This window comes from Mucilaginibacter sp., from assembly GCF_041088075.1.
GTDB lineage: Bacteria > Bacteroidota > Bacteroidia > Sphingobacteriales > Sphingobacteriaceae > Mucilaginibacter_A.
This window is the reverse complement of sequence record NZ_JBGCVY010000027.1, coordinates 57,672-109,833: the sequence shown is the minus strand read 5'-3', so window position 1 is coordinate 109,833 and position 52,162 is coordinate 57,672. Positions and strand designations below refer to the sequence as shown.

General features: G+C 42.9%; 46 protein-coding genes and 1 riboswitch. Of the genes, 19 read left to right on the top strand and 27 right to left on the bottom strand.

Annotated features, from left to right (window positions below):
* Nucleotides 1–446: 446 nt before the first annotated feature.
* The 7 genes from V5804_RS06405 to V5804_RS06375 all read right to left on the bottom strand — a co-directional run bounded on the left by V5804_RS06405 (nt 447) and on the right by V5804_RS06375 (nt 9,676).
* Nucleotides 447–1,835 (bottom strand): DUF5458 family protein, encoded by a 1,389-nt coding sequence (locus V5804_RS06405; protein WP_369590549.1) that lies wholly within the window; start codon nt 1,833–1,835, stop codon nt 447–449.
* A gap of 38 nt (nt 1,836–1,873) precedes the next feature.
* Nucleotides 1,874–2,314, bottom strand: a complete 441-nt coding sequence (locus tag V5804_RS06400; protein ID WP_369590548.1) for a type VI secretion system contractile sheath small subunit — start codon at nt 2,312–2,314, stop codon at nt 1,874–1,876.
* Nucleotides 2,315–2,569: 255 nt separating this feature from the next.
* Nucleotides 2,570–5,044 (bottom strand): ATP-dependent Clp protease ATP-binding subunit, encoded by a 2,475-nt coding sequence (locus tag V5804_RS06395; RefSeq protein WP_369590547.1) that lies wholly within the window; start codon nt 5,042–5,044, stop codon nt 2,570–2,572.
* 17 nt (nt 5,045–5,061) lie between these two features.
* Nucleotides 5,062–7,440: a type VI secretion system protein TssR domain-containing protein gene (tssR, locus tag V5804_RS06390; protein WP_369590546.1), complete on the bottom strand. Its 2,379-nt coding sequence runs from the start codon at nt 7,438–7,440 to the stop codon at nt 5,062–5,064.
* Between the two features lie 173 nt (nt 7,441–7,613).
* Nucleotides 7,614–8,573: a PKD domain-containing protein gene (locus V5804_RS06385; RefSeq protein WP_369590545.1), complete on the bottom strand. Its 960-nt coding sequence runs from the start codon at nt 8,571–8,573 to the stop codon at nt 7,614–7,616.
* Between the two features lie 84 nt (nt 8,574–8,657).
* Entirely contained in the window at nt 8,658–9,146 is a 489-nt protein-coding gene (tssO, locus tag V5804_RS06380) for a type VI secretion system TssO (RefSeq protein ID WP_369590544.1), read from the bottom strand.
* Between the two features lie 11 nt (nt 9,147–9,157).
* A complete protein-coding gene (locus V5804_RS06375) occupies nt 9,158–9,676 on the bottom strand; it encodes a hypothetical protein (protein WP_369590543.1) in 519 nt (172 codons plus the stop codon).
* A gap of 298 nt (nt 9,677–9,974) precedes the next feature.
* Here V5804_RS06375 and V5804_RS06370 point away from each other — a divergent pair, with 298 nt between their 5' ends.
* Together V5804_RS06370 and V5804_RS06365 are read left to right on the top strand one after the other, a co-directional pair.
* Complete coding sequence (locus V5804_RS06370; protein ID WP_369590542.1) at nt 9,975–10,409, top strand: GPW/gp25 family protein; 435 nt, start codon at nt 9,975–9,977, stop codon at nt 10,407–10,409.
* Nucleotides 10,410–10,413: 4 nt separating this feature from the next.
* Entirely contained in the window at nt 10,414–12,267 is a 1,854-nt protein-coding gene (locus V5804_RS06365; protein ID WP_369590541.1) for a hypothetical protein, read from the top strand.
* A gap of 201 nt (nt 12,268–12,468) precedes the next feature.
* On the opposite strand, the gene V5804_RS06360 is transcribed toward V5804_RS06365, so the two are convergent.
* Nucleotides 12,469–13,407, bottom strand: a complete 939-nt coding sequence (locus tag V5804_RS06360) for a type VI secretion system baseplate subunit TssG (protein ID WP_369590540.1) — start codon at nt 13,405–13,407, stop codon at nt 12,469–12,471.
* A 113-nt stretch (nt 13,408–13,520) separates the two neighbouring features.
* On the opposite strand from V5804_RS06360, the gene V5804_RS06355 reads away from it, so the two are divergent.
* The 6 genes from V5804_RS06355 (at nt 13,521) to V5804_RS06330 (ending at nt 21,933) form a co-directional block, all read left to right on the top strand.
* On the top strand, nt 13,521–14,414 hold the full coding sequence (locus tag V5804_RS06355; protein ID WP_369590539.1) for a TssN family type VI secretion system protein: 894 nt from the start codon (nt 13,521–13,523) through the stop codon (nt 14,412–14,414).
* 153 nt (nt 14,415–14,567) lie between these two features.
* Nucleotides 14,568–15,713 (top strand): hypothetical protein, encoded by a 1,146-nt coding sequence (locus V5804_RS06350; protein WP_369590538.1) that lies wholly within the window; start codon nt 14,568–14,570, stop codon nt 15,711–15,713.
* 385 nt (nt 15,714–16,098) lie between these two features.
* The gene (locus V5804_RS06345) at nt 16,099–18,303 is read left to right on the top strand and encodes a sodium-translocating pyrophosphatase (protein ID WP_369590537.1); all 2,205 of its coding nucleotides are present in this window, start codon (nt 16,099–16,101) and stop codon (nt 18,301–18,303) included.
* A 281-nt stretch (nt 18,304–18,584) separates the two neighbouring features.
* Entirely contained in the window at nt 18,585–20,102 is a 1,518-nt protein-coding gene (locus V5804_RS06340) for an amino acid permease (RefSeq protein ID WP_369590536.1), read from the top strand.
* An 87-nt stretch (nt 20,103–20,189) separates the two neighbouring features.
* A complete protein-coding gene (locus tag V5804_RS06335) occupies nt 20,190–21,374 on the top strand; it encodes an MFS transporter (protein WP_369590535.1) in 1,185 nt (394 codons plus the stop codon).
* Nucleotides 21,361–21,933, top strand: a complete 573-nt coding sequence (locus tag V5804_RS06330) for a MarC family protein (protein WP_369590534.1) — start codon at nt 21,361–21,363, stop codon at nt 21,931–21,933. Before V5804_RS06335 ends, V5804_RS06330 begins: the two co-directional genes overlap by 14 nt.
* Nucleotides 21,934–22,135: 202 nt before the next feature.
* Here the strand turns inward: V5804_RS06330 and V5804_RS06325 are convergent, their stop codons facing one another.
* The 5 genes from V5804_RS06325 to V5804_RS06305 all read right to left on the bottom strand — a co-directional run bounded on the left by V5804_RS06325 (nt 22,136) and on the right by V5804_RS06305 (nt 29,246).
* Entirely contained in the window at nt 22,136–23,299 is a 1,164-nt protein-coding gene (locus tag V5804_RS06325) for an RsmB/NOP family class I SAM-dependent RNA methyltransferase (RefSeq protein ID WP_369590533.1), read from the bottom strand.
* Entirely contained in the window at nt 23,296–24,510 is a 1,215-nt protein-coding gene (locus tag V5804_RS06320; protein WP_369590532.1) for an ABC transporter substrate-binding protein, read from the bottom strand. The genes V5804_RS06325 and V5804_RS06320 overlap by 4 nt, the downstream gene beginning before the upstream one ends.
* Nucleotides 24,511–24,517: 7 nt before the next feature.
* The gene (gene guaA / locus V5804_RS06315) at nt 24,518–26,047 is read right to left on the bottom strand and encodes a glutamine-hydrolyzing GMP synthase (protein ID WP_369590551.1); all 1,530 of its coding nucleotides are present in this window, start codon (nt 26,045–26,047) and stop codon (nt 24,518–24,520) included.
* Between the two features lie 238 nt (nt 26,048–26,285).
* Entirely contained in the window at nt 26,286–27,425 is a 1,140-nt protein-coding gene (locus tag V5804_RS06310) for an AI-2E family transporter (protein WP_369590531.1), read from the bottom strand.
* Nucleotides 27,426–27,785: 360 nt separating this feature from the next.
* Entirely contained in the window at nt 27,786–29,246 is a 1,461-nt protein-coding gene (locus V5804_RS06305) for an isocitrate/isopropylmalate family dehydrogenase (RefSeq protein WP_369590530.1), read from the bottom strand.
* 114 nt (nt 29,247–29,360) lie between these two features.
* On the opposite strand from V5804_RS06305, the gene V5804_RS06300 reads away from it, so the two are divergent.
* Nucleotides 29,361–30,500, top strand: coding sequence for a 5-(carboxyamino)imidazole ribonucleotide synthase (locus tag V5804_RS06300; protein ID WP_369590529.1), 1,140 nt, complete (start codon nt 29,361–29,363; stop codon nt 30,498–30,500).
* Nucleotides 30,501–30,643: 143 nt separating this feature from the next.
* The gene (gene purE, locus V5804_RS06295; protein ID WP_369590528.1) at nt 30,644–31,159 is read left to right on the top strand and encodes a 5-(carboxyamino)imidazole ribonucleotide mutase; all 516 of its coding nucleotides are present in this window, start codon (nt 30,644–30,646) and stop codon (nt 31,157–31,159) included.
* Nucleotides 31,160–31,333: 174 nt separating this feature from the next.
* On the opposite strand, the gene V5804_RS06290 is transcribed toward purE, so the two are convergent.
* Nucleotides 31,334–31,897, bottom strand: coding sequence for a YqgE/AlgH family protein (locus V5804_RS06290; RefSeq protein ID WP_369590527.1), 564 nt, complete (start codon nt 31,895–31,897; stop codon nt 31,334–31,336).
* 192 nt (nt 31,898–32,089) lie between these two features.
* Nucleotides 32,090–32,285, top strand: a riboswitch (cobalamin riboswitch).
* A 113-nt stretch (nt 32,286–32,398) separates the two neighbouring features.
* Between V5804_RS06290 and V5804_RS06285 the strand changes: the two genes are divergently transcribed.
* The 3 genes from V5804_RS06285 to V5804_RS06275 all read left to right on the top strand — a co-directional run bounded on the left by V5804_RS06285 (nt 32,399) and on the right by V5804_RS06275 (nt 35,950).
* Nucleotides 32,399–34,264, top strand: a complete 1,866-nt coding sequence (locus V5804_RS06285) for a TonB-dependent receptor plug domain-containing protein (RefSeq protein WP_369590526.1) — start codon at nt 32,399–32,401, stop codon at nt 34,262–34,264.
* A 37-nt stretch (nt 34,265–34,301) separates the two neighbouring features.
* Nucleotides 34,302–34,907, top strand: a complete 606-nt coding sequence (locus V5804_RS06280; protein WP_369590525.1) for a DUF6580 family putative transport protein — start codon at nt 34,302–34,304, stop codon at nt 34,905–34,907.
* A gap of 347 nt (nt 34,908–35,254) precedes the next feature.
* Nucleotides 35,255–35,950 carry an NAD-dependent deacetylase gene (locus V5804_RS06275; RefSeq protein WP_369590524.1) on the top strand — a complete coding sequence of 232 codons (696 nt, stop codon included), beginning with the start codon at nt 35,255–35,257 and terminating at the stop codon, nt 35,948–35,950.
* A gap of 259 nt (nt 35,951–36,209) precedes the next feature.
* On the opposite strand, the gene V5804_RS06270 is transcribed toward V5804_RS06275, so the two are convergent.
* Nucleotides 36,210–37,094, bottom strand: coding sequence for a DMT family transporter (locus V5804_RS06270; protein WP_369590523.1), 885 nt, complete (start codon nt 37,092–37,094; stop codon nt 36,210–36,212).
* A 174-nt stretch (nt 37,095–37,268) separates the two neighbouring features.
* Between V5804_RS06270 and V5804_RS06265 the strand changes: the two genes are divergently transcribed.
* The 3 genes from V5804_RS06265 (at nt 37,269) to V5804_RS06255 (ending at nt 40,076) form a co-directional block, all read left to right on the top strand.
* Nucleotides 37,269–37,706: an antitoxin Xre-like helix-turn-helix domain-containing protein gene (locus V5804_RS06265; protein ID WP_369590522.1), complete on the top strand. Its 438-nt coding sequence runs from the start codon at nt 37,269–37,271 to the stop codon at nt 37,704–37,706.
* A 21-nt stretch (nt 37,707–37,727) separates the two neighbouring features.
* Entirely contained in the window at nt 37,728–38,183 is a 456-nt protein-coding gene (locus V5804_RS06260; protein ID WP_369590521.1) for an RES family NAD+ phosphorylase, read from the top strand.
* 264 nt (nt 38,184–38,447) lie between these two features.
* On the top strand, nt 38,448–40,076 hold the full coding sequence (locus tag V5804_RS06255; protein WP_369590520.1) for an ABC-F family ATP-binding cassette domain-containing protein: 1,629 nt from the start codon (nt 38,448–38,450) through the stop codon (nt 40,074–40,076).
* Between the two features lie 119 nt (nt 40,077–40,195).
* On the opposite strand, the gene V5804_RS06250 is transcribed toward V5804_RS06255, so the two are convergent.
* The 3 genes from V5804_RS06250 to glmM form a co-directional block, all read right to left on the bottom strand.
* The gene (locus tag V5804_RS06250) at nt 40,196–40,594 is read right to left on the bottom strand and encodes a hypothetical protein (protein WP_369590519.1); all 399 of its coding nucleotides are present in this window, start codon (nt 40,592–40,594) and stop codon (nt 40,196–40,198) included.
* A 128-nt stretch (nt 40,595–40,722) separates the two neighbouring features.
* Nucleotides 40,723–41,865 carry a cysteine desulfurase family protein gene (locus V5804_RS06245; protein ID WP_369590518.1) on the bottom strand — a complete coding sequence of 381 codons (1,143 nt, stop codon included), beginning with the start codon at nt 41,863–41,865 and terminating at the stop codon, nt 40,723–40,725.
* A 33-nt stretch (nt 41,866–41,898) separates the two neighbouring features.
* Complete coding sequence (glmM, locus tag V5804_RS06240; protein WP_369590517.1) at nt 41,899–43,290, bottom strand: phosphoglucosamine mutase; 1,392 nt, start codon at nt 43,288–43,290, stop codon at nt 41,899–41,901.
* A 122-nt stretch (nt 43,291–43,412) separates the two neighbouring features.
* Between glmM and V5804_RS06235 the strand changes: the two genes are divergently transcribed.
* Entirely contained in the window at nt 43,413–44,012 is a 600-nt protein-coding gene (locus V5804_RS06235; protein ID WP_369590516.1) for a phosphatase PAP2 family protein, read from the top strand.
* Nucleotides 44,009–44,740, top strand: a complete 732-nt coding sequence (locus tag V5804_RS06230; protein ID WP_369590515.1) for a ZIP family metal transporter — start codon at nt 44,009–44,011, stop codon at nt 44,738–44,740. The genes V5804_RS06235 and V5804_RS06230 overlap by 4 nt, the downstream gene beginning before the upstream one ends.
* Before the next feature lie 6 nt (nt 44,741–44,746).
* On the opposite strand, the gene V5804_RS06225 is transcribed toward V5804_RS06230, so the two are convergent.
* The 9 genes from V5804_RS06225 to V5804_RS06185 all read right to left on the bottom strand — a co-directional run bounded on the left by V5804_RS06225 (nt 44,747) and on the right by V5804_RS06185 (nt 50,205).
* Nucleotides 44,747–45,196, bottom strand: a complete 450-nt coding sequence (locus tag V5804_RS06225; RefSeq protein WP_369590514.1) for a MarR family winged helix-turn-helix transcriptional regulator — start codon at nt 45,194–45,196, stop codon at nt 44,747–44,749.
* Between the two features lie 24 nt (nt 45,197–45,220).
* Nucleotides 45,221–45,388 carry a DUF5522 domain-containing protein gene (locus tag V5804_RS06220; RefSeq protein ID WP_369590513.1) on the bottom strand — a complete coding sequence of 56 codons (168 nt, stop codon included), beginning with the start codon at nt 45,386–45,388 and terminating at the stop codon, nt 45,221–45,223.
* Nucleotides 45,388–46,326, bottom strand: a complete 939-nt coding sequence (locus V5804_RS06215; protein ID WP_369590512.1) for an exonuclease — start codon at nt 46,324–46,326, stop codon at nt 45,388–45,390. Before V5804_RS06215 ends, V5804_RS06220 begins: the two co-directional genes overlap by 1 nt.
* Nucleotides 46,326–46,922 carry a dephospho-CoA kinase gene (gene coaE, locus V5804_RS06210; RefSeq protein ID WP_369590511.1) on the bottom strand — a complete coding sequence of 199 codons (597 nt, stop codon included), beginning with the start codon at nt 46,920–46,922 and terminating at the stop codon, nt 46,326–46,328. The genes V5804_RS06215 and coaE overlap by 1 nt, the downstream gene beginning before the upstream one ends.
* Nucleotides 46,922–47,869 (bottom strand): YbbR-like domain-containing protein, encoded by a 948-nt coding sequence (locus V5804_RS06205; protein WP_369590510.1) that lies wholly within the window; start codon nt 47,867–47,869, stop codon nt 46,922–46,924. The genes coaE and V5804_RS06205 overlap by 1 nt, the downstream gene beginning before the upstream one ends.
* A gap of 200 nt (nt 47,870–48,069) precedes the next feature.
* Nucleotides 48,070–48,396, bottom strand: coding sequence for a preprotein translocase subunit YajC (gene yajC, locus V5804_RS06200; RefSeq protein ID WP_369590509.1), 327 nt, complete (start codon nt 48,394–48,396; stop codon nt 48,070–48,072).
* 24 nt (nt 48,397–48,420) lie between these two features.
* Nucleotides 48,421–48,852 carry a DUF1573 domain-containing protein gene (locus V5804_RS06195; protein WP_369590550.1) on the bottom strand — a complete coding sequence of 144 codons (432 nt, stop codon included), beginning with the start codon at nt 48,850–48,852 and terminating at the stop codon, nt 48,421–48,423.
* 6 nt (nt 48,853–48,858) lie between these two features.
* Nucleotides 48,859–49,806: a transcription antitermination factor NusB gene (nusB, locus tag V5804_RS06190; RefSeq protein WP_369590508.1), complete on the bottom strand. Its 948-nt coding sequence runs from the start codon at nt 49,804–49,806 to the stop codon at nt 48,859–48,861.
* A 213-nt stretch (nt 49,807–50,019) separates the two neighbouring features.
* Complete coding sequence (locus tag V5804_RS06185; protein WP_369590507.1) at nt 50,020–50,205, bottom strand: hypothetical protein; 186 nt, start codon at nt 50,203–50,205, stop codon at nt 50,020–50,022.
* 131 nt (nt 50,206–50,336) lie between these two features.
* Here V5804_RS06185 and V5804_RS06180 point away from each other — a divergent pair, with 131 nt between their 5' ends.
* Nucleotides 50,337–52,127 carry an ABC transporter ATP-binding protein gene (locus V5804_RS06180; protein ID WP_369590506.1) on the top strand — a complete coding sequence of 597 codons (1,791 nt, stop codon included), beginning with the start codon at nt 50,337–50,339 and terminating at the stop codon, nt 52,125–52,127.
* Nucleotides 52,128–52,162: the final 35 nt, after the last annotated feature.

Here is a 52,162-nt window from a genome sequence, read left to right as displayed (position 1 = left end):
AATTCCCCTCTTTCTACTTCGCCGATAACCTGTATTTTAAAGGCCATGCTGTAATCCCGTTGTGTGCGCTTAGTGGCTGGTTTTTCCTGCTTTTTCATCTTTAAGTTGATTTAGGGTCAACTTATTTCAGGACGGGACAAGGAGAAACAAAAAAGCTGCAATAACAAGGCTGTCAAATTGCCACGACCTTTAGGACGTTGGAATATGAGAAACGCAAGTTAGCTTTAGCCAAAACACCGCTGCACAAATTTAAAAAGGCCTTTAAGTTTGCTATGCTTCTTTTATCACCAAAAAATTCGTGTGTGCAAAATTTTTATTTTTTAGGTTGATGCTAACACCAATTTTTATAGGGTAAAAGAAGCATCAACATTTTTTGTCAGGAATTTACGGGAATATAAATTTAGTTTTCCTGCCCAAAAAAGCAAGGGCAGGATAACTAAACAAGCTTATTGTTGCTTGTATTCGGTATTCCAGGTAGCGCTTGCATCTTCGCCTTTATGCCCGTCCAGTTTTACTACAAAGCTTTTTGCAGGAAAATAAGGTGTTATGTTTATGTCTAGATGGATCCTGTCTTTTTGCACTTCATCTCGTTCAAAACGGATAATTTTAAACCGCTCGATTAAACGGTCAGGCCCCTGGATGTTATCCAAAAACTTCACGATTTGCGAACGCAGGTCCTGTTCTGTCTTGGAATTCCAATTTTCAAAGGCACGCCTGTTTAAAAAATCGAACAATACTTTTGTTATATAATCAAATACCCGTACTACAGAGTAGGTTTGCAAGCCAATGTTATCACCATTGAACAAAGTTTTGGCAGAAAAAGCCATCACCTTACCATATTCATTCACCATTGGCACTAAACCGATTTTTTCCAGATGGGATATTTCACTCTTTTTAAGGTCAAACCTTACGCCGTCAACTTCATTTACCGCGCCATGTTTTTTACCTGCCGTAACTTGCGACATCAAAGTATAATACATTTTACCTGCCAAAGCAGCCGAACCAGGTACATAAAGGTCGTCTTCTTCGCCAACTTCTGCTACTTTGCCGCGGCCTACCATCCAGTTGCAAGTCATGATGGTGTTTGATTTGAACGCATCGCCACCGGTCAAATTGGCCGAAGTAAACAAATCAATTACATCATCCGGCTGGTCAAGGTCTGCAAAATCTGTTACCAGCATCACTTTGTTGTCAAAAGCTATTTTCGACCATCTTTCCACCACTTTATTTGAACCTAAATAACCGGGAATCACCAGGATAGAATAATTTTGGCGCATATCCAGGCGGTCGTAATTTTGCTTCAGCTCATCACTTACATATTCTATAAAACGCGGGTTGTCCAATTCTTTTAACTGATCCAAACCTGCATTCATCACCACCACATTTTTAAGCTTATCGGCTTCCGTATTTTTATAAAATAAATGTAACGAACGATAAGCCTGTTCTAACTCGCGGGAGCTTTGCAGTACATTGTGGATGTTCTTGTTTAGATTTTCTTCGGCAAGCTCCAGGTTTTCTACACTTTTTTCAACTATTTCGCTTACAGAGCCACCTTTTTCAAGTGATTGTATCCACAAGTTAAGTTTCTGCTTTAGCTCTTCACGCTCGAATTTTTTTTCGTCGTCTGTTAAAAAGATTTGTTTACGCGCTTTACGTTCGGGGTTCAGGTTTTGTAAACCATCAATTGTGGTTTCCAGTAGATCAAACCCGCCAACCCTTGATAGCTTATCCAGGCTTTGGCTTAAATTAAGTTGCTGCCCTGCGGCCTTCTCTGCCGGTTTAAATTCCTGGGCTGTAGAAGTATCATTAAGGGCTTGCTCGTTCGGTGTTGCCATAATTTTATGCTTAACTGTTTAGGTTGGTATCGTAAATTTTATTGCTCCAATTCTTTAACAAAGTTTTTTAACGCACTTACAAAAGCAGCGCGTGTTTCTTCATTGTCCAATGTTGTTTTCAATGTTTTGTTTGTTTTAAGCTGCTTAATGATATTCAAATACATTTCGCGCTCTGTGTTTAGCTTGCGCAGGTAGTTGCTTTGCTGTACCAACTTTTTAACACCGAAATCGCCGAGGTTATGGAACTTTAAATTTTCGGTAACCACAGAACCGTCTTGTTTGTCCAAAGCTACATTAACGTTGGGTTTATAATGTTCAAAAACATCCTCAACTGTTTTAAGGCCTTCTACTTTTTCCGGACGAAACGGTTCATTATCAGTTAACTTTTGGATGAACAATGTTTTATTAGGGGCTATTTCACCAAATGCTTCTGAGGTATCGACTTTCTTTTCGTTCCCTCCAATTTCATAGTTAAACATGGTATTGGGATAAATGGTTAAGGTTAAATTTTTACTATAACTGCTATTGCTTAAAATTTGTTTTACCGCACGGCTTCAATTAAAACTTTAAAAATTTAAGCCCTGTTTAAGTTTTGTTCGATTTTTTTCCATGCTTCTTTTACCCTATAAAAATTAGTGAACATTTAATTTGGGGTTTATAAAAATTGATACCGGGCACCAAATTTTATAGGGTAAAAGAAGCATCGGTATTTTATATATAAATTTAAACAGGCCTTAATTAATTGCCCAGCTAAGTTCCTCATTTTCTTTGAGTTTTGAAATGGCAATCGTGTGGCCTTTTTTTAATTCACCAGAAATGATATAATGCGAAATCGGGCGCCTTAACTGGTTGCGTATCACACCGGACAATTGCCTTGCCCCATATTTTGGCGTGAAGCCACCTAAAGCCAGCATACTTTTAGCTTCTTCGCTGATGGAAAAACCAATTCCCATTTTGTCTAAAGAGTCTGTCAGGCTTTTTAACTGGATTTCAAAAATCCGGACAACGTTCTCTTCTGAAATTGGCTTGAATGGTACGATCTCCGACAAGCGGGCTAAAAACTCGGGCCTGAAATGCTTGGCCATTACCTCCATCAGTTTGTTTGAAGTAGGCAGGCTGCCTTTATTTAACTGTTCAGCTATCCATTCGCTGCCGATGTTGGAGGTAAAGAGCACAAGCGAATTGGAAAAATCCCCTTCTTTGCCCAGCCTGTCGTGCAAATGCCCTTCGTCCATAATCTGTAAAAAAATATCAAAAACGGATGGGTGTGCTTTTTCTATTTCATCGAACAATAAAACGGCATAAGGCTGCTGCCTGATTTTGTTGACCAGCAAACCGCCTTCTTCGTAGCCCACATAACCTGGAGGCGCGCCGTAAAGCAAGGCGGCAGAATGCTCTTCTTTAAACTCCGACATATCAAACCGGATCATGGCCTTTTCGTCGTTAAACAAAAAATCGGCGATGGATTTTGCCAGTTCTGTTTTTCCGGTGCCGGTTGGCCCGAGCAGAAAGAATGACCCGATGGGCTGCCCTTTTTTGTTTAACCCGCTGCGCGATTCCAAAATCGCATCTGATACTGCTTTTAATGCCTGATCCTGTCCAACTACCCTTTTTTTCAAAAAGCTTTCCATGTTTAAAAGCCTTTCTTTTTCCTGGGCCTGTATTTTGCCTAAAGGTATCCCGGTTTTATACGATATGATTGCTGCGATGTCATGTTTATCCACCACACTGGCCTTGTCTTTTGCAAGCGTTTCTAAAAGCGGCAGGTTGCGGTTAAAATATTCTATAAACTCATCCGGGTTTTCAAAACCGCTTACCTGGGTTTCGTCTTCCAGCTTACCCAATAACACGGCGCTGGTTTTATTTTGCATCAAGTTATACAACCATTTGTAATCGCTTATATTAACCGTATCGGGCGATGCTTCTTTTAGGGCAGTAAAATTGTTGTTCAGTTCCGTCAACGTCATATCAGAAGTATCGTTCATCAGCCTGATTGCAGCCATGGTACGGTCCATCAAATCAAAAGCCGAATCGGGCAGCCTGCGGTCTTTCATGTAGCGCTTGGCCAGCTTTACACAATCCTGCACGGCATCTTTGTCTATTTTCAGCCCGTGGTGTTCTTCATAATACGGCACTAACTTTTCCAACATTTTAATGGCCGTTTCGATATCCGGCTCGTTTACCTGCAACACTTCAAACCTTCGACTAAATGCCTGCTCCGGCTCTATGATTTTTCGGTATTCGTCAATCGTTGTTGCGCCGATCACCGTAATTTCCCCGCGGGCCAATTCGGGTTTTAACAAATTGCCCACGCCGCCGCCGATAGGTCCTTTGTTATCGAGCAGCGTATGGATCTCATCAATAAACAAAATGGCTTTATCAAACTGTTTAATTTCGCGCAGGATGTTTTTAAGCCTGTCCTCAATTTCACCTTTGTAAGATGCGCCTGCTATCAGCGAACCTAAATCCAGTTCAAACAAACTAACGTTCAATAACGATTGCGGCACTTGTTGGTTAACGATATCCAATGCAAATCCATCAACTAAAGCTGTTTTGCCTACCCCAGCATCGCCGGTGATGATGACGTTTGGCTTGGTTCGGCGGCTAAGTATTTCCATAATCATGCGCGTTTCTTTGTCGCGTCCGATGATTGGGTCTATTTTGCCCTGCCGTGCCAGGTCTGTGCGGTCAATACAATATTTTAGCAACGCTGTGGTTGATTTTGGCCCGCTGTTGCCTTCATCAGTTTGCGGAGTTGCAACCGCATTTTGTACGTTTTCATCCTGCAGGTAAACATCCAATAGTTCTTTTTCTTTTAGCGGGAATGATTTTAACTGGCCGGGATCAAAACCAACGTTGGGCTTGGTTAAAGCAATCAATACACAAACCGGCGTAATGGTATCGAGGCCAAGTTTTACCCTGATGTTGTCTGCTTCTTCAAACACCAGCTTAACGGCATCGTTGCCCAGCATTTCATCCGGTACGGTGAGGGATTGCGGATAATCTTCTATTCGCACATCGGCCCAATCACTGATGTAGGCGGCATCTTTGCCAATAGCCGTTAAAAAGTTTTTTAAACCCACTTCCCGGTGCATCAGTCCTTTTAATATATGCGCCGGGCCAAACGCTTTATGATGGTATTCTTTCGCTAAAGACTGGGCTACTTTTACAGCCGTTTTTGACGATTCGCTTAAACTTATTACGCTCATTGTTGATGGTTTGATGCTTAGTTATTCCAGTTGGCCTGCGTTACGTAATAATATACTTTTCCGTTGGATGTAAAATGCTGTTGGATTAATACCTGCTGCTTTATGGTGTTACGGCTTTTAACAAGATAATTAACATAAGTTTCAAATTGCTGCTGAGGCATCCGGCTGCTATGCTTTAAATCAACCACCTTGTATTTAAACAGGTCTTTCCGGCTTGCAGGAACAACAATGCCCGTAGTTTTGCTAATATAGTCGCTCAGCAGCATTTGCTTAATGGCAGACTTTGTTATGTCCTTTTTTTCGAGATATTTATGGATCACCGTTACATAATTTTTAAAAAGCTGGCTGCGGTAATTGCCGGCATCCTGTTGTAGGTTCTCACCGATCATCATGGATAAAATATCAAATAGCTGCTTGTATTCAGCTTCGTTTAGGATCACTAAATATTGCAACTGGTTTGGATGCTCAGCTACTAAATTGGCCGGGGCCTGGGCACTAAAATAATATTTAAAAGCATTATGCGGCAAGTTATCGCCCAGGCTATCCGAAGCATTACTTGTAAATTCCGACATCACAACGGGTGCCACAAAGCGATGTTCGCGCCCGGTTAGCCTGAAAGCACTATCTAAGGAGTGGATTTGTGTATGTATATCATTTTGGGTTTCGGTCATGAAGCGTTTAAGTGCCGCATTCATCGCCTGGTTGGTTTTTACAACACCTTTAGGCGGAAAAACGACGGCGCCCTGGATCAGGCTGTTTTTAGGATAATCTAAATAAAAAGATACAGAGTCGGAAACTGAAACGTTAAATTGCTGGTTATTGCTTAAACCTTCGCCTACCACCATACGGTTCTTTTTACGGTCGGCAAGCAGTGCAGCCGATCGGGATACCAGCTTGCGGGATTGTATCACAAAGTCGTTGTAGATGGGGTTGTAATCGCTGTAAACTTGTATGGCCAATAATCGGGCATCGGCATTGGCCGTTTCGGTAGCTAAATCATTGAGCCTGGCATTTTCCGAGCTGTTGCCGGTACTGCCAATCAGCACAACCAGGTTAGTTTCGTTTTTATGGTTTTTAAAAAGGTTTAAAGAAGTATGCAAACCTTCAAAAACCGGCTGGCTGTTTGGTGCAGATTCGCAAGTGGCTACGGTTACACCGGCTTGTTTATCCAAAAAGCTAATCACTTTCCTGTAATCTGCATTTAATGTTTGTTGTTCGATACCGCCTGCCGAACAGTTTTTAGCGCCACGATAAACCACCGCTCCGTAACTGATTTGGTTACGCTTATCGTAACTGTTAAAAATATTTTCGAAAGACTGGATGGTATTGGTTAGGCCGGAAAAATAATTGCGCATCGAACTTCCCCCGTCAACTACAAATATTACGTTGATTTTGTGGATATTTTTGCGGATGTCTAAATAGTTCTGATAGTTTAGATGCCCGCCTTTGATGTTGATGATGCTGTTTTGCGATTTATTATAAACATCTGTGGCGATACCAAGTTCGATGTTTCCTGCTGCATTATCCTTAGTTAAGTAAGTTACAGGCATACTGCGTAACAGGGGTTGATCCTGATCAATTAGCGGGTCAAACACAAATGCAATTCCAGGTTTGTCGGCTTTTAACGATTGGTTAATCACCGTTGCTACAGAATCGTCTGCATCGTAATTCCAGTTTTTTGCCGAACCGATGTAAAGCCTGTCGCCCCAACTATGTACTGCATCTGCCGGCACCCAGCCGTAAACACTACTTGCAGCACTATCGGTGGTCAATTGCGGGTCTGATCCTACCAGCAATGTTTTACCGTCAGACGATTTTTTGAATACGTACAATAACTGGTGCAAGGCTACCTTGGTTTTTTTATGCTCCAGCTCCGGCGATGTATATACATACAATGAATCTGTACGGTCATAATAAACGCCCGGTATGGTTAAAGGGCCCTTTCCCGACATGATCGCAATTGCTTTTTCCGGGTAGCCGCTTTGAGAGTTTAAATAGGCTGATTGCCATAAAAGTACTTTATCTTTACTAATCCAGCCATAACTTTGTGCCGCTTTTTTACTATTCAGTTTACGGCCTTGTACCATGCCCGGTTGGTATTTAATCAGTTTGATATAACCATCACGCGCTTCGCTTACGTAAAATGGCTCCATAAACTTTATCTTTTTCATCACCAGTGATCCGCCCTGCGAAGTATAAGTATAGTTTTCGTTCCGGTCAGAAAATACGATCCACGGTAAGGCTGTTGTTTTGCCATTATCATAAACATTGGTTTTGCTGTTCGGCTTTTCAAAAGCAACGGGCAAAGTGGCTACTTTTTTGCTGATGGATACCGGTGATTGGGCATTTGCTGCCAGCGAAAAACAAATTGTTAAAAAGGATAAAAATTTTTTCATAACGGATAGGGTAGGCCTGGTCTAATGTAGGTCAAAAAAATGGCAGTACTTCTTTTAGCACCATAATTTTTGTTTGTTGTGCCATCAATACAAAAGCATCAGTGTTTTATTGTTTTTTTATGGGATAAAAGAAGCATGAAAATTAAATCGAGCTAAATTAAAACTGGCCTTGGTTATTTTATTTCTTTATTAGGGTTTAATTGCGAAAGGTGTTGCTTTACGGTAAGCAGGTTTGAACAGGTTGATTTTGCTTTAAGCGCAGTTTGTGCTTCGTCAACATTAACGCCTCCGCCAAATGTCAGCCGCATGCAATACGAGTAAAAATCGGTTTGCTTTCTGTCGCCGTTGGCCTCAACATTAACACTTACCTTTTCATCCCCGCAAAAATATTTATTAACGAGGTAGTAGTAGTTTGAATTAAAATCAGCACCGTTGGCAATGGCCTGAAGGTGTGCCCGGATGTCATCCACCACTTTCCGTTCCCCTTCTCCCGGCATTATCATCGCATTAACCGTTGAGTCAGGGTTGGTAATCAATATTTTATGATAAACCGGCCGGGTAACATTATCGGCACGCAGCCGCACAAAATAAGTTCCGGCGTTATGATACGTGTACAGCGCGGTCGGGCCTTTGATATCTACCCTGCCGGTCTCGCCGAAAGACCATTCGTATATTCGGGCATTTCCCTGCGCTTCTAACCTTACTTCTTCGTTAACAATTCCACGTGTTGGGCCGTTAACAGTAAGCAGCGTATCTTTACCCAAAGCCACGGCGGTATCTTTAACATTGATCGGAAATTGTTGCTGCAGGTTGCCATCTACCGTTACCCGGATGATATAAGCACCGGATTTTTTAAAGCGGTAACTGCCGTTTTGCCGGTTCGAGCGATCGCCGTTTCCAAACTCCCATAACCACTTTTTGGCTTCGGGCGTATTGTCCGAGTAAACCAAGTCTTCATTCAAAAAAATCTCGTCCTTTAAAATTCGGGCGTTGGTGGTCCTTTTATCAAACAAAGAACTTTTAAATAAAAAAATAAGACCTGCTAAAAGAAGTATGGTGGCTACAATGTACAGGAAAACATAATTTTGCCTGTTGGTATTGATCGCTCTTCCGCTGTTGTAATCGTCTGGCATCGGTTGCTTTTTGTTTTTTTACAAGAAGTGGTTAGTTAATGGCTGATGGTTGATAGTTAATGGCTGATAGCTAACGGCTGAAAGCTAATGGTTGGCAGAATTAAGGCTTTGCTGCAACTGCCGGGTTGATAGCTTACAATCATTTAAAAGTTTGTTTAGGCGGCCAATATCGTTGTAATTTCCTTTAAGTTCACGTTTATCGTAAAAAAGGTTTTCTTGGATTTTGGAAGCGAAAATAAAACACTTGTAACGGCTGTCGTAAGGGCGGCTGTTGTAGTACGAGCGTATGGCCGTGATCGAATTTTTTATATCGTTTTCTAAAAAAAGTGCCTGCACATTGGGGTTAAACTTTACAATATGGGCATAAGTGGTATCAATGGCAGGGCTGGCCTCGGCTACCGTGGCCTCAAAACGTTCTTCCTCTTGTAACCGCTTTGCAAATTCGCTTTTTGATACATCGCTGCCATTGCCATAATTATAAAAAATAGCCGTACACAACACAGAAGCGGTAAATAAAAACAGGCCTAAAAAGAACAAAAATTTTTCGCGCCTTTCTTTTAAACTAAATTTCATAATAAGTGATATTATCTTCCAAACCGTCCTTTAATTTTATTGACCGCAGTGTTGTTTGTTCTGTTGCACGATTCTAATTGCGACCGCGAACTTTCAATTTGAAACCGGGTGGTAAATAAAGAATCTTTAATCGTTGCTGCTACCGATACGTTGTCGCTCAGCTTTTTGTACAGGTCAAAACTTTTTAGCGGAATACTGTTTTGCTGCAGTTTAACCTGTATTTTCTGGTTGCTTTCCTGTATGTCGTTGAGCAATATATTTTGGTTGTTCAGCTCTTCGGCGTTCATTTTGGTGTATTGCGACAATTGTTCCAGACGTTGCAAAATAATATCAAAGTTGTTGTTGATATCGCTCCTGATGGCAATTAAACGGTCTGATTCTTTTACCTTTTCGTTCAGCAGCGTTACTTCGCGGTTTGTTGTGATAAAGAAAAAGTACACCCCCATTATGCTGAACACCATCAGGGCAACAAAGTAAAAGACGAATTTGACGTAAGCGTTTCGAAGGTCGTTGTTGTTTACAGGCTTCATTAATATTGGTTCATAAACGGTTTCATAATGGTTAAACCCTGTGCTTTATTCAAATATTTTACATGCTTCTTTTATCGCCTAAAAATCAGTAACCGATAGTGCTTTTTGTACCGATTGGATAGCTAAACACCAATTTTATAGGCATAAAAGAAGCATTATATATTTATTATAAAATTATAAACAGGCGCAATGTAAAAATAAATAACTTTCAACCCGCAAATTGCACGTACAACTATTTATCAAACGATTTGTTTACCGGTAAATAAAATTAAAGCTTCCATTACAAACCTGCATTAACATGTTGATTCCCAATTACAAAAAACCGCTACGGTTAGGTAAAGTATTTCAAGGACAAGATTTTGATGTTCAGGATGTTGGCGCATCAATTTCGCAATATATCGAATTGATTATTTTTACACGGCATGGCGAGCACCGCTTTCGGCCTGATTTCGGATGCGAGATTTGGGACCTGGATTTTGAACTCATCATCAGTGAAAGTATTTGGGAAGAAAAGCTGAGGCAATCGTTGTTGCGCTCCATCAGCCGGTACGAACAGCGCTTGTACGACATTCAGGTTGATGTACACATTAAAGAAGTAAATAAATTTTATCCGTTAAGAAATGTAAACGAGATCAAGAAAAAAGTGGAAATAACGGTAAGCGGAAAAATGCAGGAAACCGGGGAATATTATAGGTTTGCAACTTCATTATATTTAAGCCCTTTATCAGCCTGACTAAATGAGTACCGTATTTTTTAATTCGAAGGAAGATATCAGAACAAGGATGCTGCGCAATGCCATGGATTATTGGGGCACCACCAACATCAATGATATGGACCCGATGGTAAAGCTGCTGGTTGAAGCATTAAGCGCCGAAATTTTTAACGTATCAAACGATGTTAAAAATTTAGAGAACCGGGTTTTGGGCAAGATATCGCGCATCCTTGCTTCAGATTATCTTACTTCGGCATTGCCGTCACACGCCGTGCTTAAAACGCAGCCTTTAGAAAACAGGGAAGTGGTCAACGCAAATAATCATTTTTTGTACAAAAGGCAGGTAACAAAAGATGCAGGCTCAAAAACGGAAGACATTGATGTATTTTTTTCGCCAGTAGGCGAGCTTGATTTGTACAATTTAACCATTAAATATACTTGCTGCGGCAAAAATTTGTATGAGCATGACGAAGCATCCATGCGTAGAAATACGTTGCTTACTACTGCTTCCAACCTAACCATCGCAGCAAACGAATTATGGATTGGGATTGAATGCGCGCCGGGATTAACCAATCTGCAAAACCTGGCCTTGTTTTTTGAATGGTCGGACTTTTCTGCAAACGATGATTTCTACAAGCTGCTATCCGTAGTTAAATGCAGCCTGGACGAACAGGAACTGCAAACAGAACCGGGCCTGCGCTACAAAGAAGACCAGGAGATTAACAACCGGCCGGTTTTTTACGAACAAAACGTGATCAACCTGATTACGCGGGATATTAAGGAATACTATGCCAACCGGTTTATCACGTTGACAGACGACAAACTAAACGACATCAGCAGTTACCTGCAAACATTTCCTGCTTCTTTTACCGGTATATTTAATGCATCAGACCTTAGCCGGCTTAAACCTTGCGTTTGGATCAGGATCAGTTTTCCGGCGGCTATTTCTGCACCGGTTATTGATGAACTCCAGGTATCTGTAAATTGTATCCCAATAGTAAACAGAAGGCGCCACGAGCAAAAGTACAGGCTGAGGGAAATAAACAATATCATCCCGATCAAAGTTGCTGCTAACGATCATTTTTTGTCGGTCGGCCAGCTTTACGACGATAAGAACGTTCATTACAGTGAAATACCATATACACAAGCCGCACAAAGTTTTGAAGGCAGTTACTCAATCCGAAACGGTGGGGCAGAGCGTTTTGATTCGCGGAACGCACAACAAATCATCGAATATTTATTTGAACTTTTAAGGGATGAAAAAGCCGCATTTTCCAGTTACGGCAATGATTTTTTAAATAATATTTTAAAAGCGCTGGACCAGAACCTGGCTTTGATTGAAAAAAAATCACGCAATAGCGAGGCCGGCCGCGAGATGTTTAACTATTTGATCATCAAACCGGGCAATAAAGCCACCATGCTTTACCTGCAATATTGGACGACGCTTGCCGGTGCGGCCAATAATATCCGGCGTGGTTCGCGCTTGCAGCAGTTCGAAACTCTTAAAATAAAAGCCGATAGTTTACGCCTGATGACGACTACGGTTGGCGGCAGGGACAGCCTGGGCGCTACCGAACGTGTGCAGGCTTACAAATATGGTTTAACCACCAAAGACCGGATTGTTACCCAGGCCGATTTGATCAGTTTTTGCTTTTACGAACTGGGCAATAAAATTACCGACGTTAAAATAGATAAAGGCGTTGTTGTATCAACCAACCCCAAAGAAGGGTTTAAAAAAACGGTGGACATTTATTTAAAACCTGCCGATGACAGCAAGCTTTTGGCAGATGAATGGGAAACTTTGCTCACCCTGCTGCAATCAAAACTCAGCAGCCGGAGCGTGATTAATTCGGCTTATCGGTTGTTTATCAACCACTAAATCTCTTTAAATTTTATTGAAAAAGGTTTGGCTAAAGGCATGCTTCTTTTATCGGCATAAATTTAGTGGGTTTCAACTTGTTTAAATCTTATCAATTGCCATGGCCTTTAGGCCGGTGGATAAACGGAGCAAAATTGGCTTTAGCCAAAACTACGACACCAAATTTAATGGCATAAAAGAAGCATGTAAAACAGGCGCCAATCAATCGCCCAAATAAGTGGTAAAACCAAGGCAAGCATTTTCCTGCCCAAAACCCAACAGCATTTTTTGGTACTCGGGCTGAGCAACAAATTTAGTGCTGATGGTGGTTTGCAATGGTATAAAGTAAGATAACATAACTTCAAGAGCTTCTGCCGGGCGTGTACCTGGTAAAAACTCCAACATTTGTTTGGCGGTGAGCGGCCCGATGGTTAGCACCAGTTCTTCGTTCATTTCAGGTGCACGGCCGGCAATAAAATTGACCCCTAATACGCCTGTGCCCAGTTTTGTTGCCAGTTGTCCGTCTGCTTTCGCCAAAGATTTTTTTTCTATAAGCTGGTATTTCAGATCAAAATCAACTTGAAACATGATGCTGAGTACGTTGCCGAGAAAAGGCAAATTGTTGCGCTGTTCGTGTATTACCGGCAGCACATGCATCAGGATCACCATTTGTGCATTGGTAAAACATTTGAATTCTTGCCACTCTTTTAAAAAAAAATTAACCAGCTCGTCGTATTCGGTTTTTTTATCCAGCCGGCTTTCGTAAAGTTCAACAATCGTCCGGATGTGGTACAGTTCGGCTTCAAAAGGCGCAAAAAATAACCTGGCCTGCTTTTCTTCTTCGCGGCGCACAGTTATATCCTCCACCATTTCCTCTTCGGTAATCATCACGCTCGAAGTAGGGGGCTGATGGAACAAACCTTCGGGCAGCATATCGTATAACCCTTCGCGGTTAATATGGATGGCAAGCATTTCGCGGTTGCGGTAAGCCGAGCGGTAATCGCTTACTTCGTCAATCTCTTTGGCATAAGCACGTTTTTTTGCGCCCAAAGGCAATATCACAACCTCATCTGCACCAACAGCGCCTTGTTCAATCAGTTCGGCAGCAAAAGTTACCGCTTTAAAATCTGTATCCAGTTGGTTTGGATTTTTAACAATCATTTTTACCTGATTTAAGCAAGATATAAAACAATAAACCCTATTATTGGTACTTGATTAAGTTCAATTTAAACTTAATTTCGTAAGTTTTTTAGCTATACAGACCTGATATCTTTATGGATGTTAAATCCTTTTTTATACGTTACCTGCTCTTTCCGGTAATATTTGTTATTGCAACCGCAATAATGACTATTATCAACAAAAAGAACAAATTACTCAATAACAAAAAACTGATTGTAATTGTACTGCTCACCGGCATTGTGCTTGGGCTGCCCGGTTTAATGGGGTTTTTGGATTTGCAGTTTATGCCCTGGGGATACGTGATTTGCCAATTGTATTACGTTGCCATCGGTATTGTTTTTGTTTGGCTGGCCGGTGTGTATTACGAAAATGAATTGCTGGAGCGCAGGGTTTTCTTTTTTGTATGCAGTTTAATTGCCTGTTTGCTTGGTGCATTCCTTTTTAAGCTTGGGTTTAACTGGTTAAATAATTTGCAGTACGGCGTTTGGGCCGCTACTTCGGTGTTTGTTTTTTTACTGCCGATTGTTTTTTGGTGGACCTACATCGAATTTTTAAACATCCCGCTTGAGATTTACAAAGTGTGGAGTTACCCGAGAACCCCGGCTGACATCAGCATGGAGCATTTGGATTTTAACCGCTTGTTGGTGTTGGAAGTGAACCTCTACAAAAACACAACCGATACTGAGCCGCTCAAGGTAAAAGCCAAAGCGCCGCGCAACATGAACTTTGGCCTGTGGTTCCAAAAATTTATTGATGATTACAACCTTAAATTCCCCGATTCGCCGATCCAGTACCAGCAAAGCGGCCAGGACAATTACAAATGGATTTTTTACATCAAGCAATCGTTTTTTAAACAAAGGCAGTTTATTGATCCGGATTTGGATATTGCACAAAACAATATCACCGAAACCTTTGCCATTTATGCAAAAAGGGTATCCGAAATTGCAAGTGTGGCAGAACGAAGTGGCGACGAAGCCGTTTATTTATAATGATCTTTTTAAATTTAAACCGGCAATGCTTCTTTTATCATACAATTTTTAATTGTTTTTTGATACGTAAATTCTTGATTTTTACCCGATAAAAGAAGCATCACTTGTAGATAGGGCAGAACCGAAAATCCTTAAATTATAACAGCGAACAATATGCACTTACCATTAAAATACAAACCGGTAAACTGGGTTGATGGAATGAAAATTTCCAGTGGCCATTTTGTACAAACCGATAATTTTATCCAGGATATTATCCGCGACAGCAATTCGCTTTTTATCAACAACAATAATTTTGGATTGCTGCCGCCCTTTAACGGCGAAAATTCATCACTGGATATACAAATCACCGAGCGCGCGTCCAACCATATCCAGGTTAAAATAAAACAATGCAATGCGATAACCGCAGAAGGCTACCGTATATTTTTTTCGCCTGATACTTTGGGCGAAGACCTGGTTTTTAACCATTACTTTAGTCAGGATTTACAGACTGACGCCGTTGAAACTTATTTTATCATTTTAACGGCCAACCCCCATCAAAGAGTGCCTGCCGGAAAACCCGACCCGGAAGAAGAACCTTTAAGATACCCTGATGTAACTAATTTTTATGGGATTGCCATACTTCCGGTTTCGCAAATCAGCGCTAAAAATAACCACTACCTCGAAGTAGGCAAGTTTACCAGAAGCAGTGCAGGCATACAGCTTGTTGGCGATTATATCCCGCCATGCAGTGCTATTTTAAGCCATAAAGATTTGACCAGGTATTACGAAATTTTTAGCAACCAGTTAAACGATTTTCAGTTACTGTCTTTTCGCATTATTGATAAGATCACTTCAAAAGATTCGATATCGCCCATCGGGAAAAATGTAAAATTGCTGTGCGATAAAATGCTGGATTACATTGCCCGTATTTATTTTTCTTATCGAAACGTCGCTTTCCAGCAACCGCCATTGGTTTTGGTAGGTTATTTTTCGGAAATGGCACACATTTTTTTTAGCACTGTCAAAAGTATTGCCGGGGCAGAACGGGAAGAACTGTTGAAATATTTTTACGAATGGAAAGACGTTACGCCCGGAAACTTTGAAGAATTGCTTGCCCGCTTAATTGAAGTTGTTTACAACCATCATGACATTCGTTCTTCCATGGTTGTTGTAGATGAGTTTTTAAGGGTAATCATCGCACTGTGGAATAAATTAAGCACATTAGAATACATCGGACAGCGCAAAGAAAACATCGTAGTTGCCGAGCAGCAAATGGTACAAACGGTGCAGGCAAAACGTACCTGGACGTTGTTAGATTGAAACACAAACCGGTTTAAATTTCCTTTCATCATATTTTGGCTAAAGCCAAAGTTGAAATTTATTTATCCCACGGCCTTAAGGCCATGGGAATTGAACCGTTTTGTTTTACAATTTTTTGCCCTGCTGATTACAAAGTCCTTCGCCACTGTTTTTTTATTGCTTATTAATTGCCACGGCCTTCAGGCCGTGGATAATGGCGAAATAAAAATGGCTTTAGCCAAAAAACAATTTACCAATTTTAGTGGCATAAAAGAAGCATCTATTTAAAGCTTTTTTTACCGCTTCAAACCCTTCCCGAAATTATTTTACGCCCGTCTCTTGCCAACCTGTTTTATAATTCTTAGTTTTCGCTACCAATCTTTATAAACCTCTTATTATCTTATTTATGGAATTTTTAAACAAAAATTTAATTTTCCTGATCCCGCTTTTTGGCGTGGTCGGGCTTTTGTTTATGGGCAGAAAATCGGCCTGGGTAAGCAAACAAATCTCGGGCGACGAAAAAATGACCGAGCTGGCCGGTTACATTGCCGATGGCGCGATGGCCTTTTTACGTTCAGAATGGCGCGTACTGGCTTATTTTGTGGCGCTGGCCATGGTTTTATTAGGCTATTCCGGAACAACGGTTGAAACTTCCAGCCCGGTTATTGCCATTTCGTTTTTGCTGGGCGCTTTGTTTTCGGCTTTTGCAGGATATTTGGGGATGCGTATCGCGACAAAAGCAAACGTGCGTACTACTGAAGCTGCCAAAACCAGTTTGGCACAAGCTTTAAAAGTTTCTTTTACCGGCGGAACAGTGATGGGACTGGGCGTTGCCGGACTGGCCATTATCGGTTTGGGTTCGCTGTTTATCGTTTTTTACCAGATTTATGTGGTGAATACCGGCGGCAATGTGAACGGTAAGGACATGCAAAAAGCTTTGGATGTTTTAGCCGGATTTTCGCTTGGGGCAGAATCCATTGCTTTGTTTGCCCGTGTTGGCGGCGGCATTTATACCAAAGCGGCAGATGTAGGCGCGGATTTGGTAGGAAAAGTGGAAGCCGGAATCCCGGAAGATGACGTGCGCAACCCGGCAACCATTGCAGATAATGTGGGCGATAACGTGGGTGATGTGGCCGGAATGGGTGCCGATTTATTTGGTTCTTATGTGGCAACGATGTTGGCAACGATGGTTTTAGGAAGAGAAATTGTTTCCCAGGATAACTTCGGCGGCATTGCACCCATTTTGTTGCCAATGCTGATTGCCGGATTAGGACTGATATTTTCTATCGTCGGTGCTTCTTTTGTCAGGATAAAAAAGGAGACCGACAGCGTGCAAAGCGCCTTGAATTTAGGCAATTGGATGTCTATTATTTTAACGGCAATAGCTACTTTTTTCGCTGTAAAATGGCTGCTGCCTGAAACGATGAGCATCCGTGGGGTAGCTTTTACCAAAACTGATGTGTTTTTATCCATTGCTGTAGGATTGGTTGTCGGAACATTAATGTCCATCATCACAGAATATTATACGGCCATGGGCAAACGCCCGGTAATGAGCATCATCAAACAATCATCCACGGGCCACGCCACCAATATTATTGCCGGTTTGGCCGTTGGGATGGAATCAACTGTTTTGCCAATACTGGTTTTGGCAGCAGGAATTTATGGGTCTTTCCACTTTGCCGGCTTGTATGGCGTTGCCATTGCTGCTGCCGGAATGATGTCAACCACGGCCATGCAATTGGCCATTGATGCTTTTGGGCCGATTGCAGATAACGCCGGTGGAATTGCCGAAATGAGCCAGTTGCCCGAAGAAGTCCGCCACCGCACCGATACATTGGATGCAGTTGGAAACACCACGGCTGCAACCGGAAAAGGTTTTGCCATCGCTTCGGCCGCTTTAACTTCGCTGGCTTTGTTTGCCGCTTTTGTTGGCGTTGCGGGTATTGATCATATTGATATTTACAAAGCAGATGTTTTGGCCGGATTGTTTATCGGCGGCATGATCCCGTTTATTTTTTCGGCTTTGTGTATTTCTGCCGTTGGCCGCGCCGCCATGGCGATGGTGCAGGAAGTGCGCCGCCAGTTCCGCGAAATACCAGGCATTATGGAGTACAAAGCCAAACCGGAATACGAAAAATGTGTGGCTATCTCTACGCAAGCTTCCCTTCGCGAAATGGTGGCACCGGGTCTGATCGCTTTAATCACGCCAATTATTGTTGGTTTTACATTAGGGCCTGAAGTTTTGGGCGGATTGCTGGCAGGCGTAACCGTTTCGGGCGTGTTGATGGGCATCTTTCAATCCAACGCTGGCGGCGCGTGGGACAATGCCAAAAAATCTTTTGAAAAAGGTGTGGAGATCAACGGCGAAATCTATTACAAAAAATCAGAGCCGCATAAAGCTTCTGTTACCGGCGATACCGTTGGCGATCCTTTTAAAGATACTTCCGGCCCTTCGATGAATATTTTAATCAAGCTGATGTCTATTGTTTCTTTGGTGATTGCGCCGCACATCCATGTCGAAAATAATGGCGTTACAAAAATCCTTCCTCAAAACCATAAAGAGGTTAAAATTGAGGCGGTAAAAACAGCATTTACAAAAATAAAGAATTGATCGTTAGCATAAATGTTAGTGGCTGTTTAAAATTTACTTATCGAGATTCCGATGCTTCTTTTATCACCTAAAAATTGGTGAGTGCCTGGTTTTGGTTTGTTTAGGCTGATGCAAACACCAATTTTTATAGGGTAAAAGAAGCATCAACATTTTTTCTTGTATTAATTTAAACAAGCTTTTACCGTAAAGGGGTTTCCGCAAAGAAATCCCTTTCTTTTTATCAGTAAATTTAATTACGTTTGGAATTACAGATAAAATCAACCAAATAATTAAAAAACTACATGAGTCTATTTTTAAAAAAGCCCATCAGTACGTTGATGGCTGAATCAGCAGAGTCTGGAAAAAGCCTAAAACGTACGTTAACAGCGGGTTCTTTGATTGCTTTAGGGATCGGTGCGATCATCGGAGCAGGTTTATTTGTTCAAACCGCCAATGCAGCAGCACATAATGCTGGTCCGTCTGTAACTTATGGTTTTATTATTGCCGCATTTGGCTGTGCATTGGCTGGCCTTTGTTATGCAGAGCTTTCTTCCTCCATACCAATTGCCGGTAGTGCTTATACTTACACTTATGCTACAATGGGTGAACTGATGGCTTGGATTATTGGTTGGGACTTGATCTTGGAATACGCAGTAGGTGCTGCAACGGTTGGTATTGCCTGGAGCGAATACTTTAATAACCTATTAACAAATGTGCTTGGTTTAAAAGCGATACCTTACGAATGGTGTCATTCACCATTTCAACATTCCTTAGATGGAACGGCTCATGGAATTATTAACCTGCCTGCTTTAGCTATTGTAATTATACTAACTATGTTACTTATTCGTGGTACACAAGAATCTGCGATTGTGAATAGTATTATCGTAATTACAAAAGTGGCAATAGTTATATTAATAATTATCCTCGGATGGCAATTTATTAAACCCGAAAATCATACACCTTATATTCCTGCACCTACTACTTATGTTGACCACGAGGGGATTTCTCATCATTTTGGAGGAATTATGGGCATACTTGGTGCAGCTGGTGTCGTATTTTTTGCTTTTATTGGTTTTGATGCAGTAAGTACCACTGCTCAAGAAGCAATAAACCCAAAAAGAGATATGCCGATTGGCATCCTGGGTTCATTAGCAATTTGTACAGTGCTATATATTCTTTTTGCACATGTTTTAACAGGTATGGCTACTACCGAAGATTTCAGGACTTCCGGTAAAGAAGCTTCTGTAGTTTTTGCAATCAACAAATATATGTTGGGTTATGGCTGGTTGGGCAAATTAGTTACCGTTGCAATATTAGCTGGTTTTTCTTCCGTTATTCTGGTAATGCTTTTAGGTCAGTCGCGCGTGTTCTACTCCATGAGCCGCGATGGTTTGCTTCCAAAAGTTTTCAGTGATATTCACCCTAAATATAAAACACCTTATAAAGCAAGCTGGTTTATTTTGGTTCTGGTAGGGTTGTTTGCCGCTTTTGTTCCCGGAGATATTGTTGGCGAAATGACCAGCATCGGAACATTGTTTGCCTTTATCCTGGTTTGTATTGCTGTAATTGTATTGCGGAAAACCGATCCGGGTCTTAAACGAGAATTCAAAACACCATGGGTTCCTTATGTGCCGATTTTAGGGGCCGTAGTTTGCAGTGCCATGATTTATGGTTTAGGCTGGACCAACTGGTTAAGGTTAATTGTTTGGCTGCTGGTTGGCTTTGTAATCTACTTTAGCTACAGTAAAAAGAACTCTGTATTGCAAAATAAAAGCACTTCGATAGATTCGATTGATCCTCCTAAATCCCCTCTTATTTAAATATTGAAAAAATCCATCTAAAAAAGGTTCTGCCACTACAGAACCTTTTTTAGTTTTGACACTTTCTTTATCTGCCAATAAAACCTGATGAAAAAAAATAAAAATTTGTGGACTTTAGTTTTTATCTGTGTCATCAATTCATTGGGTTTTGGCATTATCGTACCGCTGATTTATCCTTATGGCAAGCAATTCGGCATGACCCAACAAATGTTGGGCTTGCTAACCGCTTCTTTTTCTGTTGCCCAGTTTTTTGCCACACCGGTTTTAGGTTCTTTGTCTGATAAATACGGCCGCAAACCGTTGCTCATCATCAGCTTAATCGGCACCTGCATTTCTTTTATATTGTTTGCCCAGGCGCGAAGTTTGGTCATGCTTTTTGCCGCCCGTATTTTGGACGGCATTACCGGCGGCAATATTTCTGTGGCGCAAGCCATGGTTTCGGATACTTCTACCCCCGAAGACCGCGCCAAAAATTTCGGCATCCTCGGTTCGGCCTTTGGTTTTGGCTTTGTCATCGGCCCGGCTATCGGCGGCGTAATGAGCAAGATCAGTTTGCAGGCGCCGTTTTACTTTTCAGCGGGCATTGCGCTGATCGGGGTATTGTGCGCCTACTTCTTTCTAAAAGAAACCAATTCGGGCAAAGAGCGTAAAAACGACAGTAAGTTTGAGTTCAAATCTTTAATCACCATTTTAAAAGCACCGGTTATTGGCAATGCTATTTTTATCGGGTTTTTATTAACCACCGCGCAATTTGCAATGATCATCGGTTTCCAAACCTTTACGGCAGATGTTTTAAAAATCACACCTTTCCAGATCGGTGTCTTTTTTGCCGGTTTCGGTATTTCGGGCATCCTGATGCAACTGGCCGTGCCTTACATCACCAAGCTGTTTTCATCCAAATCATTGATACTTCTTTTATCGCTTGTTTTTTGTTTTGTGGCGATGTTACTGACCGGCTTCACCAACAAACTGTTTGTTTTTACGGCCTTGATGTGCACTTACGGCTTGTTCAACGGCTTACGAAATCCAATGCTCAATGCCATTATTTCTGACCGGGTTAACCAGAACGAGCAGGGCAAAACACTCGGGCTTAACCAATCTTACGCTTCCATCGGGCAAATTTTAGGCCCGGTCAGTGCCGGTTTGATCTCCGGGATTTCCGTGCACTACGTCTTCTTTCTGTCTGCAGCTTATATTTTTATCGGGTTTTTATTTACCTTTATTTTGAGGGCAAAAGAGAAAACAAACACAGAAGGTAATGTTAACATTTAACCCCCGCGAAATCCTTTCGGTAACGATGATCCTTTTTGCCATCATTGATATCATCGGCACCATCCCGATCATCATTGATATGCGGCAAAAAGCCGGACGCATCGAATCCGAAAAAGCATCGGCAACAGTTTTTGTGCTGATGATTATCTTCCTTTTTGTAGGCGATCAATTGTTGTCCATCATTAATATTGATGTGGCTTCTTTTGCCATTGCCGGTTCGCTGGTGATTTTTATCATCGCGATGGAACTGATTTTGGGCGTCCGTTTTTTTAAGGAAGAAGAAATTTCTTCCACCGCGTCCATCGTCCCGCTTGCCTTTCCGCTCATTGCCGGTGCCGGAACGATGACGACTTTGCTTTCCCTCAAATCCGAATATCAAACGCAAAACATCATCATCGGCATCGCCCTAAATACCATTTTTGTTTATTTAGTGCTTAAAAATGTGCAATGGCTGGAACGCCTGTTGGGCAAAACCGGGCTGAATATTTTGCGCAAAGCTTTTGGGATTATCTTGCTGGCCATTTCGATCAAGCTTTTTAGAAGCAATACGCATTTGTAAAGTTTTGCCGCTGTTATTCTGAACCGAAGAGAGGAATCTTCTTCAAATTTAGGGCGATAAAAGAAGCATCGGTTGAAATAAGATCTCTCCCTGCGGCCGAAATAACAAAGCCGCTTTTGTCATCCTGAATTTATTTCAGGATCCCTCGTGAAAAGTAAACAATAGTTATTTCCCGAGAGATGCCGAATAAATTTCGGCATGACTAACCCTTTACCAACCTTGCCACAAACATCGTGTCGGATTTTCGCTCGTAACCCTTCAACAGTTCCGATGATTCCAAAACTAAACCTGCTTCTTTTACTAAGTAATTTACAACCTCTTCATTTTCTTCGCGAAAAGCCGAACAGGTAATATAAACCAACGCTTTGCCAGGTTTTAAATATTTAATCACGTTTAAAGCAATCGTTTTTTGCAGTTGCTGGAAAAAAGAAATCCGCGAAGCATTAAACTGACTGATCATTTCCGGCGTTCGTCCCCAGGTTCCGCTGCCGGTGCAGGGCGCATCCAGAATAATCCCGTCGAAAGCATAATCGTGCAAAACAGAATCTACGTTTTGGGTGAGGTCGAGCAGCTTTTTCTGATACTTTTTGATGCCGGCCTGCTGCAAACGTTCTTCCAAATTATCCAAAATTGATTCGCGAATGTCGGAAACTACCAGTTTTAAATCTGGTTCCAATTCGTGCAGCAATAACGTTTTTCCGCCGGAAGCAGCACAGGCATCCCACCAGTTTTCCCATTTTTTAGGTTGAAAATAGCGCGCGGTTAATTGAGAGGATTCGTCCTGCACTTCAAAATAACGCTGACTTGGAAAAATGGTGTCCAGCTTCGTTCCGTTCGGCAACGCCAAACACTGTTCGCTTTTCTGCCGGAAAACAATTCCTGCATCCGTCAAAGTTTGCTTCACCTGGAATTCGTAACCTTTTTGGATGCGGACAAACAAATCGGGCTGTATAAAAAAGGACGATAAAAACAGTATCGGGTCAATGCCTTGAGAAAGATGATCGGTGAAAGGGAAAACGTCTTTCAACTCAAAACCCGGATATGCTTCTTTTAGCACCATAATTTTGTCCTGAATATTCAAATGGATTTTAGCCGCCAGTTCTGGCTTAAAAAAGCTTAAAAAAGAGTTTTCCTGGTTGTTGCACAAAAACTCGGCGGCAAACAAACGTTCTTCCGGCGCGTGGTTGGCCAACGCTTTTCCCAACCGAAAATAATTGTAAACCAAACGCGAAGCCACACGCCGGTCGGTAGAACCCATTTTTTTGTGCAACCGAAAGTAGCCCGGCAAAAACTTGTACAAAGGCGTTTCGGCCGGATAACTTTCCAGCAAAGCTAAAAATGTACGAAGCTGGTTTTCGGCCCTCATTTCACTGGTTTCAACGAATAATCCTGGTACTGCAACAAATCCACATAACTGTTGATCCAACCGTAGCCTTTTTTCTGCACAAACTCAAAACGGTTGTGCAAAGCATCAAATGGCATATTTCGCAAATGGTTTAAATCAGCAGACGGATCGGCCAGAATTTTTCCGAAATACAAACCCGTATCAAAACCTTTGATCGCATATTCGGTCGGTTCAGTGTGATAAACTTTGCGGAAACTTTTGATAAAAGCAACCATTTCCGGCGATTTATAATTGACCTGATAAGCCGAAGTAATAAAAGTGTGCAATTTTTCCAACGTTTCCGGTTTTAAATAGGTGGCTTTGTTCCAGTTTGGATGGCCAAAAAGCTGGATCGGATAAGTATCAGATAATTTATCCATTGCATCCAACGTAACTTTTAAAAACGAACGCTGCGTGGAAGGAACGACAAAAACATTTTCGAGATTTTTGGAAAGCATGGGCAAAAGTTGGGTAAAATCTCCTTTACTTATCGTTACATCAATAATTTTAATGCGCTTTTTGCTCAAACTGTCCAGCGTTTTTTTAAAAGGCAAAATATATTTGTTCTCTTCGGAAAAGCCGGAACGCAATATGTAAACTGTTTTTGGGCGGATATTTTCCTGGATGTATTGCGCCACCCGCATGGCATGAAACTCCAGCGGCGGCGTTAAAGTGATGAGCGAAGGATTGTTGTAAGTTGCCGGGGAAGCAGCCGAAAGCGGCGAAACCACCGGCTTGTGCAAACTACTGATGTGCGCCGAAAAAGCCTGAACGCCAGCCGGAAAAACCGGGCCAACAATCAAATCGCTTTTACGAACGGCGGGATTTAAAGCCAAGCTTTGCGCCTGCGCTTGTTCATCTTTTGTGTCGAGAACGGTTAGTTTAAAACTTTGTCCGCTGCCAGTCAACGAATCCAATGCCAATTTAAAACCTTCATAAAAATCAACCGCAATATTGGTTTTAATTTGATTTTGGGTGGAAATAACCGAACCAACCGGATCAAGTGAAAACGGCAGCAGCAAAGCGATGGCAGGAATACGTGCTGTTTTTACCGGTGTTTTTTCGGCAACTTTTACCGTATCGGTTTTTTTGACCGCTGGCTTTGGTTCTTCCGTTTTTGCGACCGGCGGCTGTGCAACCGGCCGTACTTTTGGCGAACAGGCAGCCAAAAATATTGCCGGTAAAAGAAGCATCAGCCATTTATTCCCACTCGATGGTGGCCGGTGGTTTCGAGCTAATGTCGTACACAACGCGGTTGATTCCTTTAACATTATTGATGATTTCGTTAGATATTTTTCCAAGCAGGTTGTATGGCAAATGGCACCAGTCGGCCGTCATGCCATCCAAAGATTCCACGGCGCGCAGGCAAATCACGTTTTCGTAAGTACGTTCATCGCCCATCACGCCAACCGATTGCACCGGTAAAAAGATCGCACCTGCCTGCCAAACTTGATCGTAAACACCGGCAGCACGCAAATTGTTGATGTAAATGGCATCGGCTTCCTGCAAAATCGCTACTTTTTCGGGCGTTATTTCACCTAAAATACGGATAGCTAAACCCGGACCGGGAAAAGGATGCCGGCCTAAAATATTCGGATCAATTTCCAGCGCTTTTCCTACTTTGCGCACTTCATCTTTAAACAACGTATTTAAAGGTTCCACTACTTTTAGCTTCATAAAATCGGGCAAGCCGCCAACATTGTGGTGCGATTTGATGGTTGCCGACGGCCCTTTCACCGATACCGATTCAATCACATCCGGGTAAATCGTTCCCTGCCCCAGCCATTTTACGTTTTCGATGCGGTGCGCTTCGTCATCAAAAACCTCGATAAAAACCCGGCCGATTGCTTTTCGTTTTTTCTCCGGGTCGGACAATCCTTGCAACGCGTCGTAAAAACGCTGCTTGGCATCCACGCCTTTTACGTTTAAGCCCATGTGCTGGTACGAATCCAAAACAGATTGAAACTCGTTTTTCCGCAGCAAACCATTGTCCACAAAAATACAATGCAGGTTTTTGCCGATGGCATGGTGCAGCAACACAGCCGCAACCGAAGAATCCACGCCGCCGGATAGCCCAAGAACAACCTGGTCATCGCCTAATTTTTCTTTCAGGGAAGTGATGGTTGTTTCCACAAAAGAATCAGCTGTCCAATCTTGTTTACATCCGCAAATATCAACCAAAAAATTTTGGAGCAATTGCTTACCGTCAATGCTGTGCGTTACTTCGGGATGAAACTGGATGCCGTAAGTTTGCGTTCCTTTGATTTGATAAGCGGCAACTTTAACCGAATCGGTGCTAGCGATAATTTCAAAATCATCGGCAATAGAAGCAATGGTATCGCCGTGCGACATCCAAACTTGGGAGTTGGCGGGGATTTGTTTCAGCAGCGGATTCTCTGTATTGATATATTGCAAATGCGCACGGCCATATTCGCGTGTGCTTGAAGCCAAAACTTCGCCGCCGGAGTGATGCGCCAGAAACTGTGCACCATAACAAACGCCCAAAACAGGCAAATTACCATGAAAAGGAATAAAATCAAAGTGCGGCGCATCGGTCTGGCGCACAGAATACGGGCTTCCGGATAGGATTATTCCTTTTACCGAGGCATCAAATTGGGGCAAATGGTTAAAAGGATGGATTTCGCAGTAAATGCTCAATTCCCTGACACGGCGCGCAATGAGTTGGGTAAACTGCGAACCAAAGTCGAGAATAATAATTTTTTCTTGCATCCGCGAAGATACAGAAGAAGTTGGAAAATTGGGAAGGGAAGAAGTCCGAAAGTCGGGAAGACCGAAAGCATGTGCTTTGTCATTTTGACCCGAAGGGAAAAATCTTATTTCAACCAAAAGAATACCGCTTTGAAGAAGGTCCTTCCCTACGGTTCGGGATGACAGCAAGCGCCGGGACGACAAAACAAGCCACATAAAAAACACCGGTAAAAGAAGCATGCTCCATTTTTACAAAAACTTAGCCGTCCAATGAATCAGTTTCTGCGCTGACCACGATGTCTCCTTCCTCCACAAAAACCCGGGTTTCCACTTTATCTTCCGGCATAATTTCATCGCCCAATAACAGTCCCCAGGGTTGTAAACTATCTACCCGGTCGAAAATAATTTTCAAAACCGCAATCACCGGAATGGATAAAAACATGCCCGGAATTCCCCACAACATTTCGCCTAAAACAACGCCTAAAATGGTGATCAAAGCGTTAATCCGCACTTGCGAACCAACAATCATCGGCAGCAAAATATTGCTGTCAATTAAATGGATCACCACAATGGTTGAGATTACGAGGATAATAGTGGCCGTTGGCGCTGCCGTGCTGATGGTAATGATGGTGCTAAGCAGCAAAGCCGTGGCAATGCCAACGTAAGGAATGATGTTGAAAATCCCGGTTATCAAACCAAGCAGCAGCGCATATTTTACGCCGCCAATCAAAAAAACGGTACAGATTACGGTCGAAACTACCATCATCTCCAGCAATAAACCGGTAATATATTTGGTGATGATATATTTGATGCGTTCTACCACTTCAAAAACAGCAATGGCATTTTCTTTCTTGAAAACATAAATCAGAAACTGGAGCAACAACCGGCGGTAAATCAGCAGGAAAAAAGTATCAATAATGGCAAAAACCCAGAAAAAAACAATGGACGAAGCCGTTAGCACAGTTATCCCGATGGCAGTTGTGGTGCTTCCGCCGGCAGAAATATTGCCCGTTGCGCTGTCCACAATATTCATTTGCCGCTTGGCGGTTACATTGAAATTATCTTTGATCCAATTTAAAAGTTTATAAAACGAACTTGTTAACTGTGCTTTGATCTGTGGCCAATCGTCCAGCAGGTCTGCAATTTGCGAACCCAGCAGGTACATCACCAGGGCAACAACGGTCAGCATTATTAAAATGGCAAGCATAGAGGCCGCGCTTCGGTGCATTTTAAACCTCAGTTCAAAATACTGGCCAACTGGCAGCAGCAGCAGCGAGAAAAGCATCGAAAAAACCAGCGGGCAAAGGATGAGCTTGCCTTCTACAACGATAAAACCCAACGCAATTAAGGTAAGCAAGCTGGAAGCCCAGGTGTTTGAAAGTGGTAAGATTTTCTTCAAGGCGATGCTGTTTTAAATCAAAATCGGGTTGCCGGCCTCCTTAACGTAAATGAAAATTATTTGTTCGGCCCGGTTGGTTTACTGTTGCTAATTTAAAAATATTCGGCAAATTTTAGGGTGATAAAAGAAGCATTCGCTGTTATTTCGACCAAAGGGAGAAATCTTCTTCAAAGCGATGCTTCTTTTATCACTATAAATTTCGCTTCGAGGAAGATCCCTCCTATCGTCGGGATGACACCAAAAAAACACCGATAAAAGAAGCATCGGCCCAGGCAATCCAAAAAACAATTTTAAAACAAAGAAGCATCCGGCCAATTGCAACCGGATGCTTCTTTTACCGCATAAAAATCAGTGTAAAAATTATTGCCCCTGTGCCAGCGAGTAGCCCAGTTTGCCGCCAAACTTTTTCAAAAATTCTATTGAACAAACGTTGATTACTTCGGAAACACGGGAAGCCAGGTCGAAAATATCTTTGGCCGAAAGCTCCTGCCCGTCGTTTTTCTCGCAGCGCAAACGTGATTGGTTGGTCAATTCGGTAAAAACAGAACCGGTTGGCCAGGTTTGCGTACCGCGATTGGAGACCATCACCAATTTAAACTTTTCGTCCAGTTTGCTTTGTGCCAGTTCTGCCAATGCTTTGGGCTGAAGCATCGTTTCCACAAAAATATCTGCACCCATTATTTCTTCGCTGATGCCAGGCTCCGTTTCGCGGATGATGTTTTGCGTTGGCTTTTCCGCAACAAGTGTTGATTTTACAAAATTTGCTTTGGAAGTAGCCACGCCTTTTACCGGCGTTTGGCCGAGGTTGGCAATAATCGCCTCCGCAAACTGTGTGGTGTTGCTGGCCGGGATGGTTTTATCGCCAAAATCGCCGGTGTGCACGCCTTGCTCCAACGTATAAAGCAAAGCGTTTTCTATCGTTGCCGCGTTTTGCGTCAAACCCATAAATCGCAGCATGGCCACGCCCGATAACAACAAAGCCGTTGGGTTGGCAATGTTACGGCCGGCAATATCCGGTGCCGTACCGTGTACGGCTTCAAAAATCGAAATAAAATCGCCGATGTTTGCCGACGGCGCAAAACCCAGGCCGCCAACCAAACCGGCACAAAGGTCGGATACGATATCGCCTTGCAGATTCGGCAAAACCACCACTTCAAAAGTTTCGGGCTTGCTCACTAATTTCATGCACAGATCATCTACAATAATATCGGTTGCATAAATGTGCGGGTAATCTTTCGCGATCTCATAAAAAGTATCTAAAAAAATACCGTCGGTCAGCTTCATAATGTTGGCTTTGTGGCCGCAGGCAATTTTAGTGTTGCCTTTTCTTTTGGCCATTTCAAAAGCATATTTGATCACTTGCGCCGAGCCGGTACGCGAAATCAAACGGCGGCCAACGGCAACATCATTGGTCAGCATGTGTTCGATGCCGCCGTAAGTATCTTCAATATTTTCGCGGACGATGGTTAAATTGATCTGGATGCCCGCCCTGGAAAAAACCGTGTCCACACCGTTTAAAGTCCTGAAATCCCGCTGGTTGGCGTATGTGTTCCAAACTTTACGGGCAGTTACGTTAATGCTTTTTACACCTTTTCCTTTTGGCGTTTCCATCGGGCCTTTAAACAAAATGCCCAGGTTTTCGATGGTTTCTTTTGCCAAAGCCGTCATCCCGGTAGAATGGCCTGCATCAAAATACGATTTGCCCATTTCCACAAATTCGTAATCCAACGGCACATCGTTGGCTTTAAAAATGCCCAAAACGGCATCCATAATCTCCGGGCCAATTCCGTCGCCTTTGGCAACTGCTATTTTTGTTTTCATGACAGCTTACTTTGATAAGGAAGCGAATATACAGTTTCACAACAAAAATGTGCCGATAAAAACAGTATTCGGTTCAAGCAAATTGGTAAGTTTGCGTTAAACTTGTACCCTTACATGAAAGCATTTTACGGAGATTTAAAGCTGGGGATTTTGGGCGGCGGACAGTTAGGCCGCATGTTGATCCAGCAGGCCATCAATTACAATGTAACGGTAAAAGTGCTGGACCCTGACCGGAACGCGCCTTGCAAAAAACTTTGCGACGAGTTTGTGGTGGGTTCTTTAAGCGATTACGATACGGTTTACAACTTTGGCAAAAAAACAGATTTACTGACCATTGAAATTGAAAAAGTAAACGTAGATGCGCTGGCACAGTTGGAAAAAGAAGGCGTGTTGGTTTATCCGCAATCGCGCATTATTCGCCTGATTCAGGACAAAGGTTTGCAAAAACAGTTTTTTAAGGAGAACGAAATCCCGACTGCACATTTCAAAATTATTTCTTCGCCGGAAGAATTTAAAGAAAGCCATTTTCATTTCCCCTACATCCAAAAACTGCGGAAAGATGGTTACGACGGCCGCGGCGTGTACAAGATTTTGGACGAAACGTACCTGGCCAACGCTTTTACAGAACCCAGTTTGATTGAAGAATTGATTGATTTTGAAAAGGAAATCGCGGTGATAGTTGCCCGAAATATTCAGGGCGAGGTAAAAGCTTTTCCGATGGTGGAAATGGAATTTAACCCGGATGCAAATTTGGTCGAATTTCTGATCTCGCCTTCGCTTTTAAGTTTTGAAATCCAGCAAAAGGCACAACAAATTGCCATTGATATTGCCGAAAAACTAAACATCGTTGGTTTGCTGGCGGTGGAAATGTTTTTGGACAAGCACGGCAACATTTTGGTGAACGAACTGGCTCCGCGTCCGCACAACAGCGGACACCAAACGATAGAAGGCAATGTTGTTTCGCAGTTTGAGCAGCATTTGCGTGCTATCTTTGGTTTGCCTTTGGGCGATACTTCCGGTTTGCACCACGCCGTGATGGTCAATATTTTAGGCGAAGCCGGACACGAAGGGCCAGCCGTTTACAAATGCCTGGAAGATGTGGTAAAACTGCACGGCGTGTACGTGCATTTGTACGGCAAAGCGTTAACCAAACCGATGCGCAAAATGGGCCATGTTACCGTTGTAGATGCGGATCGGGAAAAAGCGATTGAAAAAGCAAGGTATGTGCAGAGGACGTTGAAAGTGGTGAGTTGAGGAGGAAGTTTTGTGGTTGATGGTTGATAGTTCATAGGAGCTGCACGAATTTCGCACTGTTTTAAGTTTTTACTAATCCTCTGTTCTATCAAACTTTAGCTATGAGCTATCAACTATGAGCTATTAACTATTATCTATCAACCATGAACCAAAAAACTAAAATCGCCATCATCATGGGCAGCAAATCAGATCTTCCTATTATGCAGGATGCTGCCGATGTTTTAAAAGAATTAGGTGTTGCTTATGAAATTACCGTTGTTTCTGCCCATCGCACGCCTGATCGTTTGTTTGATTATGCCAAAGCTGCTGCCGGGCGTGGTTTAAAAGTGATTATTGCCGGAGCCGGAGGCGCGGCGCATTTGCCTGGTATGGTTGCTTCGTTAACGCATTTGCCGGTGATCGGTGTGCCAATCAAATCCAGTAATTCGATTGATGGCTGGGATTCTGTTTTGTCTATTTTGCAAATGCCGAATGGCATTCCGGTGGCAACGGTTGCTTTAAATGCCGCCAAAAACGCCGGGATTTTGGCCGCACAGATTTTATCGGTTGGTGATGAAACGCTGGTTCAAAACCTCATTCAATACAAAAACAACTTGGCGCAAAAAGTTGAAGAAGCGGCCGCAGAAATGAAGGCAGATGGTTTTCCTTGTGATTTTTAGGTGGTAAAAGAAGCATTGGTGGAAGTCGGGAAAGTCTGAAAGTCAGTAAAGTCCGAAAGCGCGCTGTCATTTCGACCGCAGGAAGAAATCTTCTTCGAACATAACGGATTCGCAGCTATGAAGAAGATTTCTCCCTTCGGGTCGAAATGACAAAGCGATAAAAGAAGCATCCGCCTAATTCAATTGCGGATTGGTCGGGAAATTAACAATGTGCGCATAACGTTCGCCCAAGTTTTTCACGGCTTGTTTCCACAAATTCTCCTCTTCGCCGTTAAAAATCAAATCGTTGTTAAACCTGTCCGACACGATCCAACTATTGCGCTCCAATTCTTCATCAAGCTGGTTTGCTTCCCAACCCGAATAACCCAAGAAAAACTTGATCTCGCTTTTAGAAATCAAATTTAATTGAAACATCGTTTTTACCGCTTCAAAATCCCCGCCCCAATAAATGCCGTTACCAACAGGCAAGCCGTCTGGTATTTTATCCGGGCAACGGTGCAAAAAATGCAACCGTTCGCTGTTGCATGGGCCGCCGCTGAAAAGCTCCGTTTCGGTTTCCGGAAAATCAGTAATCGCATCGTTTATGAACAAGCCCGAAGTATGGTTCAAAACAAAACCGACCACGCCCTGCCCGTTGCATTCGGTCAGCAAAACCACCGACCTTTTAAAGCCCGGGTCCAACATAAAAGGTTCTGCAATAAGCAACCTGCCGGCCGCCGGTTCTAAGTTGTTTAACATAATTTATCCTCGCAGTTTTATACAAAGTTGCTGATTTTTATGAATGCTTCTTTTATCGGCATAAATTTTTTTTGGTTTAGCAGGAAATTTGATAATGCTGCCATGAAAATAGCAGGTATTGGCAGATTTTCCGGATAAATTGAAAATGCAGCTTTTTCAAATTTCCTGTTTCCAAATCCCAAACCAAATCCTACTTTTGCCCCCGCAATTGGTTTCCGGCCTTAACAACCGGGATTAAAAGGGAATCCGGTGCAAAACCGGAGCTGTCCCGCAGCTGTAAGCTCTATCAACTGATGCTGTTTTTATGCCACTGTTTTGGGTAACCAAAACGGGAAGGCGAAGCAAAAGGGAGCAAGCCAGAAGACCTGCCCATCGCAAATAAATTCATAGCTTTCGGGGATTGAAGCTGGAATGTGAATGCTCTTTTTACGGGTGTATTTTCATTTTGTGTGCTAATTTTTCTGTTTGCTGTGGGATGGTTCCATCTTCACAACAAAACAATTGAAAAAAAACTTTTACCAAATTGCGGCAGGCGTAGTGCTTGCACAAACCGTATTTCAGGGTACGCCGATTTTCGCGCAGGATTCTACCCGCGTTCTTAAAGATGTGGTCGTTTCGGCTACCAAAACCGACCAAAAACAATTGCAAACCGGCAAGGTGATTACGGTGATCACGCAGGACCAGATCGAACGCAGCCAGGGCAAAACGGTAGCGCAATTGCTTAACGAGCAGGCCGGAATCATCGTAAGCGGCGCAAGCAGCAACCCGGGATTAAACAAAAGCATTTTTATCCGCGGTGCGGCAAGTGGTTTTGCCGTTACGCTGATTGATGGCGTTTTGGTTGGCGACCCTTCTTCCAGCGGCGGCACTTTTGACATTCGTTTGTTCCCGATTGATCAGATCGAACGGATTGAAATTATCAAAGGCGGGCAATCCACGTTGTACGGTTCGGATGCGGTGGCCGGTGTCATCAACATCATCACCAAAAAAGGCGGCCCGGAAGGCATTGGCGTTTACGGGAACTTGACCGGCGGCAGTTACGGCGCGCAAAAGCAGACGGTGGGTTTTAACGGATCGCTGGATAAGTTTTCGTACAATGTAAGTTACACGCACGACCAGACCGACGGCATCAGCGAAGCAACAGATAAAAACAACACCGGCACGTTTGATAAAGACGGCTACAACCAATCCGCTTTGAACGCTAATTTTTCTGTGGAAGCTGCACGCGGTTTGAGGGTTAGTCCGTTTTTCCGTTTCACTTCCGGTTCGTACAAATACGATAACGGCAGCTTTGCCGATGCGAATAATCAAAGTCTAAACCGTTATTACAACACGGGTTTAACCTCTCAATATCAGCCCGATACAAAAAACCGCTTCAACTTAAATTACGGTTATACCAACAACACGGCTTATTACGAATCCAGCTATCCGTCGTCCAACATTGGCCGTTTGCACTTGGTTGATTTGTATTACAACCACGATTTTACGGAGAATATCAAATTTTTATTCGGTGTGGATAACCGCCATACTCAAATTAAGCAAATTGGCTCTGCCAATGTTACGCCGAATGCTAACTTGCTCGGCGTTTATTCTTCGCTTGCGGTTAATAAAATTGCTGATTTGATTAATCTGGAAGGTGGAGTAAGGTTTAACGAACACAACACTTACGGCCATAATTTTACGTATGATTTTACACCGTCCATCAACTTGGTTGGCGATAAACTGATCTTGTTCGGAACCATTTCCAGTGCTTTTAAAGCGCCTTTGCTAACAGAATTGTTTGGCCCATATGGCGCTAATCCGAACTTAAAACCTCAAAAATCCACTAATTATGAAGCTGGTTTCAGCACGGCTTTGCTGGATAATACTTTTAATTTGCGCGTTGCCGCTTTCCGTAGAAAACTGACGGATGCGATTGTTTATTTAGCCAAAGGTTATGAGAATTTTGACAAAGAGAACGACCAGGGTTTGGAAGTGGAACCATCTTACAAATACAAAGCTTTAACCCTGACCGGTTTTTACAGTTTTGTTGATGGAACGGCAATTAGAAATGGTGTAGATACTTATGGTTTGCTGCGCCGCCCGAAACAATCTTTTGGTTTGCAGGCTGGCATACAGGCGACAAGCAAGCTTTATGTAAGTGCAAATTTTAGAAGTTATGGCCAGCGTGGCGATTACAGTTATCCAACAAATGTGGTTTTGCCGGCTTACCAATTGCTGGATGCTTATGCGCAATACGGCATCAATGGCAGGATAAAAGTTTTTGTAAACGCCAATAACATTTTGGACAAACGTTATCAGGAAATTTACGGTTACAATACGATGGGCGCAAATTTCACGGCGGGTGTTAGTTTCAACTTCCGTTAAGAATCAATATTTTTGCACGATAAAAGAAGCATTTACCATGTCTTTAGAAAAAATTAATATCCGCAACAGTGTTCTTGTTTTGATGATCTTGCTGGCTGCTGCGGCACGCTTTATCCATTTGGACAACCAAAACTTTTGGGCCAATTTTACGCCGGTTGGCGCGGTTTCTTTGTTTGGCGGCGCTTATTTTACCGATAAAAAGAAAGCTTACCTGGTGCCTTTGCTCACGTTGTTTTTGAGCGATTTGCTGATCAACTATTTGTATTTCCATCATTTTGCGTGGTTTTATGTCGGCTCGGTTTGGATTTATGTGAGCTTTGCTTTGATGGTTTACATTGGCACTTTGATCCCAAAAATCAATGTGGCAAACGTAGCTTTAGCTTCGCTGGCTTCGGTTTTGGTGCATTGGCTGCTGACGGATATTGACCCCTGGCTGTACGGGACTTTGTATGATAAAAGCTTTGTTGGTTATTTCCAGTCGCTGTTTGCCGCCATTCCGTTTGAGCGGAGTTTGCTGTTGGGCAACTTTGTTTATGGCTTTATTTTGTTTGGTGGGTTTGAATTGGCGAAGCGGAAGTTTCCGGTGTTGAATACAAACGCGTTGCGTAGAGACGTTGCATGCAACGTCTCTACAATTAATTAATGCAACGTCTATGTGAAATAGAAAGGTAGGCGCTTTGCCGCGTGAGGGATAGCACCCCGATGAAAATCGGGGCAGGGCTTGCAGCGGATAGCCCGACCCGCAGGGGCACACCCAAAATGAAGAAGTCGGGAAGTTAGAAAGACCGGAAGTCCGAAAGTTGGAAGACAGAAAGTTCGAAAGACAACGCAAGCTGAAAGACAGAAACTTAGAATACTAAAAAAGAAAAGTTTTAAAATAAATAGCCGGAGTGTTTTGAAAAAGAGGGAAAAGTTGTAGAATTTAAGGTTCTTACTTTCGGACTTCCCGACTTTTTCTGACTTTCGGACTTCTCAAATACTTCTTTTACCATGCAAAAATTAGTGGTTTTAACAGGTGCAGGCATCAGTGCCGAAAGCGGTTTGAAAACGTTCAGGGACAGCGATGGGCTTTGGGAAGGTTACAACATTGAGGATGTGGCCACGCCGGAAGCCTGGCGTAAAAACCCGGAACTGGTGCAGCAATTTTACAACGAACGCCGAAAAAATGTGTTGGACGCGCAACCAAACGCCGCCCATTTTGCTTTGGCTGCGCTGGAAAAAGATTTCGACGTAACGGTTATTACGCAAAATATTGACGATCTGCACGAGCGGGCGGGTTCTACCAACGTGGTGCATTTGCATGGCGTGATCACGCGTTCGCAATCGAGCAAAAACCCGAATTTAACTTATCCGATCCAAGGCTGGGAAATAAAAATGGGCGAAGTTTGCGAGCTGGGTTCGCAGTTGCGGGCGCATGTGGTTTGGTTTGGCGAAGCGGTGCCGATGATTGAAAAAGCGGCGATGATTTGTACGGAAGCGGATTTTTTTATGCTGGTTGGCACTTCGCTGGCGGTTTATCCGGCGGCGGGTTTGCTGGATTATGTGCCGGACGAAACGCCGAAATATATTGTTGACCCGAAGATCCCTTCAATTTCTTCGGTTAAAAATTTGATTAAAGTGGAAGAAAAAGCGACGGTTGGCGTGGCCAAAGTTGCGGAGATGTTGAAGGGAAAATTGAAGTTTTAATTCACCAATTTTATGCAGGTAAAAGAAGCATCGTTATTCTACCGTTGAAGTTTTAATTCACCAAATTTATGCCGGTAAAAGAAGCATCGTCATTCTAACGTTTGATGTTTTGATCGGCCAATTTTATGCCGGTAAAAGAAGTATAGTCATTCTAACGTTTGAAGTTTTAATCCGCCAATTTTATGCCGGTAAAAGAAGCATTGTTATTCCACCGTTTGAAGCCTAATTCACCAATTTTATGCCGGTAAAAGAAGTATAGTCATTCTACCGTTTGCACGGCAACTGCAACTTTTTTTCTCCGCGAATACAGCAAACCGCTTACCTCCAGCAAACTTCCGGCAACGCCGTAAACCGTTATTTTTTCGTGGAGGACAATAACGGCCATCAAATAACCCAAAGCGGGCGTTAAAAAAAGCCATAGTCCAGCCTTTACCGAATCTTTTTGTACTAATTGCAGCCACATCGCGTAAGCAATAATAGAAACCGGAACGATTAACCACGTGATGCCGAGGAAGAAACGCAGGTCAGGGATTAAAAAGTTGTTTGAGCCATTCCATAAAACCACCGGTAAAAACAGCAGGCCGCCGATGGTAATTTGCCAGGTGTTCACTTCCATCTTTTTTAGAGTGAGACCAGAATTGGCGTAATAAATACTGCCGGTAGAAAGCGCTGCGATACCGGCAACCAGTGCCAAAATACCTTGCAAAGTAGCATGGCTGTGGTACAAGTTCGGCACAGCAGCCAATACCAAACCCGAAACGGCAAGTACAATCCCCGTGATTTCAAAAGGCGTTAATTTGCGTTTGTAAATGATTGCCGAAAAAAGGATCAGCAATAAAGGGTTTACGGCCGTTATCAAACTGATCAATCCGGCAGAAACGTATTTGATGGCGATTAAATAACCTGACATATAAACGGTTACATTTAAAATCCCCAAAATAAACAGCTTTTTAAATTCGGCTTTGGTAGGGAAACGGCTTGTTTTGTTTTTAATGAGGTAAGTATAACTCAGCAACAGCACGCTTACCGTAATAAACCGGATGAACGTGAGCAAAAACAAATCGCAGGAATGAAAGGCAAATTTGGTGGCCACTGTTGCAGAAGCCCAAAGCAGCGCAAATAATAAACCTTCGGCAATTTCCATTTTTTGTAATGATAGAATTTTGCAAAGATAGGATTTAGGGCGATGCTCAACCTTTAATCATAAAACCTAATTTTTAGCCGATAAAAGAAGCATAACTACTTCGATTAAAATTAGATTTTATTGATCAACATTTCGTTTTTTTAATATCGGTCATTTTGTTAAATTTGATGAAGTATGGAAACGGATAACTTGCCTTATTATAATTTGTTGCATGCAATTGATTTGGAAAAACAAGCAATTACAAATGACGTAGAGATATTCAGGCACGCTAAACAAGGCGTTGACTTAACTGTTTTTTACTCGTTTGCGGCAGCTATTAAAATCCCTAATAAACTACTTGCAAACCTGCTGCACGTTTCATCCAGAACAATGAGCAATAACCAGCAGGTTAAAAAGAGGCTTGAGCCTGTACAGGGAGAACATTTGCTAAAATTAATTGCCTTGTATAACAAAGGAATTGAGCTTTTTGGTACAGTTGATGAATTTAACTACTGGCTAAACAAGCCTTTTTGGAATACGGAAGAAAAGCCGGTAGACTGGCTGATTACGCCCGGAGGAGTAGATTTAGTTGCACAAGAACTTGACCGCTCAGGGTACGGTTACCCGGTTTAGCTTGTGCTGTCTTTTCGGCTATTGCACAAAAAATACGGAGATCCGTTGTATGCCCCTGGCATTGAAGGCAGGTGGAACAGCGCGGGCAAGAAAGTTTTGTACGGCAGTGATTCCATTCCGTTAGCTTTTATGGAAAGCATGATCAGAAGGCAGGGCGTAGGTTTTAATAATGATTTTAAAATTGCCCATATTGAAATACCGGATTACCTTGCTGTTAAAAAGCTTGAGGACAAAGAATTGGGATCAGGCTGGAACAAGCCAAACGATTACTCAAAAACCCAACCTTTAGCAAATAAATGGTACGATAATTTAGAAACCCTGGTATTAATTGTGCCTTCCGCCGTGTTAAGTACTTGCAACAATTATGTAATCAACGCCATCCATCCTGATTTTGATAAAATTAAACTGATTGCACTTACCCCGTTAATTCCGGATCCGCGAATTGAAGAAATTTTAAAAGGTAAAATCATATCATAAACCAACTTTTTACCGGTAAAAGAAGCATTGGTAAAAACAGCAGGGAAATCCTTTTAAAATAACCTCATGCTAAATTTTGTCTAAAGCCGTTTTTGCCCCTTTCTACCATCCCGTTGACGGGACGGTAGAAAGGGGCAGGGCAAGCCAAGGCATCAGCCAAAGAAATTTGCCCCCAATTTTTAAAAGCAATTTCCCTGGTAAAACGATGTTTCCCATTTATTTTCCTGTTGATAACGCGTATCTTTGCAGCAAAATTAGTACAATATGATTACGGTATCCAACCTCTCCTTACGTTACGGCAAACGCACGCTTTTTGAAGATGTGAACCTCAAGTTTACGCAGGGCAATTGCTACGGTATTATCGGTGCAAACGGTGCAGGAAAATCCACGTTTTTAAAAATACTTTCGGGCGAAATTGACCCAACCAGCGGAACGTATAGTTTTACGCCGGGCGAACGGATGGCCGTCCTCAAACAAAACCACTACGAGTTTGACGAGTTTCCGGTGATCGAAACCGTTTTGATGGGCCACCAGGAAATGTACAAAGTGATGAAGGAAAAAGACGCCATTTACATGAAGGAGGATTTTACCGACAAAGATGGCGAGCGCGCCGGCGAACTGGAAAACCTCTTTGCCGAAATGAACGGCTGGAACGCCGAAAGCAACGCCGCAACCTTGCTGAGCAATCTGGGCATCAAAGAAGATTTGCATTTTAAACAGCTAAAAGAACTGGACGGAAACCAGAAAGTGCGTGTTTTATTGGCGCAGGCACTGTTTGGCAACCCTGATATTTTATTATTGGATGAGCCAACCAATGATTTGGACATCAACACGATTGCCTGGCTGGAAGATTTTTTGGCCAGCTATGAAGCGATTGTTTTGGTGGTTTCGCACGACAGGCACTTTTTGGATACGGTTTGTACGCACATTGTGGATATTGATTTTGCCAAAATGTCCATTTACACCGGCAATTATTCGTTTTGGTACGAATCCAGCCAGTTGGCTTTGAAACAACGATCAGACCAAAACAAGAAAACGGAAGACCGCGTGAAGGAACTACAGGAATTTATCCGCCGTTTCAGCGCCAATGCTTCCAAATCCAAACAGGCAACCAGCCGTAAAAAAGCGTTGGACAAGATCAATATTGATGAGATTAAAGCTTCCAACCGAAAATATCCGGCTATTTTGTTCAATAATTTAGGACGGGAAGCGGGTGATCAAATTTTGCAAATCGAAAACTTAGGCAAAGTATCCAACGGCGAAGTGCTTTTCTCGAACGTTAATTTAATGGTTGGCAAAGGCGATAAAATTGCCGTGCTTTCGCAAAACAGTCTGGCCACTTCTGCTTTTTACGATATTTTAACCGGCCGTGATGCGGATTATACCGGGACTTTTAAATGGGGCGTTACCATCAAAACGGCCGATATCCCGATTGATAACCAGGAATATTTTCAGGGCAAAAATGAAAATTTGATTGATTGGCTGCGTGAATATTCGGAAGGCGAAAAAGACGACCAATTTATCCGCGGGTTTTTAGGCCGGATGCTGTTTTCGGGAGAAGAAGTGCTGAAAAAATCAACCGTACTTTCCGGGGGCGAAAAAATGCGCTGTATGTTTTCGCGAATGATGTTGCAGGCAGCCAACGTTTTACTGTTTGACGAGCCAACCAATCACTTAGATTTGGAATCCATTACCGCTTTAAACAACGGCATGAAAGATTTCCGCGGAACGATTTTGTTTACTTCCCGTGACCATGAACTTACCCAAACCGTTGCCACACGGATTGTAGAATTAACACCGGGCGGCAGTATTGATAAACTGATGGGTTACGATGAATTTATCAACAGCGAGACCGTAAAAAAACAACAGGAAGAATTGTATGCGATGGCATAGTTTCCGTTGATAAGATAGAAGTTTTTCTGATGGGATGCTGAAAAAAGTTCAGCATGACAAAAACCTTTCACATAAAAAAAGGGATGCTAAAAACAGCATCCCTTTTTTTATTTTAAATTTTAAAGCCCGGAGCCAGGCTCGTGGTCAGTCATACGGCCTGTTGTGCGACCTTGCGGACGGTCAGCAAATGAACGACCGTTGTTCAGGCCGGAAGTTGTGCTGCCACCCAGGTTATCATCGTCTTCATCCAAATCTTTATTAATCACACCAGAGTCGTCGTCATCGTCTATCCTATCCAATTCATCCGCATCCGGAAACGTATCATCGTCGTCATCTATCAAATCATCGTCATCATCGTTAGGATCAGGAAGCGTTGAATCCAGGTCATCGTCGTCGTCATCATCTATAGCAGCATTCCGTGGCGAAGCATTAAAAATAGAATTCAAGGTTTGTTCTGCAAAACTTTGGCCTTTCGGGCTTAAATAATCAACCTGATCATTTAAGGTATTTGCGTTCATCGTTGTCATAAGTTTGAAGTTTAACGTTAGTTTTTGTTCTGATACTCATAGCAAATAAAATAGCTCATTGTTTGCACAAATCTGGAATTTTTGCCGGTAAAAACAGTATCTAAAAACCAGTTCAAATATTATGCCTGCACCTGGTTCAAACAAATTTCTTTCAATTTAGAAACCGTGTAATCCACTTCCTCGCGCGTATTGTATTTGGAAAAAGAAAAACGGATGGCAGGCCGCGCCGGGTTTGCACCAATACCGGTTAGTACATGCGAGCCAATATCCGTGCCCGAACTGCAGGCACTGCCGCCCGAAGCAGCAATACCGGCAATATCCAGGCTGAACAAAAGCATTTCGGCCATTTCCATTTCGGGGAAAGAAACATTTAAAACCGTGTATAAACTTTTTTCGGGATCGGTCTCGCCGTTAAATTGGATGCCGGGGATCGAATCCTGCAATTGCTCCATCATGTACGTTTTTAAACCCAGAACGTGGTTTTTGTGCGCTTCCATTTCCTCGTAAGCAATTTGCAAAGCTTTGGCCAAACCGGCAATTCCATACACGTTTTCAGTGCCGCCGCGCATGTTTCGTTCCTGCGAACCGCCATAAATCAAAGGTTTTATTTTGATGCGATGGCTGATGTATAAAAAGCCAACGCCTTTTGGCCCGTGCAATTTATGTGCCGCGCCAACCAGAAAATGGGCTTTCAATTTGGTTACATCGTGCGGAAAATGCCCCATCGTTTGCACCGTATCGGTATGGAAAACAGCGTTGTATTGTTCGCAAAGCAAGCCCACTTTTTCAATGTCGGTCAACGTGGCAATTTCGTTGTTGGCATGCATCAGCGATACCAAACTGCGCTCGTTTTGCTGCAACAATTCTTCCAAATGGTTTAAGTTGATATTGCCGCGCGCATCCACTTCTACAAAACTCAATTTGATGGCCCCGGCTTTTTCCAAAGCTTTTAACGTATGCAAAACGGCGTGGTGTTCCAGTTCGCTGGTGATGGCGTGTTTCAACCCCAAATCTGCAACGGCACAACGGATGGCCATGTTATCGGCTTCGGTTCCGCCGGAGGTAAAAAAGATTTCGGAAGGGGAAGCGTTGAGCAATTTTGCAATCGTCCGGCGTGCTTTTTCCACCACCGTTCTGGCTTCACGGCCAAAAGCGTGAATGGACGACGGGTTGCCGTAACAGCTTTCCATCACCTGGCAAACTTCTTTTAAAACTTCCGGGTCAATTGGCGTTGTGGCAGCATTATCTAAATAAACTCTCATAATCTTTAATAAAATATAGTGGTAAAAGAAGCATCAAGCTTGCTCCTGCAATACTTCTTTTATATCAGCAATTATTTTGTTGGCCAGGCTGTTGGCTATTTGTTCCGAGTTTCCTTCCGAATAAATGCGGATGATCGGTTCTGTATTCGAACGGCGCAAATGTACCCATTCTGTGCCGAACTCAATCTTCAAACCATCAATTACTGAATGTGGCTGTTTCTGGTATTTCTGCCGGATGGTATCCAGCAAGGCATCAATATCCATTTCGGGCGTTAGCGTAATTTTATTTTTGGAAATGTGATAGCTGGGATACGTGCTGCGTAACACCGAAACCGAACGGCCAAACTTAGCCAAATGCGTTAAAAACAGCGCGATGCCAACCAGCGCATCACGGCCGTAATGCAGTTCTGGGAAGATCACGCCGCCGTTGCCTTCGCCACCAATTACGGCGTTTACCGCTTTCATTTCGTTTACCACGTTCACCTCTCCCACGGCTGCGGCAAAATACTGGCCGCCCGCTTTTTCGGTTACATCGCGCAAAGCCCGTGTGGAAGAAAGATTGGAAACCGTGTTGCCTTTTTGGTTTTTCAGCACATAATCTGCCACGGCAACCAGCGTGTATTCTTCGCCAAAAACGTTTCCGTCTTCGCATACAAAACACAAGCGGTCAACATCCGGGTCAACGGCAATGCCCAAATCTGCATTTTTAGAAAGGACAGTTCTGGCTAAAGCCGTTAAATTTTCGGGAAGCGGTTCCGGGTTGTGTGCGAAATTACCGTCAGGTTCGCAAAACAGTTCATGGATGATTTCGACACCCAAAGCACGCAGCAAAGCCGGCACGAAAATGCCGCCGGTAGAATTTACGGCATCAACCACAATTTTAAAATTAGCGTTGCGGATGACTTCCACATCAACCAAAGGCAAAGCTAAAATCAAGTCAATGTGTTTTTGGAGATAAGAATCATCCGCAGAAACTTTTCCCATCTGGTTTACTTCCGCATAAATCATTTCGCCGCTTTCGGCCAGTTCCAATACTTCTGCTCCGTCGCTATCGCTGATAAACTCGCCGTTGTGGTTCAACAGTTTCAGCGCGTTCCATTGTTTCGGGTTGTGGCTTGCTGTGATGATGATGCCGCCGCCAGCTTTTTCCAACGGAACTGCAATTTCGACAGTTGGCGTGGTAGAAAGGCCGAGGTCAACCACATCAATGCCCAAACCTTGCAGCGTTCCGGTAACCAAATTCAAAACCATTTGCCCGGAAATCCGTGCATCGCGGCCGACCACTACTCTTTTTATGCCTGTTTTTTTGATGAGCCAGGTGCCAAAAGCGGCCGTAAATTTTACAATATCTGCCGGCGTTAAGGCATTTCCGGCCTTTCCGCCGATGGTGCCACGGATGCCGGAAATTGATTTTATCAGTGTCAAATGTCTTCGTTTTAAACCTCAAAAATACGAATAAAAGCAGTATCGCGCTTATACAAACCCATGTTGTTTGCCCTGCTTTAACTATATTCGCAGCTTTTAGCAAAGCACAAACTGGTTTTTGTTTGATAAACCTCATTTCCCCCGAACGCCTGACGATGCCCGATTTTTTGACGCAGTTTGACCAGCACTGGTTCCACCTCATCAACCACGATTGGAGCAACCCGTTTTTCGATTGGATGATGCCTGCGATTCGTAACCCAAAAACCTGGATCCCGCTTTACCTTTTCATCCTGATTTTCAGCATCTACCGTTACGGTAAAATGGCCGTTTTAATTATTGTGCTGCTTTTGGCAAGCGTAGGTACGGCCGATGTGGTTTGTGTGCGCGTGATAAAAGCATACGTAAAAAGAGTACGGCCTTGCAACGACTGGCAGTTTGAGCCAACGGTTGTAAACCGCGTGCCTTGCGGAACGGGTTTAAGTTTTCCATCGGCACATGCCAGTGATCATTTTGCCATTGCACTGTTTTTATGCCTTGCTTTTCAGCGCAACTGGAAATGGATCTGGCCTTTTGCCCTGATTTGGGCGGCTTTGATTTGCTATGCACAAGTATATGTTGGCGTGCATTATCCGGTTGATGTTTTGACCGGAGCCGCTTTTGGCGCAATGGTTGGCGGCTTGTTTGGCTTGATTTATAACCGCCTTTACCTTAAATATTCATGAATTTCTGGGTTGTTTTGATACTTTTTTTAAGCGCTTTTTTGGGTGGCGCCAGCATTTTCTTTTTCAGGAAAGACATGGGCAAAAACCTCAAGCTGATCCTTTCTTTCAGCGGCGCTTATTTGTTTGCGATTACCGTTTTGCACTTGATCCCGGATGCTTACCAAAGCCACGACCCTTACGTTGGCATTTTTATCATGGCCGGTTTTTTGTTCCAATTGATTTTGGAACTTTTTTCAAATGGCGTAGAACATGGGCATATCCATCATCAGCACCAACAAGGTCAACATCAGCAGGAAGCTGCGTTTCCGGCAGGCATCATGGTCAGTTTGTGTTTACACGCTTTTTTGGAAGGGATGCCGTTGGCGCAGGGCCATCAGCACGAACTGGTTTTTGGTATCGCCCTGCACCACATTCCGGCAGCTTTTGCTTTGGGAAGCGTACTGCTCCAAAATCATCTGCCTAAAAGAAGCATACTGTTTTTACTGGTTGTTTTTGCGCTGATGACACCGGGCGGTTATTTCATCAGTTATTTATTAAGCACCACCAATACGGCGGGTCTGCAACATTATTTTGCCCGGATCATGGGCATCGTAATTGGTATTTTCCTGCATATTTCCACTACCATTTTGTTTGAATCCAGTTCCGACCATAAATTTAATTTGCGGAAAATGGTTGCCATATTAATCGGTTCCGGTATTGCTTTAATTGCTTTTTTTGCAAATGCCTGAAAGCTTTTATCCGCGCAATTTATCCAGCAAATCGGATAAAACCCCGGCTTCTTCTTCAGAAATATTCTGCCTTAAAATATCGCCAATCTTCATTTCCTTGTCAATAATGGAAAGTACTTTCAAGCCTTCTTCGCTGATGTAAATATCCACAGCGCGGCGGTCTTTAGAGTTAGTGCAACGCGATACCAGTTCTTTTTGTACCAAACGGTCCACCATCCGCGAAGCATCGCACATTTTATCCACCATGCGCTCCTTCAATAAATTGACGGTCGAAGGGTTTGGAAGCTGGCCGCGTAAAATCCGCAAAATGTTGAATTGCTGCTGCGTAATGTTATGTTTTTCCAACCGGTTGCGCAAAATATTGCTGATCCAATTATAAGTATAAGAAACGTTGATGACCGCTTTGTGATAATTATCCTCAAAATTTTTGCTGTGTATTTCCTTCTCCAATTCCATAATTACTAAACTAACGCTGTAAATTTATAATAATTTATGGGCTGATGATTTTTTTTGTTTTTCACCGGTATAGTTCCAGGGGCAATGGCGGCATTTATTTTTACAGCAGTAATTCCGCTTCAAATGAAATTGGGCGGTAAAAACAGTATTGCCATTTTCATCCAGGTAGAAATCCCCTTTCGCTAATTCCATCAATTTAAAATTTTTACGCGGATTTTATCAGCAAAATATTGTTTCAGGTGATTGCCGTTTCCGTGCAAAGTCCAAATTTGTTGAGGCTGGACTTTTTGGATCAGCAATAAAATATCTTCCCAGTCGGCATGATCTGAAATGTACAGCGAATCCTGCTCGTTGGTTTGCAAATTCTTCCAGCCGGAAGCAAAAATGCGACGTAAATTAATGGCTTTACTGTAACTATGAAACGTGAACGGCGGAACCATATAAATAAAATTGTTTTGGGTTTTGATGGATTTGCGGTCGTACAATTTGTAGCGGCCGCTTAAAAAACCAAACCTTTCGTAAATGCGGTTAATAGGTTCGATTTGCCGATGAACCAAAATTTCTTTCTCCGGACAAAACTGGTTAATCAGCTCAATCAAACGCTGGCTTTTGCCCAAAGCGTAAGCGCCCAGCAAAATATTGGAAGGGATTTGGCTGAGTTTTTCAATCTCCGAAACCTGGTCGGGATGTTTAATCTGCGGGTTGGCAAACGTGGTTTCCGTGATCAACACATCGGCTTTTGTAAATTTCAGCATTTCGCAAGTTGCATCGGGCTGCAGTTTAAAATCGCCGGTGTACAAATATTTCACGCCTTCAAACTCCATCAAAACCTGCGCAGAACCCAACATGTGGCCAGCAGGAATTAGCGTAACCAATACTTCTTTTATCGGTACTTTTTCATGATAAGCCAAAGTTAGTTTTTGCCTGCCCGCGTTTTTGCCGTAACGCAAATCCATAAAAGCAAATGTGGCAGCTGTTGCAAAAACTTGCTGATGTCCGCCAATGGCATGGTCGGCGTGGGCATGGGAAATAACGGCAGTTTGCACGGGTTTAATTGGATCGAGATAGAAATCGCCTGCGGCACAGTACAAACCGTTGGCGTTTAGCTCCAAAAAATATTCTGAAATCATTATTTTTTAGCAATTTGCAGCAGTTGCCGGTGGATTTCCAAAACCTGCGGAATCACCATCGTTTGTGGCTCATTGTAAATTACAAAATCAGCTTTAGCCATTTTTTCCTGCTGCGGCATTTGCTTTTCTTCGCGGCGCAAAATTTCGGCTTCGGTTAAATTATCGCGCTGCATCACGCGTTTTAGCCGGACATCCAGCGCAGCGGCAACCACAATGGTTTTGTCGCATTGCTTGTCCGATCCGCTTTCAAACAAAATCGCTGCTTCTTTTAGCACATAATTTTTAGTGCTGAAAGGAATCGCCCACTCATCAAAAGCACGAAAAACGGCCGGATGAACCAACGCGTTCAGCTTTTCCAGTTCGGCTTCGTTTTTAAAAACGATGTTGGATAGGTATTTCCGGTTCAGGCTGCAATCGGCAAAATAAGCTTCGGTGCCAAAAGTTTTTCGGATGGCTTCAACCAAAACCAAATCTTCGGTCATTACTTTTTTACCGTAAAAATCAGCATAAAAAACAGGCGCGCCAAACAGTTCAAAAAGTTGGCAAACGGTGGTTTTTCCGCTGCCGATGTTTCCGGTGATGCCTACTTTTAACATTATTTCCGAACGATAAAATTGATGCTAGCGGGCTGCATATTGACAATCTTACAAAAATCCGGCTGCTGTTTCAACTTTACAGATAACGTAGAACTTCCGTTTTTTTGCCAGTCGTCCAAGTTGGCAACGGCTTCAAAAAAATCGGTGTTGATAGCCGGATAATTGTTGAGCGAAACCGTAAAAGTAACCTTAACTTTTTTTGGAAAAAGCAGCACATTGCTGTAGCTTTTGTTGTTGATCAGTTTAACCGGAACCTCCAAAGTTTTCTCGGTAAACTCATCAACCGGGATATCAACATCCACTGTTTTTGGATAAATGCTGACGTTGTTTTCTTTTGGCGGCAACAGTTTTAACTTGGTATGAATGTTGGAAACAGCATGTTTAACTACCAAAGAATCTGTTTTCCAATGGTTTACAGTATCAACGTAAGCTGCCGGGCCGCTAATGGTTATATAATTGGGCTGGATGTTGATGTCATCAGAACGGGCATATTGCCTGTCGTATTGGATGTGGTAATTTAACACTACGGGCACACGTTTTACTTTTCGGGCGGCAAAATCAAAAAAAACGGTGTCGGGGCTGAAAGAAATAATTTGTTTGTTTTTTTCAGATTGCGCATTAATCTGCCGGAGCTGGTTGCTCAGCACGATATAATTTTGAATGTCCAGTTTTCGGACATCTACATCAACACTTTGGCTTTTGGAAGATAAATTGCTAAACAATTTTTGCCAGCCCGTGCCGCCAACCAGCGCATTAACGGTATCGGCCTGCAGCGCATAAAAAGCTTTGTGCAAAGGCTGGTTTTTGAAATTTAAAACCACTTTGACCGGGAAAATATAATTGTTGGACATTGTAACAAAAACCCAGGCCATCAAAGCCAGCAAAAAACAGGTGATGAAAGCGGAAATACGCCTGCGTTCTGTCCTGGATAATTTGATGATGGCCATACTTCTTTTACCCCTATAAATTATGTTTTGAACTTTGCTGTTATAGGACACACCCCTGACCCCTCTCGAGAGGGGAAGCAAAGTTTGCTACTTTTCTAACGTTTAGAAAGGTCGGCTTTAGGCTTCCCCTCTTGAGAGGGGTTAGGGGTGTGTCTTCTCATTTTTGTGCTATAAAAGAAGCATTTAAAGCAATGCTTAATTTAAGCTTTAGTAACAGCAGGCGTGTTCAACAACCTGGAAGCTTCCAAAGAAATGGCGCTTTTATCAAACCGGATTTTTACGTTGTTGTCTACCTCAATCAAAACGGTAACATCGCCTACTTCTATAATTTTGCCATGTATGCCTGCGCTGGTAACCACTTTGTCGCCTTTTTTCAATTCATCCACATATTTTTTCTGGTCTTTTTGTTTTTTAACCTGAGGCCGAATCATGAAAAAATAAAATACAACAATAATCAGCACCAATGGCAAAAACTGTCCCAAAGCACCCATGCCGCCCGGAAGTTGTAATAAAATAGTCGAAATCATATAAATTTATTTTTAAAAATTGAATTATTTTTTGGTTACTACTTCGCCCACCAAATGCACCAACGTTTGTGCAGGCGCAGTGTTGGCGGTAATGGTGATTTGTTTGTCAATCAAACCGGATTTTCCGGCACTGTTGAAAATCACTTTGATGGCTTCTTTTTGGCCGGGGTTGATCGGTTTTTTCGGCCAGCTTGGTATCGTGCAGCCGCAGCTTGCCACCGCATCGGTAATAATCAAAGGCGATTTGCCGGTGTTGGTAAAGCTGTAACTGTAGCTTACTTTGTCGCCATCTTTGATCTTTCCAAAATCGTAAATTTCTTTGTCAAATTTTAAAACCGCGCCGTTGCCAACCGCCGTTTTTTCTGTTGCTGCCGAAGTGTTTGCACTTTGTGTGCCATTGTTTTGATTGCAAGCCGTTAAAAAACCGGCAATTGCAAGCAGGATCAAGTTTTTCATCATCATTTAACCTATTAATCCGCGACCGGATTTTCTAATTTTATTTTGCTCTTTCAATTCGCTCAAAACTTTATCTAAGATACCGTTTATAAACGAATTACTTTTAGGCGTGCTAAACTCTTTGGAAATATCCAAATATTCGTTGATGGTAACTTTAACCGGAATGGTAGGAAAACCCAGGAATTCGCAAATGGCCATTTTCATCAGCAACGTGTCCATCAAAGCAATGCGGTCGGCTTCCCAGTTCTGGGTTTTATCACCAATCAATTGCTGGTATTCTTGGTCGTAACGGATGGTTTGCTGGAAAAGCGTAACCAAAAACTCGCGGTCTTCTACCCAATCCGCGCTCAGTTCGGCCAGTTTATTTTTGGCAAAGTCTTCGTTCGAGAAATTTTTAAACGTTTTGGCAATCATCGCCTGCAACGGGTCTTTATCAATGGGCCAGTTTAAAAACTTTTCTTCAAAAATTTGTTCGGCCGTTGGCGATTTCAAAATCAATTTCTTGAAAATAAAACGGATAATATCTTTATCAGCCTGAATCGAACCGTCGGTATTTTCTAAATAAGTTTGGTATTCCGGTGCTGCTTTTAAGACATAAAAAAGTGAGCGCGCCATTTCCGGGTCAAAGCTCCAGTCAACTTTATATTTTTTGATGGCGGCCAAATATTCCGGGTTTTTCAGCAGCGAAAGAATGAATTTGTTTTGAAGGATTTTGAGGTTCGGTGCCAGATCGGCTTCGGTTGGCAAATGCTTGGCGGCACTGTCTTCGGCATCCCGTTCGGCGTATTCAACCACTTCAACAATTAACGAAAGCATCCAGATGTACATCTCAAAAACCTGGTCTACACTTTGCAGCAGCAGTTTTTCGTGCGCGGTTATTTGTTTGTTTTCAGAATGATTGTAGGCGTATAATGCCTGTAAAACCTTTACCCTGAGTTGCCTTCTGTTTAACATATTTTGATAAGAACGAGCTGCGGAAATTGTAAATCCGCCCTGATATTTTTTATAAAGCCGATGCTTCTTTTACCGGTATAATTTTGGTGTCCAATTCTTTTCCCGATAAAAAATTCGCCGTTGCATCTTGCCGCAAAAGTAGGTTTTTTAAGCACGCTAAACAAATGTTTTCTGCTTCCGACTTTAAGTGCAAACAATTGCGCACACCAATTTTTACCTGGTAAAAACAGTATCGCCGTTACTATCTAGTAAAATCGCTTTTAAAATAACCTCATGGTAAATTTCGGCTAAAGCCGTTTTTTGCCCCTTTCTAACCGTCCCATAAATGGGACGGCAATGAATACCTGTAGCCTCCATAAACCGACCGGTACGTAATTCATTGCCGTTGGCTTCAGCCAACGGTTAAATAGGTAGGATAGGCCGACGGCTTCAGCCAAAAAATACAAACATTTTTGATTGAAGCGATTTCCTTGCGCTACTTTTTGCCAAAGCAAAGCTGATGTCGCCTTTTTTTTAACTTTGCAACACGCATGAAGCACCTCGCCTACCTCAATAAATACCTGTGGAAATACCGGTTGTATTTAATCCCCGGTATTTTTTTCGTTATCGTTTCTAATATTTTTGGCGTGCTGCCTGCGCCCGTCATCCGCCTTTCGTTTGATCTGGTAACCGAAAATATCCGCATTTACCATTTGTACAACGGATTTGATCGGCAAAAAATCATTTACGATTTCCTTGGGCAAAGCCTGCTCCTCTTCGGCGCAATCGTTTTGGCAATGGCGCTTTTGCGCGGCTTGTTCCTGTTTTTTATGCGGCAAACCATTATTTTAATGTCGCGCCACATCGAGTTTGATCTCAAAAACGAGATTTACAACCATTACCAAACCTTGTCGCTGGCTTTTTACCGCAGAAACAACACCGGCGATTTGATGAACCGCGTTACCGAGGATGTGAGCCGTGTGCGCATGTACCTCGGCCCAAGTATTATGTACGCCATCAACACCGCCGTGCTGTTTTTAATGGTGATTTATGCGATGCTGGCTGTCAACGTGCGGCTGGCCATTTTCAGTTTGTTGCCGCTGCCGGTTTTGGCACTGGCCATTTATATCGTGAATACCGAAATTAACCATCGCAGCGAACGCATCCAGGAAAGGCTTTCGGGCTTGTCGAGTTTTGTGCAGGAAACTTTTTCGGGAATCCGCGTGATCAAATCTTACGTCCGTGAAAAGTTCATCAGCGCCAGCTTCCGCAAAGAAAGTGAGGCTTACAAAACCGATTCGCTTTCGCTGGTAAAAGTGCAGGCGTTGTTTTATCCGGTGATGCTTTTGCTGGCGGGAATGAGTACGTTGATTACGATTTATGTGGGCGGGATTGAGGTGATGAAAGGCAACATCACCGCAGGAAATATCGCCGAATTTGTGGTTTATGTGAACCTGCTCACCTTTCCGGTTTTGAGTTTGGGCTGGGTTACTTCTTTGATCCAACGTGCGGCGGCATCGCAAAAAAGGATCAACGAATATTTAGGAACAATTTCCGAAATTGATCAACCCAAAACTTCGGAAATTGAAATTAAAGGCCACATCGAATTTAAAAACGTCAGCTTTGTTTATCCGGACACCAAAATTATGGCCTTAAAAGAAGTATCGTTTACGGCTGCGCCGGGCGAATTGATTGCGGTTATCGGGCGGACCGGTTCCGGGAAATCTACCATCGCCAATTTACTAATGCGGATGTACGATTGCACGTTGGGCGAGATTTTGATTGATGGCGTTCCGATCCAGCAACTCAACCTAAAAAATTACCGTGCGCAAACGGGTTTTGTGCCGCAGGAAGTTTTTCTTTTTTCGGATACCATCGCCAATAATATTGCTTTTAGTGCCGATGTTTTGGATATGCCGCGCGTAGAAAACGCCGCCCGAAGTGCCGCCGTTTATGATAACATTGCCGCTTTTGACGAAGGTTTTAAAACGATGATCGGCGAGCGCGGCGTTACACTTTCGGGCGGGCAAAAACAGCGGGTTTCCATTGCGCGTGCTGTTTTTAAGCAGCCAAAAATTTTGATCTTTGACGATTGCCTTTCTGCGGTGGATACCAAAACGGAAGAAGAAATCCTGAACAATTTGGGCGAAGTGATGAAAGGCCGGACGAGCATTTTGATTGCGCACCGCATCTCCACCATCAAAAATGCCGATAAAATTATTGTTTTAGATGAGGGTAAAATTATCGAACAAGGCACGCACGAAGCGTTGATGGAACAAAAAGGAAGCTATTACGAACTGTACGAAAAACAGCTTTTAGAAGAATCAGAAGCTATTGGCTAACGAGCGGAAACTTTGTAAAGTATTTCTACGTAAAA

What these genes read in the sequence shown, in the direction of transcription:
- V5804_RS06405 (WP_369590549.1), bottom strand. Translation starts at nt 1,835, where the DNA reads ATGGCAACACCGAACGAGCAAGCCCTTAATGATACTTCTACAGCCCAG.
- V5804_RS06400 (WP_369590548.1), bottom strand. Translation starts at nt 2,314, where the DNA reads ATGTTTAACTATGAAATTGGAGGGAACGAAAAGAAAGTCGATACCTCA.
- V5804_RS06395 (WP_369590547.1), bottom strand. Translation starts at nt 5,044, where the DNA reads ATGAGCGTAATAAGTTTAAGCGAATCGTCAAAAACGGCTGTAAAAGTA.
- tssR (WP_369590546.1), bottom strand. Translation starts at nt 7,440, where the DNA reads ATGAAAAAATTTTTATCCTTTTTAACAATTTGTTTTTCGCTGGCAGCA.
- V5804_RS06385 (WP_369590545.1), bottom strand. Translation starts at nt 8,573, where the DNA reads ATGCCAGACGATTACAACAGCGGAAGAGCGATCAATACCAACAGGCAA.
- tssO (WP_369590544.1), bottom strand. Translation starts at nt 9,146, where the DNA reads ATGAAATTTAGTTTAAAAGAAAGGCGCGAAAAATTTTTGTTCTTTTTA.
- V5804_RS06375 (WP_369590543.1), bottom strand. Translation starts at nt 9,676, where the DNA reads ATGAAGCCTGTAAACAACAACGACCTTCGAAACGCTTACGTCAAATTC.
- V5804_RS06370 (WP_369590542.1), top strand. Translation starts at nt 9,975, where the DNA reads ATGTTGATTCCCAATTACAAAAAACCGCTACGGTTAGGTAAAGTATTT.
- V5804_RS06365 (WP_369590541.1), top strand. Translation starts at nt 10,414, where the DNA reads ATGAGTACCGTATTTTTTAATTCGAAGGAAGATATCAGAACAAGGATG.
- V5804_RS06360 (WP_369590540.1), bottom strand. Translation starts at nt 13,407, where the DNA reads ATGATTGTTAAAAATCCAAACCAACTGGATACAGATTTTAAAGCGGTA.
- V5804_RS06355 (WP_369590539.1), top strand. Translation starts at nt 13,521, where the DNA reads ATGGATGTTAAATCCTTTTTTATACGTTACCTGCTCTTTCCGGTAATA.
- V5804_RS06350 (WP_369590538.1), top strand. Translation starts at nt 14,568, where the DNA reads ATGCACTTACCATTAAAATACAAACCGGTAAACTGGGTTGATGGAATG.
- V5804_RS06345 (WP_369590537.1), top strand. Translation starts at nt 16,099, where the DNA reads ATGGAATTTTTAAACAAAAATTTAATTTTCCTGATCCCGCTTTTTGGC.
- V5804_RS06340 (WP_369590536.1), top strand. Translation starts at nt 18,585, where the DNA reads ATGAGTCTATTTTTAAAAAAGCCCATCAGTACGTTGATGGCTGAATCA.
- V5804_RS06335 (WP_369590535.1), top strand. Translation starts at nt 20,190, where the DNA reads ATGAAAAAAAATAAAAATTTGTGGACTTTAGTTTTTATCTGTGTCATC.
- V5804_RS06330 (WP_369590534.1), top strand. Translation starts at nt 21,361, where the DNA reads ATGTTAACATTTAACCCCCGCGAAATCCTTTCGGTAACGATGATCCTT.
- V5804_RS06325 (WP_369590533.1), bottom strand. Translation starts at nt 23,299, where the DNA reads ATGAGGGCCGAAAACCAGCTTCGTACATTTTTAGCTTTGCTGGAAAGT.
- V5804_RS06320 (WP_369590532.1), bottom strand. Translation starts at nt 24,510, where the DNA reads ATGCTTCTTTTACCGGCAATATTTTTGGCTGCCTGTTCGCCAAAAGTA.
- guaA (WP_369590551.1), bottom strand. Translation starts at nt 26,047, where the DNA reads ATGCAAGAAAAAATTATTATTCTCGACTTTGGTTCGCAGTTTACCCAA.
- V5804_RS06305 (WP_369590530.1), bottom strand. Translation starts at nt 29,246, where the DNA reads ATGAAAACAAAAATAGCAGTTGCCAAAGGCGACGGAATTGGCCCGGAG.
- V5804_RS06300 (WP_369590529.1), top strand. Translation starts at nt 29,361, where the DNA reads ATGAAAGCATTTTACGGAGATTTAAAGCTGGGGATTTTGGGCGGCGGA.
- purE (WP_369590528.1), top strand. Translation starts at nt 30,644, where the DNA reads ATGAACCAAAAAACTAAAATCGCCATCATCATGGGCAGCAAATCAGAT.
- V5804_RS06290 (WP_369590527.1), bottom strand. Translation starts at nt 31,897, where the DNA reads ATGTTAAACAACTTAGAACCGGCGGCCGGCAGGTTGCTTATTGCAGAA.
- V5804_RS06280 (WP_369590525.1), top strand. Translation starts at nt 34,302, where the DNA reads ATGTCTTTAGAAAAAATTAATATCCGCAACAGTGTTCTTGTTTTGATG.
- V5804_RS06275 (WP_369590524.1), top strand. Translation starts at nt 35,255, where the DNA reads ATGCAAAAATTAGTGGTTTTAACAGGTGCAGGCATCAGTGCCGAAAGC.
- V5804_RS06270 (WP_369590523.1), bottom strand. Translation starts at nt 37,094, where the DNA reads ATGGAAATTGCCGAAGGTTTATTATTTGCGCTGCTTTGGGCTTCTGCA.
- V5804_RS06265 (WP_369590522.1), top strand. Translation starts at nt 37,269, where the DNA reads ATGGAAACGGATAACTTGCCTTATTATAATTTGTTGCATGCAATTGAT.
- V5804_RS06255 (WP_369590520.1), top strand. Translation starts at nt 38,448, where the DNA reads ATGATTACGGTATCCAACCTCTCCTTACGTTACGGCAAACGCACGCTT.
- V5804_RS06250 (WP_369590519.1), bottom strand. Translation starts at nt 40,594, where the DNA reads ATGAACGCAAATACCTTAAATGATCAGGTTGATTATTTAAGCCCGAAA.
- V5804_RS06245 (WP_369590518.1), bottom strand. Translation starts at nt 41,865, where the DNA reads ATGAGAGTTTATTTAGATAATGCTGCCACAACGCCAATTGACCCGGAA.
- V5804_RS06230 (WP_369590515.1), top strand. Translation starts at nt 44,009, where the DNA reads ATGAATTTCTGGGTTGTTTTGATACTTTTTTTAAGCGCTTTTTTGGGT.
- V5804_RS06225 (WP_369590514.1), bottom strand. Translation starts at nt 45,196, where the DNA reads ATGGAATTGGAGAAGGAAATACACAGCAAAAATTTTGAGGATAATTAT.
- V5804_RS06220 (WP_369590513.1), bottom strand. Translation starts at nt 45,388, where the DNA reads ATGGAATTAGCGAAAGGGGATTTCTACCTGGATGAAAATGGCAATACT.
- V5804_RS06215 (WP_369590512.1), bottom strand. Translation starts at nt 46,326, where the DNA reads ATGATTTCAGAATATTTTTTGGAGCTAAACGCCAACGGTTTGTACTGT.
- coaE (WP_369590511.1), bottom strand. Translation starts at nt 46,922, where the DNA reads ATGTTAAAAGTAGGCATCACCGGAAACATCGGCAGCGGAAAAACCACC.
- V5804_RS06205 (WP_369590510.1), bottom strand. Translation starts at nt 47,869, where the DNA reads ATGGCCATCATCAAATTATCCAGGACAGAACGCAGGCGTATTTCCGCT.
- yajC (WP_369590509.1), bottom strand. Translation starts at nt 48,396, where the DNA reads ATGATTTCGACTATTTTATTACAACTTCCGGGCGGCATGGGTGCTTTG.
- V5804_RS06195 (WP_369590550.1), bottom strand. Translation starts at nt 48,852, where the DNA reads ATGAAAAACTTGATCCTGCTTGCAATTGCCGGTTTTTTAACGGCTTGC.
- nusB (WP_369590508.1), bottom strand. Translation starts at nt 49,806, where the DNA reads ATGTTAAACAGAAGGCAACTCAGGGTAAAGGTTTTACAGGCATTATAC.
- V5804_RS06180 (WP_369590506.1), top strand. Translation starts at nt 50,337, where the DNA reads ATGAAGCACCTCGCCTACCTCAATAAATACCTGTGGAAATACCGGTTG.